This is a genomic window from Thioalkalivibrio sp. ALJ7 (assembly GCF_000376865.1).
In the GTDB taxonomy this organism is placed as follows: domain Bacteria; phylum Pseudomonadota; class Gammaproteobacteria; order Ectothiorhodospirales; family Ectothiorhodospiraceae; genus Thioalkalivibrio.
In genome coordinates this window covers 1-56,884 of the sequence record NZ_AQXQ01000004.1, presented here as the reverse complement: position 1 = coordinate 56,884, position 56,884 = coordinate 1, and the positions used below count along the sequence as shown (strand labels likewise).

The following is a 56,884-nucleotide window of genomic DNA, read 5'->3' as shown; positions in this document are numbered from 1 at the left end:
ACCGCGACAAGGATGTCGCCGCAGCAAAAGAGGCCTGGGCCCATGCCCGCGACATGCTTACCGATGCGGCGGTCGACATGGTGTTGCTGGACGAGCTGCATATCGCGCTGAAATATCAGTACCTGGACGTGGACGAGGTCCTGGAGGTGCTGGCCGCGCGCCCGCCGATGCAGCATGTGATTACCACTGGTCGTGCCGCACCGCAGGCGCTGGTCGACGCCGCGGATACCGTTAGCGACATCCAGATGGTGAAGCACGCCTTCAAGGCGGGCATCAAGGCACAGAAGGGGATCGAGCTGTGAGTGTGAGCTGCCCCGCCGCGTTCGTTGCTGCCCCGGCCTCGGGACAGGGCAAGACCACGATCACTGCTGCTATCGCTCGCTACCACAGGAACCGGGGGTTACGCGTGCGGGTGTTCAAGACCGGCCCCGACTTCCTCGATCCGATGATTCTCGAGCAGGCTTCCGGGCATCCGGTCGACCCACTACACCTATGGATGGTGGGCGAGGCCGCCTGCAAGGCGAAGCTCTACGCGGCCGCGCAGGAAGCCGACCTGATCCTGGTCGAGGGTTCCATGGGTCTATTCGATGGCGACCCGTCAGGGGCGGATCTGGCGGTTCGTTTTGGCCTGCCGGTGCTGGCATTGATCGATGCCAGTGGTATGGCCCAGACCTTCGGTGCGGTCGTTCATGGGTTGGCGACCTACCGCTCCGATCTCTCGCTAACGGGTGTGATCGCCAATCGCACGGGGAGTGCTCGTCATGGCCAGATGCTGGCCGAGAGTATGCCCGAGGGCGTGCACTTCTACGGTGCCGTACCGCGCAATGAGGCACTCAGTGTGCCGGATCGTCATCTGGGCCTGGTGCAGGCAGGTGAGATCGACGACCTTGATGCTCGCCTGCAAGCCGCCGCCGAGGCGATTGCCGAGGCTGGGGTGACGGAACTCCCGGCAGCGGTCACCTTCGAGCCGGAGCCGATGCCGGCGATCGAGCCCAGACTCGAAGGCACGCGGATCGCGATCGCTCGAGATGCCGCGTTTGCGTTTACCTATCCCGGCAACCTGGATCTGCTGCGTGCGATGGGTGCCGAGCTGGAGTTCTTCTCTCCGGTGGCTGGCGACCGCCTGCCGGACGTCGATGCCGTTTGGCTACCCGGGGGGTACCCGGAACTCCACCTGGATGCCCTGGAGGCTAATACTGGACTCAAAGAAGACCTCGCGCAGCATCAACTGGGGGGCCGGCCCCTCCTCGCCGAATGCGGCGGATTCCTTTACCTGCTGGACGAGCTGACCGACCGCGATGGACATCGCGCATCTATGGCGGGTGTGATCCCAGGGCGTGCGTGCCTGGAGGCGCGGCTGCAGGGGCTCGGGCTGCAAAGCGCCCCGCTGCCTGAAGGCGAACTGCGGGGCCACACGTTCCACCATACGCATGCCGAGGTCGATCGGGAGCCGCTCGTTCATTGCATCCGTGCGCGTGACGGAGGAACGGCCTCCGAAGCGATTTATCGCGACGGTCGACTGACCGCGGGTTATCTCCATGCGTATTTTCCTTCGAACCCCGAAGCCGTTGCGGCGCTGTTCCTTTCTGACTGACTTTTGCTGAAAGTCGCCCAGGGGTGAAACTCTTTTGTACGGCATGTCTGGGTGTGCAAACGCGGACCCTGTGATGGGGGCGGCCATGGCCTTGCTGAATGCGCGGCCAGTTTGGCGCTGATCCCGGTGTTCGCCTGCAAGCAGGCTCCTTCTCGGCCGGGAAGCCGTTGGAGCCTGCTTGCAGGCGAAGGGGGCCGCCGCGCGGCGGCCCCGAAGCGGTCGCTTGGTTCAGCGGCGTCGGAAGTTGTCGTGGCAGGCCAGGCAATGGTGGCGTACGCCGTTCAGCACCTCGGTGGCGCGGACTTGAAACTCCGGGTTGTCCAGGTCTTCAGCCGCGTCCACCTTTCTTTTTAGCTCGGCGGTGGCTTCGCCGAAGGCCGCCTTGTAGTCCGCGAATTCCGGATCCTCCCAGGCCCCGGGCAGGGCGCCGGGTTCGCCGTCCCGCGCCGGGGTCTCGCGCGCGAACCAGGTGTCGATGTCCGCGGCCCGCTGCGCCAGTTCTTCGGCCAGGTCGGGCAGGCGTTCGGCGAAAGGCGCGTCGTAGCGCAGGATCTGTTCGACGCTGCGGTAGGTGGCCGAGGTGCCCTGCATGCTCTGCTGGCGGAAGCGCTGGAAGGCCTCGGTGGCGTCCACGGTGGCCGGGTTGTCCAGGGTCTCGTCATAGTCGCCCCAGGGGCCCGGCATTGTGACAGTGACCTCCGCGGTGGCCGGGCTGCCGGTGGCAGCCAGCAGCAGGATCGCAAAGAGGGTGGTTATCAACGGGTGGTGGATTGGTTGCATCCGGTTCATGTCGATTCTCCCGGTCATTTCTCAGAAGCGGAACTGGTGCTGCAGGTGCAGCTCCCAGTCCGAGGTGTCGGTGTCGCGGTCCAGCCACATCAGTTGGGTCTTGTGCCGCTGGCCACGGTGATACAAGTTGAGGCCGGCACCCCATTCACGCTGCCAGCGCTCGTCAGTGCCAAGATCGTCGCCTGCGTCGTGGCGCAATACGGCGTGCCGCGCGGCGAACTCCAGTCCCTCCATTGGCAGTGATTGCGCCAGTTCCAGTTCGGCGCCTAGGTCGTGGTAGCTCGCGGTCCTGTCCGGAGAGACGTCGCGCCGGAAAGCGGCCAGTGAGAGCGAGGTGTGCCCGAACTTGACGACGGTATCGGCCGTAGTGGTCACCCAGTCGGCGCGCTGGTTGGCCACGGTGTCTGCCAGGCCGCGGCTCCAGTCGCGCAGGTGGTTGCGGTTGGCGGCCTGTACTCCGGTGCCCAGGGCGACGGTGCGCTCCACGGCCTGGCCTAGCGTGGTGTTGTCGCGTGGGACTGCGCCGATCGGGGCCCACGCGGCGCGTGCGCTGAACAGGTGGCCGGATGTGGAGGGACGGTCGTCGCGCTGGTCAAGGCGGCCGCGACCGTCAAACACGCCGATGGCCCAGGCGCGGTCGTCGCCGTCGCCCCCCAGTAGGGTGACGCCGGTATCGCGTCCGGCCGGGACCTCGAACTGATTCCCCGCGATGCTCAATTCGGTGAAGAGCCGGTTGGGGCCGCCGATGTCCCGCGGCAGGCCGAAGGGCACGGTGAACTGGCCGGCGCGCAGGTCGAGGGACTCGGTCAGTGCGTATTGGAGCCAGACATCGCGCATCGAGAGCTCGCCGCTGCTGAAGTCGGGCTGCAGGCGAAAACTAAGATCGCTGTGGAAGAGGGTGCCCGTCGTATCCAGCCAGGCGCGGCGAAAGTCGAATTCGGTGGTGGTTCCCTCGTCGCCCCGCTCGATGGCGTAGCGGCCCTGGATGAGCGGGTCCAGGGTGATGGCGAAGCCGTCGGCTTCGCTGCCGAACTCGAACTGTGCCTGGAGGGGGGAAGCCCCGCCACTGGCGATCAACAGGCCAAGTAGGGTCGGGGCCGGAGCCAGGAGTGGCGGCCGGCCGGGTCGTCGGGTCGGTTTGTTCAAGGTCATTCTCCCTGGGACGCACACCCCGTGCGCCGTGGATGGAACGACGCTGGGTGGGCCAGGGGAGGTCGGGGACTATAGACACAGCGAGCCCGACCCGACCGCTTGCCCGCCGCAGCGTCAGGTTTCCTCCTGGCCGGTCTCCGGACTCGTGAAGCGGGCGGGGGTGCCCGGGCGGATCGCCTTCCCACGCCGGATTGCGGCGCAGTGGTTGTCGATCCGTTGTCTTCACCTACCGTTGCGGGGGCAGTGCCGGCATTGCGAACGGCAGTTCGCGCACCGGCTTCCCGATTATCCCCGGCGATGGAACGCCAGGGCACCTGGAGGCGGGGCGAAGGGTACTGGGGTGCAAACAGGCTGGCAAGAGGTGCGTTTGATGAGCGACCAACCGCAGTGATTGATCTGGATCAACGGGAGCGCTGATTTCGCTGGTCGATCGAATGCCGGGTCGATAGGGTGGGATTCAGGTGATTTGGACCGAGTCTATATCGGTCTTCGCCGACACCGATCCAATCTCAGGGAGACCCGCCATGATCCGACGTTCTTATCTTCGCAGCGCCATCTTTTCGGCCTGCACCGCCCTGGCGCTGGGCGTGGCCGCGCCCGCCGTGGCGGATACCGACTACTCGCAGTACCGGGATGTCTTCGAGCCGTTGCCGGCACTGCCGCCGATCCCGGCGGACAACTCGATGACCAAGGAGAAGATCGAGCTGGGCAAGATGCTGTTCTTCGAGCCGCGCATTTCCAGCTCCGGCGTGATCTCCTGCGCGACCTGCCATAACCCGGCGCTGGGCTGGGCGGATCGTATTCCGCGCGCGGTGGGCCATGACGGCCAGGTCGGCGAGCGCAACACCCCGACTGTGCTGAACTCCGGCTTCTTCACCGCGCAGTTCTGGGATGGCCGCGAGGACGATCTGGAAGGCCAGGCGCTGGGCCCGATCCAGGACGCGATCGAGATGGCGATGCCGCTGGAGGAGGCGATCGCGCGCCTGGAGGAGTTCAACGAGTACCAGGAGAAGTTCGAGGCCGCCTATCCCGACTATGACGGCGACAACGTGATCAATACCGACCACGTGGCCAAGGCCCTGGCGACCTTCCAGCGCACGCTGAACACCCCGAACTCGCCGCTGGATCGCTGGCTGGTCGGAGACGAGGGCGCGATGACCGAGCAGCAGATGCGCGGCATGAAGTTGTTTGCCGACAATGGTTGTGTCGCCTGTCACGCGGGCCCGGCGCTGACCGACAGCAATTTCCATCGTATCCAGGTGCCGGGTTCCGAGGACGAGGGCCGCTATCTGGTCACCGGCGAGGAGAGCGATCGCTTCGCGTTCAAGACGCCGACCCTGCGCAACGTGGCGCTGACCTACCCCTACATGAACAATGGGGAAACCGCGACGCTGGAAGAAGCGATTCGCATCATGGGCGAGGAAATGCTGGGGCAGGACTTCACGGACGATGAGGTCGCGGATATCGAAGCCTTCATGCACGCCCTGACGGGTGAGATGCCGCAGTTCGAGATCCCGGCGCTGCCGTAACCAGCCGCATCCGGAGTCGATGAGACCAAGCCCCCTCCGTCTGCGGAGGGGGCTTTTTCGTGGGATCTTTCTATTCGACCGTGATCGTGATCGTCTCGGAAACGACGGGCGGGTCGAAGCTGATGTGCCGGTAGTCCATGAACAGCAGTTGCAGCGTGTATTCGCCGGGTTCGAGTTCCAGTTCGCCTTCGGTCTGACCGCCGCCGAAGTGGCGCTTGTGATCGGAGAAGGGCAGCGATGCATCCAGATCGACCTCGTCCAGGCGCTTGTTCACCAGGAGGTGGTGGTGACCGGTATTGTCCATCTCCACGCCGGCCGGGGCGACACCCATGCCGCGCAGGCCCATCTTGACGCGGACCGGGCCCTCCAGGGTGTCTCCATCCTGCGGGGCGATGAAGTAGACCTTGGCGTCCTCGGGTGCCGCGACACGGTCGCTGGCGGACAACGCGCCACTGCCCAGCACGAACCCGGCGGCGATCAGTAGAGCGGTGGAGAGAGAAGAGAAGCGGAAGTCCTGCATAACATCTCCTTTGCGCGTCTTGCGCAAGCCACGGGGTCATTCCCCTTCCTTGAGTATAGGTGTGTGGTCCGGATTTTCCGGGGCATCGTAGACCCGCGTTCTGCTAGGCTATGCGCCTCACCTGCCACCGTAATCGAGTGTCTTTCGCATGAGCTTTCGTACCCGTTTTGCCCCCAGTCCCACCGGCTATTTGCATATCGGTGGTGCGCGTACCGCGCTGTTTTCCTGGCTGTATGCCCGTCATCACGGCGGCGAGTTCGTGTTGCGCATCGAGGACACCGATCTGGAGCGCAGTACGGCCGAGTCCGTGAATGCGATCCTGGAGGGGATGAACTGGCTGGGGCTCACCTATGATCACGGGCCGTTCTATCAGACCGAGCGCTTTGATCGGTACAAGGAGATCATCGAGCAGCTGATGGCCTCGGGTCACGCCTACCGCTGCTACTGCTCGAAGGAAGAGCTGGACGCGATGCGCGAGGAGCAAAAGGCGCGCAAGGAAAAGCCGCGCTATGACGGCCGCTGTCGTTCACGCACCGAGCCACGCGAAGGTGTGGAGCCGGTGATCCGCTTCCGCACCCCGGACGAGGGCGTGACCATTGTCGACGATATGGTGCGGGGGAAGGTCGCCTTCCAGAATAGTGAACTCGATGACCTGATTATTGCCCGTTCCGATGGCTCGCCGACGTATAACCTGACGGTGGTGGTCGACGACATGGACATGGAGATCACCCATGTAATCCGGGGCGACGACCACCTGAACAACACCCCGCGCCAGATCAACATCCTGAAGGCGCTGGGTGTGGAACCGCCGCGCTACGGCCATCTGCCGATGATCATGGGCCCGGACGGGGCCAAGCTGTCCAAGCGTCATGGCGCGGTGTCGGTGATGCAATACCGCGACGAGGGCTATCTTCCGGAGGCCCTTCTGAACTACCTGGTGCGTCTTGGATGGGCCCATGGCGACCAGGAGATCTTTTCGCTGGACGAATTGGTGCGCCTTTTCGATATCGAGGACGTGAACCAGTCCGCCTCCGCGATCAACCCGGACAAACTGCTGTGGTTGAACCAGCACTACATGAAGACGCTGGATCCCGACCACGTGGCGCTGGAGTTTGGCTGGCACCTGGGGCAGTTGGGGATTGACCCTTCCAACGGTCCGGCGATGCGCGACGTGGTGATCGCCCAGCGCGAACGCGCACGGACTTTGCGCGAGATGGCCGAGAATAGCGTGTACTTCTATCGCGAGTTCGAGGACTACGACGAGAAGGCTGCCCGCAAGCAGCTCACGCCCGAGGCGGAACCTGTGCTGCAGACGCTGCATGATGGTTTCAGTGCCCTGGGGGCGTGGGACAAAGAGCCCCTGCACGAGGTCGTGGTGCATACCGGTGAACGCCTGGATCTCAAGCTCGGCAAGGTCGCGCAGCCGCTGCGTGTAGCGCTGACGGGGGGTACGGTGTCGCCGCCGATCGACGATACGCTGGTGCTGATTGGGCGCGAGCGGGCACTGGCCCGGATCGATCGTGCGCTGAAGAAAATTTCGGCCGCTGCGGGTTGACACATTTGGGGGTGCTGGCTACAGTACGCGCTCGCCTGACACGGGGCCATAGCTCAGCTGGGAGAGCGCCTGCATGGCATGCAGGAGGTCGGCGGTTCGATCCCGCCTGGCTCCACCAAATTTAGGCGTACTGCGAGTTCACCAATGCATCGTTTTGGCGTTATATCCCTCTATGTGGGGCTGGTGATTGCAGTAGTCGGATTGATCGGCGGATTTGGGTTGATGATTTCCGGGGAACAGACCTGGTCCAAACCGCTCATCGCGCTGGTACCGATCGGGTTTTTGCTGGTATTCAGTGGTCTGGTGACGACGCTTCTGCATCGCGCACCGGGTAGCGAAGAAGACCGGCCCAAGGGCCCACCCGAGTAACGAAGACGTTGCCTCTACGTCCCCATCGTCTAGAGGCCTAGGACACCGCCCTTTCACGGCGGCGACCGGGGTTCGAATCCCCGTGGGGACGCCATATCCCGAAAAGGCCTGAACCGCAAGGTTCGGGCCTTTTCTTTTTTGTGTTTCTGGCGTGAAGCCAGTAGAGCGACGAGCACCTCCCTGTGCTCGCCGATCCGCTCGTCCTAGAACTCGAACTGGGCGCGGGCGGCCAGCACTTGGTTGCCATTGGATACGCCACCACGACCCTCGTAGTCGAAGTACATGTAGTTCAGCTTGAACACCATGTCCTGATTCGGGTACCAGTTCAGACCAAGGGTGTAGTGGTCCATCTTGTTGCCGCGCCCCACTTGGGTGTGTTCCATCGAGTCGGCATGGGCGTAGCGAGCCGCGATTTCCCACGCACCCGTACCTCCGTGACCAAAGACGGAATTCGGGCGTACGGCGCCAAAGTCGCCGCTGAAGGCGCGATAATTGCGTTGCTCCCCGGTCAGGAAGTAGCTCGCCTGGACATAGTAGCCGTCCAGCGTGAGGCTGCTTCTGTCCGTAGCGTCACTTCCATGGGCATCCAGGACTTGTTCACGATCGAGATCCAGGTCCACTCGCAGATACTCACCCTGCAGAGAAAAGGGCCCTTTGCCCCAAGCGGCTTCGAGGGCATATCGGCTGTAGGAGTCGACGCCCTCGAGGTCATTGCGGCCAATCAGCCGGACGTCGATGGCTCGGGCGCCTTCACGGGAGCGCAGGCGGACATCTTCGAGCGTGCCCTCGTCCGTCGCGTTGACCCGGTGGTTGAAGGACGCACCCAAGTGGGTGAACGTATCTTCGGACATATACGGGGCGAACGATGCACGGGTTGCCAGGCTGTACCCTTCTTCGACATCCCGATCGCGATCCGTGCCGTCCCCGCCAAAGACGCCCGCCGCGAAATACCAATCCGGTACCAGCGTCTCGTACATCAGGCCGATCTGCCGGCTGGGCCGATAGGCATCCACGGGCGTGGCGCGTTCCATGAAGGTCAGGCGCCGCGAGCTGGTCGAGCTTTCCAGCGAGAAGGGCTCTTTGAAGTTGCCGACTGCAAGCCGCCCGCTGTCAAAGAGTCGAGCGACGTAGGCGTTTGCAAAGCCGACTTCGCTGTCCCGGAAGTCGACCTCCAGTTGCCATTCCCAAAGGTTGTCATAGACGCCGATGGCGCCCAGTCGGGCGCGCCGCAGGAACGTTCCGTACTCGGGAATCGGATCGGCCTCATTGGCGGCTTCGGAAAGATTGTCGTCCCAGTTAGCGGCCTCAGCGTCCACCATCAGTCGTCCGCGCAGCCCGAATCGGTTCTTGCCGTCCTGACTTTCGACACGGAATTTGCGTGCCTGGATGCGATCATCGACGGTCTGCAGCGGAAGGGTCGGCTCGTACTCCAGTCCCTGATAGCGATCCTCGGCCTTCATCTGGTCGGCCACGGCATCGGCTTCCTGGGCTTCCGCCTCGCGGAGGTCGCGGACATCCTGTTCGGTGAGCACGCCGCGCTCGATCAATTTGTCGATAAGGGCCGATGTGGAGCTCTCGGCATGGGCCGGAGCAGCCAGGAGGCCACCACTGATCAGGGCGGCCAGGAGTACGGGAGTCTTGAATGGTTTCATGGTCTTTTCCTGTGAATGTATGCGTATGCACACCCGGCATGAGTCCCGCGAACCGGGTGTGGTGGGTACACGCCTCACGGCGTGATCAGGTGGGAGCGCGGGGGCGGCTCCGAATCTGGAACACGACCAGGACGATCGAACTCAAGGCGATGGTGATGCTGGCCATGGCCATCGCGACGGCGAGGTCGCCCTGCTCGAACTGGTTGAAAATGAAGGTTGCGGAGGTGTCTAGGCCCGGAGGAAGCAGCAGGATGGAGGCCACGAGCTCGCGCATGGTGACAATGAAGGTGGTTAGCCAGGCGGCCAGCAGGACAGGCTTGAGCTGAGGCAGGACGACCTGGAAGAAGACGCGCCAGCGGCTGGCGCCGAGGATCGAAGCCGCATGTTCAAGCGCCGGGTCCATCGACTGCAGGCGGCTGTTGGCATAGTTCAGGGCATCGGTGATGTAGATCACCACGTAGGCCAGCAGCAGCATCCACACGGTGTTGTAGGGTGAGACGGGCACCCAGAACGCGTTCCAGGCGAGGATCAGGCCGACCGCCAGAACTATCTTGGGGATGACGCGTGGCAGGGTTGCCAGGCCCTCCAGCGCATGGCGCAGCCAGCCCTGGGTTCGCGAGATCACGTACGCGATCCACGCGCCGAGAAAGATGCTGATGGTCGCGGCAGCGAAGGCCAGCCACAGGCTGGTGAACAATGCCTCCGACCCCCGCGAACCCGGGGTCAGGATGGCGCGGTAATGGTCGAGGGTCAGGCTGGGGAGCGCCCCTTGCCACTGGTCTGCGATGCTGGTGACCAGCATGGCAAAGTAGGGCAGCAGCGTGGACAGAACGAACAGCCCCGCAAACCAGGCCAGTCCGATGATGCGCGCCCCGCGCCCCAGCTGGAATTGATGCGGGGTTTCGGGTTCGTAGCGGCCGCCGCCCATGAAGCTGGCCAGCAGGCGCGACCCGTACAGCGCGATCAGGGCGACCAGGCACAAGAGGGAAGACAGGGCCGTGGCCAGCGCGAGGTCGAGCGGCCAGCTGGTCACCAGGTAGAAGATTTCGGCGGGTAACAGCGGCAGGTTGGCGCGTGTGCCCAGGACCGCGGGCACACCAAAATTCGAAAGCGCCTCGAGAAACACAAGCAGGCCGGAGTTGAATAGCGCCGGCAGCATCAGCGGGATGATGATGGCGCGCAGGGTCTGGCCCCAGCTGGCACCCAACTGTGCCGCGGCGGTTTCGAGGCGACGCGGTATGGAGGCCAGTGCGGCCTCGGTGGCCAGCGCGACGTAGCCAAAGGAGGCCAACGCCATGACGAGCGTGACGCCCCAGAACGAAAAGAACCAGGCACGCAGCGCCTCGGGCATCGGTCCCAGTAGCTGGTCGAAGAACCCGCCGTCCTGCATCACCAGGATGTAGGACAGCGCCGCGATGTAGGGCGGGGTCATGATCGGAACCAGCAGCGAAAGCCGAGCCCACAGTTTCCCGGGCAGATTGGTCCGTGCGAGCAGGTAGCCGCAGGGCACCCCGAGGATCCAGCTGACAACAGTTGTTGAGCCCGCCCAGGCAAACGAGTTCCACAACATGGAGCCGATGCCGTCGGTTTCGCCGATCCGGCGATAGGCATCGAGAAAGCCCTCGAAGCGCCCTCCCATGATTTCGGGGAAGATGCTGGTCAGGAACAACAGCGCCAGGGGGTAGCCCGCACCCAGCAGCAAGAGTGCCGCGACCAGCAGCACCGGGAGCCGGGTGCTGGCCCACGACAGGACGAAAGGGCGCGTGGCCGCGGATGCCACGGTGATCATGGGGCCGGGCTCCGTATCGCCCGCGGGATCTCCGCGCGTTCAACCCGGAGCTGAAACTGGCGCAGCAGTCGGTTCTGAGCCGCGAGTGCCTGGCTCCGGTCCAGCGCCAGGATCGGAGGCATGCCTTCGTAGGCCGCCTGCCGTTCCGGACTGTTCGCGATACCCTCCCGGGCCGGGATCAGGTGCTGTTCGGCCACCGCCTCCTGGGCGAATTCGGAGAAGTAAAAGTCGACAAAGGCCTCGGCCAGTCCGGGCGCGTGCGCCTCGTCTAGGATCCCGATCGGCCGCCGAACCATGGCCGCGCCACTGGTCGGGTAGCGCATCTCGACTTCGGGATTGCGGACCTGCTGGCGCAGGACAAGGTAGTCCACCACGCCCAGGATCGCGTCGTATGCGCCGGTCACGAGCCCGCCGATGGCCTGGCTGTTGGCCGCCGCGAAGTCGAGTCCATCCGTCCGGGCGTCGATGAACGCGGGCCACAGCTCGTCTCCCTGGACCTGGGCGAAATTCACCAGGAAGTCGCCGGTTGCTCCCGAGCGCGATGGCGATGGCATGACTGTCCGCTCGGCATGAGGTGCCCGCATCAGATCGGGCCAGTCGAGCGATCCCGAACCACCCAGCGGGCGATCCTTGCGCACGGCGACGCCCACTAGGGCGGCGGCCGTCGCGTGGAAGTAGCCGTCCGGGTCGTGCCAGTCGGGGTGGGTTTGTTCGACCCCGGCGGGTCGATAGGGTCTCAGGCGTCCGTCTCGCTTCAGGGCCTCGGCCGCGAGTTCCGAGGCGAAAATCACCACGTCCGCGCGGTTGCGATAGCGTTCCGCCTCCAGTTTGGCCATGACCTGTCCGGTGGTGGCGGCGAAGAGGTCGACGCGGACGTCGTGCCGGGCTTCGAATTCCTCCACGACGAGTTCGATCAGGGGTCGAGGTCCCGCGGAGTAGACCACCAGCGTGTCGTCATTCGAGGAGGGTCCCGTGCACCCGGTCAGACTCGGGAGCCCGACCGCAAGACCGGCGAGCAATACGAGGCTGCGGATGTCCATCAGCTGCGAACGACGTGGGCGCGCTGGAGGTCCAGGCTGATGCCGACGGTTTCGCCGCAGGCGAGTGCCGAGCGGTGAAATGCCCGCAGACGCATGCCCTGGTCCAGATCCAAGAGGATCTCGTGGCGGTCCCCGAGAAAGCGCGAGTGGCGCACGGAACCCGGCAGCACCCCATTGGGTCGTGCATCCGGAGGGGGGGCTTTGCCGGGAGACAGGTCGATGTCCTCACGACGAACCACAAGGTGGCCGTTGGCCGGCAGACCGTTGGTGGCGGCCAGGCGCAATGCATTGTCGAGGACGATCTCGTCGCCCCGACGCTCGAATGCCAGGATGTTCGCGCTGCCGATGAACTCGGCGACGAAGCGACTACTGGGGCTCTGGTAGATGGCCTCGGGGGTACTGTTCTGTGCGATACGGCCATCTGCCATCAGGGCGATGCGGTCGCCGAGTGCAAACGCCTCACCCTGATCGTGGGTGACATACACGACGGTCTGTCCTGTATCGCGGATGAGCAGTGCGATCTCGGACTTCAGTTCTTCTTTCAGACGGGCATCGAGTGCCGAAAGAGGTTCGTCCATCAACAGCAGGCGCGGATGGACCACCAGCGCGCGGGCGATCGCCACTCGTTGCTGCTGGCCACCTGATAACGTGGAGATGGCCCGGTCGGCAAACTCGGCAATCTGGAGGCGTTCGAGAATCTCCATGACCCGCTGGCGCCGCTGCGAGGATGTGGTCCCCCGCAGTTTCAGGCCGAAGCCCACGTTCTGTTCCACATTCATGTGTGGCCACAGACTGTGATTCTGAAAGACCATCGCCAGACCGCGCGTCTGCATCGGCTGGTGAGTACCGCGAGCTGGGTCATCCATGACCGTCCCCGCGATCGAAAGGGTCCCGCCATCGGCCGCCAGCGAACCCGCGATCAGATTCAGGAGTGTGGTCTTGCCGCAACCGGAGGGACCGAGCAGGACCTGGCATTCGCCGGGGTGAACCTGAAGCTCGATGGAATCAAGCGCAGTATGCGACCCGAAGGTCTTGCGAAGTTGCCGACACTCAAGCAGCGGGTCGCTGTTGGGCGTTTGCATGACACAGCCTTGGGGAAAGAGCGAGCGCTCAGGCTAGGGCAGTATCGTTACAGCAGTATCGAGGTTTTGTTGCGCGGGGATGAAGCTTTCGTTGCATTGCCCGAGAGTGTGGAGCCGGAACTGGTTCAGGCGAGACGGGGGTCGCGTTGGCGCGGCTCGTCCTCGTCAGGGTGCGGTCGCGGAATGATGCAATGGTTGATGCGCAGGAGTTCGCGTTCCGCCCAGGTCTGGACCTCTTCTTCTTCCGCGAGGCGGGCATAGTCCAGAAGCGCCAGGCGTTCAATGTTGGGGTTGCCCTGCTCATGCGCGGTACGGCGGGCGCATTCGAGCTCTTCCCAGCCTTCGGCTTCCTTGCCTTGACCAAGACTGAGCAGGGCGTTGGCGCGTAACCGGCGAATGGCCGCTTCGAAGCCCAGGTCACCCCGTGTTCTGCAACTTGCGAGGGCCTCGTCGGCGACGGCAAGGCGGCGTTGGGCCGGCGCGTCGGCGGCCTGCAGGGCGTCCAGCAGGATTAACTGAAAGATCGTGTTCACACCATCCATGATGTGGCTCATGGCATCCACTTGCTGCTCGATCACCTCGTGCGCGGTCGCTTGTCCCTGGCGCGTCAGGGCCCAGCTTTCCAGGGTAATGCCGGCCGCACGCCACAACGGATAGTCGTATTCGCGTGCGATGGCCAGCGCTCGGCGGGCCGCGGGCAGGGCCGAGTCGGGATCGTTGCCGTAGAAGCCGAGCGCGGCACGGAAACTGTGGACGAAGGCCTCGGTGGGGCGATGCCCGAGCTGGTCGGCCTGCTCGCAGGCGGCGTTCATCTCGGCCCAGGCGCGGGCGTGATTGCCGAGGTAGAGCAGGGTCCAGGCCATGAAGCCACGGGCGCTGATGGCTGGGTTTTCGGTGTGACGAGCGACTAAAGCGGGATGGTCTTCGTCTTGGTAGAGCTCGACCGCCCGGGTTTGGTGCTCCAGCGCCTCGGCAAATCGGCCCGTCCAGAAGTGGGTGTTGCCCTGGACGTAGTGCGCGGCGATTTGCAGCAGGCGGTCGCCGGATCGTTCGGCGAGGCGTTCCATCTCGTTGGCGAGCCGATGGGCCTCTTCGAAACCGTGCCAGGAGCCCGCCCCATGCCAGAGGCCCCACAGGACACGGAAATACTGAACCGGGTCCTGCTCCGGTGCGGTCAGACGCATCGCGCGTTCAAAGATGTTGTTGACCGTGCGCGATCCGTAGCCCAAGAGGGCGAGATTGGAGGCGCCCAGGCCGCCCAGCGCGCGCAGGGTCGTGCTTTCGTGCTCGGGCCCTTGGTCACCTTCTTCGGCCTGCTGGCGATCCAGGCAGTTGAGGGCGTCCTCGAAGTAGTGCGAGGCCTCCGGGAGGATTCCTCGCGCGAAGGCGTCCTCGCCCGCGTCTAGCCAGGCCGCGACGGCTTCAGGATAGCGATGGGCATGAAACAGGTGATTGGCGATGCGACCCCAGTCGGCAGACTGCATGCCATTCTCGGAGTCTTCGCGCATCAGGTCGGCCAATTGCCCGTGCAGGCGGGTACGCTCCGAGACCAGCATGGATTCATAGGCGGCCTGCAGGAACAGCGCATGCCGAAAGCGATAGCGCACACCATCCACCATGCCGGCCGGTTCGATGAAGCCCTTGCCGGTGAGGCGGGTGAGCTGGCGGCGAATGGCATCGGCCGGTTGCCCGCGCAGTCGGCTCAGGATGCGGGTGTCGAAGTCGCGTCCGATGACGGCCGCGAAATGGGCAATCTCGCGGGCGCTTCCCAGCTGTTCCAGACGCGCGACCAACAGATTGGACAGCCCCGGCGGCAGGGTGTCGGGTAGCTGCCCGCTGCGCGCGCCCTCAAGCGCATAGCGAGTCAGCTCTTCGAGAAAGAGGGGAACCCCTTCGCCACGCTCAATCAGCTGTTCGCGTAACGTGCCGGGGAGGCGCCCGTGGGCATCCAGGCGGTCTACGAGCGCGCGCGCCGCCTCGTGGTCCAGGGCGTGCAGGCGGACGTGTTTGAGAGATAAATCGCGCCAGGAGGACCGGAAGCTCATGCGGGCCGTGAGGATCGCCATGATCGGGCGGTGGCGGGAACGCTGATACAGGCGGCGCAGGAATTCCGAGGTTCCCGAATCCATCCAGTGCAGGTCATCGCAGATCAAGAGCGTGGGGCCGTGCGCCCCCCGGCGGTGGATCAGCTCCACCAGGATGTCGATGATGCGGTCGCGATCCAGCCCCTCGTGCAGGAGGCTCTCGGGCCCTTCGGCATCGGGGTGGGCGAGCCAGCGGGCGAGCTGATCGGCGAGTTTGGCGGGCGTTCCCGCTTGTTGCAACGCCCCGGCGAGGCGCCGCAGACGGGCCTCCCGCATGCGGTCACGACCCACCCAGGCGGCAAAGGCCTGGCGTACCGGCGCGAGGAGTTGGCGTGCGCGGTCCTCGCGGCATTTCAGCAGGTGGCGGGAGCGGGCCTGGGCCCGCACCTGAAGGTCGAGGCTGCGCGCGAGGCGGCTCTTACCGAGCCCGGCTTCCCCCTGGACCAGGATGTACCGAACCTCGCCGTTCTCCAGGACCTGGTCCCAGTGTTTGCGCAGGTCCTGCAGTTCGGGATCACGACCGGTCAGGGGTGTCTGATCGAGCTGGCTTTGGGCATCCACTCGATCCAGCGGGCCCGGGTCCCCGGTGACGTGATAGGCGCCGGAGCCATCGTCCAGTGGCCGGAACGTGAAATAGCCGGAGATCCGAGCATGGGCGTCATGGCTGACAAGCAGGGTGCCGGGGTCCGCATGCTGGGCAAGTTCATGGACCCGGGCGGTGAGCTGGCCGGTCGGGTCGGGGAGGTCGGGATCGGCACCGGTGACGATCAGGTTGCTATCGACGGCGAGACGCAGCTTGCTGTCGCCGGGGGCGGTCTCCAGGGCCTGCCAGGCGGCGTGAACCGCGTCGACTGTGGCCTCCTCGCGCCCGGCGGGGTAACCGAAATAGGCCAGGAGGCCATGGCCGGGGGCGGGTACGACGTGTCCGTGATGGCTCAGGAGCACGAAGTCGATGTGCTCCAGGGCGCGGTTCACCTGTTGTTGCTGGACTTCGATGTCGGCCGATGGGTCCGGATGGACGTGGCAGGCGACGACGGTGACACGGCGCCGTTCGGGGCGCAGGACGGGCGGCTCGGCGTCTTCGGTGGAGGCGTGCTGGCTGGAGTTCTCGGCCCGCTCGGCGCCCAGGATCTCTTCGCGAGTGCGGCTCAGGAGTTCGCCGAGCGGCTTGCTGGACTCGGCCTCCAGGTGGGCGTAATGCTCCAGGGCGCGCTTGGGATGCCCAGTGACTGCCAGGGCCTTCATTAGCAGGTGGTGAAGAGTCTCGTCGTGCGGCTCCATTGCCAGCAGGCGATGGAGCTCGGCGAGCAGGGGTTCGCCCTCGTTGGGCTTGGCCAGCTCGGCGAGGTTGTGAGTGATGAAGACCAGCAGGTTCTGCCAGTGCTGTTCGCGCTGGTTTTGCGCCCAGGTCCAGAGTTCTGGGAGATCCTGCAGGGGCCGCAGGCCCTCCAGGAAGTGCCCGCGGTAATCGGAGACGATGGCGAGATCGGGGGGTGGGGCGTTGCTCTCACGGCCCTCCGTGGTGCGGCGCTCGGAGCGTGCGCGTTGCAGGGTCAGAAAGTCGACGCGTGATCCGGTCTGGGGCTGGAAGCGTACATAGCGCGGGGTCGTGTCGAGCAGAGGCGGATCGCTGTTGGGCAGCTGGCGACGCAGCTGGAACAGGCCCTGGCGCAGGTTGACCCGGGCGCTGTCCGCGTCCAGATCGGGCCAGAACAGCCGCGCGATCTCCTCGCGCGGGATGCGCCGCCGGCTTTCGGCCGCGACGTAGGTCAGGAGCAGGCCGAGCTTGGTCCCGGACAGAGCGGGTATGTCACGTTCTCCCACACGCACGCCGACCGTGCCGAAGGTCGTGATTTCCATATGCGCCAAGTGGCCTCCCTTCTGTTGCGTCGCTTTCGTCCGGCTGCAGCGGGCGACTGGATGGCGCCTGCCGCGTTATTCGGTGTTACTGGGCAGCCCGATTCGATTGTAACGGGATTCGGGGACAGCAGTTAGTCGATCCGGATGGTGGCGTAGCCCTGGCTCTCGTAGCCCATGATGGACAGGAAGGTGTTGCCGACCAGTTGGATGCCGGGCAGCAGATCATCCTGCGTCAGATCGAACCGCCGGGTGGCGATGCTGCAGGCCTCCATGTGCACGCCGTCGCGCGCTAGTAGGTCTTCCAGTCGCTCATGGATGTGGCGTACGGCAGAGACGTCCTCAAGCTCCAGGTGATCGGTGGAAGCAGCGATCAGTCCCGCGGCACCACCCCGAAACGCGAACATCATTTCCGGTTCCAGGCCTTGGCGGACCATGTCGTCGTAGGTTTCCTCGATCACACTGAGGCGAGCAATCAGGCGTTCGGGATCGCCGATGGTGATGTCCCAGAGGATGCGCCCGTTTTCCAGGCCGGCAATTGCGCGCTCGTCGGAAGGCTTGTCGGCGAGGGCGGCCGTCGGCAGCAACAGGCTGAAGGCCAGGAGGCTAGTCAGCAGCATTTTCATGGTGTTCGTCCCTTTCTTGCACGTCATGTCTCGAGAATAGGGGCGAATCGACCAAACTGCACGTTTGGTCGGCTGCCGTACCATGCCAATCGCCTGCGCACCCGGTCGATTGGACCGGGACTGCAGAGCCGGGGCCAGCGCTGGCCCCCGATCCGTTAGTGGCCGTGGTGGCCCTTGTGCAGGTATTCGACTCCTTCGAGGCTTTGCAGCTGGATCTCGCGGATCGGGGTGTAGCGCGAGGAACCCGGGCCGACAATCTCTTCGGTCAGACGGATGCGGTAGGGCGCTTGGTTGTTCAGCAACTGGCCGACATAGCGCTTGCCCTCGTGGTTCAGGCGCACGGGCGAGGTGCTGTCGTAGCGGCTGAAGTTGTAGCTCACACCCTTCGGGTACTGCAGGTTCTGTTCGGAAAAGTTCATGCTTGGGCCCTGTTGGATCATGTGTTCTTAACGGCCTCGAAGGCCTGGAGTGCGGCCAGGCGGCTGGCCTTCAGGTCGACGATGGCATCGGGATAGCCGCGTGTGCCGCCGGCGCTCGGGGCGTGAATATACCGCGTTTCGGTGTCCTTGAGCACGGGCAGGTAGCGGCGTACGAAGGTGCCTTCGGGATCGTATTGCTCGCCCTGGCGCTGGGGGTTGAATACCCGAAAGTAGGGTGCGGCGTCTGCGCCACAACCACCGGCCCACTGCCAGCCCAGGGTGTTGGCGGCCAGATCGGCGTCCACCAGGGTGTCCCAGAACCAACTTGCGCCGAGATGCCAGTGCAGGCGCAGGTTCTTGGTGAGAAAGGACCCCACGACCATGCGCAGCCGATTGTGCATCCAGCCGGTTTCCCACAGCTGGCCCATCGCGGCATCGACCAGGGGGATGCCGGTGCGGCCTTGTTGCCAGGCGACCAGATCCTGCTGTGACTCGCGCCAGGGAAAGGCCTCGAAGCGCGGGTTCAGCGGTTGTTCCGGGGTGTGCGGGAAGTGGTAGAGCACATGGTGGGCGAAGTCGCGCCAGCCGAGCTCGCGTATGAAGGCCTCGGGGCCGCCGCTCTCCGGGTCCAGCCCGGCCTCGCGCAGGGCGCGCAGGACTTGGCGCGGGCTGATCTCGCCGAAGTGCAGATGTGGTGACAGGCGCGAGGTGCCGTCGTGGTCCGGGCGCTCGCGACCCTCGGCGTAGTCGCGAGCGGCCTCGGGGAGAAACTGTTCCAGGCGTTGGTGGGCGCCGGCCTCGCCGGGTGACCAGGTGGCCTGCAGCCCTGCGGCCCAGTCGATTGTGGGCAACAGCTCGAGTTGTTCAAGGGACAGCGAGTCCGGCCAGGCCCGGGGTGCCGGGAGTGTCTCGGGTGCGGGCAACGGATCGCGGTCGATGCCGCGTTGGCGGCAGGCCTTCCAGAAGGGCGAGAAGACTCTGTACGGGCGACCTTGTCCGGTCTCGACCTCCCAGGGTTCGATCAACAAGTGGCCGTTGAAACTTCGCACCTCCAGCCCGTCGGCGCGCAGGCCAGCCTTGATGTCCTGGTCGCGCAATACCAGCGCGGGATCGTAGAGGCGGTTCCAGTAGACGGCCGTGGCCCCGGTCTCGTGGACCAGGGCGCGCAGCGTCTCGAGGGTGGGGCCGCTTCTCAGGACCAGGCGGCTTCCCTGTCGGGTCAGCGCCGCGTTCAGGACCTCCAGGCTGTGGTGCAGCCACCAGTTGGAGGCGGCCCCGGGTTGCCAGGGGGCCTCTTCGTCCGGGGCGTGGATGAAGACCGGGATGACCGGGCCGCCGTTCGCCAGCGCGGCGTGCAGGGCGGGCTGGTCGGCCAGGCGCAGGTCGCGCCGCAGCCAGACCAGGGTGGGCGGGCTCTTGGTCATCAGATGCGGTCGCCTCGTTTCAGGATGTCGCGGATCGTGCCGGCCCGTTCGCGGATGGCCCGCAGGCGGTCGGGGTCCATCTTCTCCAGGTGTTTCCACTGCAACGCGGTGCGCGGGTGGCGGGCAAAGCGGTCCTGGTGACGGGCGAGGAAGTCCCAGTACAGCGTGGTGAAGGGGCAGGCGCTTTCCCCCAGGGCCTCGGCCGGGTCAAAGGGACAGTGCCGGCAGTAGTTGCTCATGCGCTGGATGTAGCGCCCGCTGGCCACGTAGGGCTTGGAGGCCATGCGCCCGCCATCGGCATACTGGGACATGCCGATCACATTGGGGAGTTCCACCCATTCGACGGCATCCACGTAGATGCCCAGGTACCACGCGTGGATCGCTTCGGGACGCACGCCCAGCAGCTGTGCGAACAAGCCGGTGACCATCAACCGCTGGATGTGATGGGCGTAGCCGTATTGCAGGGTCTGGCCCACGGCCTGATGCAGGCACTGCATGGACGTGTCGGCATCCCAGTATAGGGCGGGGAGCGGCTCGTCAGCCTCCAGGGCATTCCAGTCGTGCCAGGCCTCGCCGAAGTGAAAGTACAAACCGCGCACGTATTCGCGCCAGCCAAGGATCTGGCGGATGAAGCCCTCGGCAGCGGCCAGAGGCGCGTGTCCATTGCGCCAGGCCTGTTCGGCCGCGTCGATCACGGTGCGCGGATGGATCAGGTGCAGGTTCAGCGCCGCTGAAAGGCGGGCGTGATAGAGCCAAGGCTGATCGGTCCACATCGCGTCCTGGTAGGTGCCGAAGTGGGGCAGGCGGTGCGTGATGAAGTCGTCCAGGACCTGTTGGGCCTGTTCGGCGGTGACAGGCCACTCGAAGTGACCGGTCTCCCCTGGAAGCTCGGGCAAATGCTGGGCGACGTCTCGCAGGCACTCCTGGGTCAGGGCGTCCGGCAAAAATCCCAGGGGTGCAGGCAGCAGGCCGGGTCCGTCACGGCCGAAATGGCCTCGATTGTCGGCATCGAAGTTCCACTGTCCGCCGGCGGGTTCGTCATCGTTCATCAAGATGCCGAGGCGTGCGCGCTGTTCGCGGTAGAAGTACTCCATGCGCAGTTGCTTGCGCCCCCGGGCCCAGGTGGAGAAGGCCTCCAGGGTCACCAGGAAGTGCGGGTCATCGAGGATCTCGAAGGGGACGGAGCTGGCGTTGCAGGCCTGGTCCAGCTCGCGCTGGATGCGGTGTTCACCCGGCTGTAGCACCTGGACCTGTTGCGGCTGCAGCCGCGGGAGATCCTTTCTAAGGGCTGCGCCGAGGGTTTCCTCCGAATGTTCGCCGAGACGACGGTAATGGACGCTCAGGCCGGCATTGTGACGATCCCTGGCGAAATGGCGCATGGCCGAAAGGAACGCGGTGGTGCGTGCTGCGTGCGAAGGCACATGCCGGGACTCCGCCACCACCTCAGCCATCCACAGGGCGTCGTGGTCAGGGTGCAGTTGCCGGAGGCTGGGTTGGTTCGGGTCGAGCTGATCGCCAAGGATGACCAGCAGGCGGCGGATGCCCTTGGGAGGAGGAGGCACTGGGCCGGTGGTCCGAACGGCGGTGGGCTAAGCGTTGAGCTGCCGGGCAAGCCGGGCAGCGGCTTCCAGTGGCGGTCCGGGCAGGACTTCAACCTCCCGGGCATGCTCCAGTTGCGACAGTTCCAGCGCGGCGGAGCCGGCGAGGTAGCAGGTCGGCCCCGGCTGCTGGAGGATTGCCTCCACGCGCGGCAGTTCCGGGCTGCGCATCAGCTGCGAGGAGGCGTGGATGATGAACGCCGGTGCGTTCAGGCGCTGGATCAGGGTTTCGAGTCCGGCAGGGCTGGTGACATCGAACAGGGGCAGGGTTTGGAGATCCTGCCGCGCGCAGGCCAGCTGCAGGAGCATCCCGCCGACCTGTTGGTGTCCGCCACCCAATACCAGACAGGGGCAGGCTGGCCCCTCGCAGGCGCGGAGTGCGGCCCGCAGTTGGTCGGAGAAGGCCGCCGTGGCCCAGGCAGCGAAGACGGCCAGGCGGGCCTCGCCCTCGGCGTTATGCCGCGACTCCTCGCGCAGCCGCCGGTAGATTTCGAGGAAGGCGCTCTCGTGTACCCCGTTCCAGCCGTGGCGCATGACCAGGCGTGAATAGGTGCGGTCCAGGTCGCCGATATCGAGATGGGTCACCGACTCATAGAGCGTTTCCGCGATCGGGTCCATGGTGTGGGGTGCGATCCCGGGACCCGGGCTCTCGCGGCGGTCTGGCTGAGTGGCCGGAGATGGCTCCTGCCGAGTGGATACGGGATCCGCCGTGTTCGGCTCGTCGGTGAGCACGCGGTGCACTTGGGATACCGGAATACCTTCTTCCAGTAGTTCCATGATGCGTTTGATGCGGGCGATGTCCCCGGTACTGTATAGCCGGTGCCCCTTGGGCGTCCGCATCGGGCGAATCAGCCCGTAACGGCGTTCCCAGGCGCGCAGGGTGACGTCATTGATACCCGTCTCCGAACAGACATGCCGGATCGGGTAAAGCCCTTCCTGATCTTGGAGTCCGATGTGCGTTGCGCTCGCCATGAAGTAATTGTACGACATCTATACAGCAGATGTACAAGGCCGTGTTCCATTTCGCATCGCCGCGTCTCGACGATGTGTCCGATCGTCCAGGCCGGGATGAACCTTTGGTACACGTCCGTCCACCAAAGAGTAGCAACCTTCACACTATGATGCTGGGAGTCGACATGTTTGCGCATTTCGGAAGGTACCGGGTTTCCCTGATCACCGCTTTGCTGCTGGGGGCGATGGTTCTTCCGGGTGTGGCCAAGGCCAATCCGGAAATGGCGGACAGCATCTCGCCCTATCTGCGCCTGCACGTAGATGATCCGGTCAACTGGCGTGGCTGGGACCCGGCCCTGCTCGACAAGGCGCGTGAAGAGCAGCGGCCCTTGTTGATCTCCAGCGGCTACTACTCCTGTTACTACTGCCACGTGATGCAGGAGGAGAGTTTCAAGGATGAGGGCATTGCCGAGCGTCTGAACGAGCACTTCATACCGGTGAAGGTTGACCGCGAAGTCGATGGTGCCCTGGATAGCTACCTGTTGGAATTCCAGCGGGCCACGGCCGGCAGCGCCGGCTGGCCCCTGAACGTCGTGGTGACCCCCGATGGACATGCGTTGACCGGCGTGGTGTATGCCCCGCGCGATCAGTTTGCCGAGTTCCTGGATGGCATCACCGAGCGCCTGGATGCGGACTACGACGCGCTGGTGGATCTGGCACGCCGTGGGAGTGAGGAGCTGTCCACCCAGTTGCGCGAAGGCGAGGAGCCGATGTCCGACAGCCGCGCCGGGCGTCTGCCACAGGTGTTGTGGAGCCGATTTGAAAGGGAGGCGGATGACCTTGGGGGTGGTTTTGGCCAGTCCACCAAGTTCCCGCATTCGCCCTGGCTGCGAGCCATGCTGGAAGCGGATCAGGTGGGCGAGGCCCCGGACTGGATCCCCGAGTTTCTCGAGATCACGCTGGATGAAATGTCCGGGTCCGGGTTGCGGGACGTGCTGGGGGGTGGGTTTTTCCGCTATTCCGAGTCCCCTGACTGGAACGAGCCCCACTTCGAGGTGATGCTGGAGGATCAGGCGCAGCTAGCCTGGCTGTATCTGCAGGCCGGCGAGCACTACGGCCGCGAGGACTGGATCGAGCTTGGACTCGAAAACCTGGATTTTGTTAAGCGGGACATGGCGTTGCGCGAGGACGACATGGGCGAGCAGGCCGATACCTCGGCGGATGGGTTCCGCGGTTTTGCCTCCAGCCTATCGGCGATGGACGACCAGGGCCGGGAAGGCGGTGCCTACCTTTGGCCAGAGGAAGACCTGGCGACGGCACTGGAGGGTCACGAGAATCCCGAGCTCGTGCGTGCATGGTTCGGCATGGAAGGGTCCTCGGTTTTTGATCTCGGGTATCTGCCCCGAAGTGGCGACAGCAAGGCCGAGCTGGCCGAACGCTTCGACCTCGACGAGGACGCGGTGAAGGAGCAGATCGACGCCGGTCGTGAGGCACTCATTCGGGCTCGCGAAGAGCGGGGTCTGCCGCGCGACGAGAAGGTCCTGACGGGCGCTCACGGTTTGTTGCTGTCGGCGCTGGCAGTGGCCGCCGACCATGACGAACGCTTCCGTGAGGCGGGCGAGGCCGTACGGGGCTGGTTGCTGGAGGTGGCCGATGACCCGGCGGCGCTACCGGCATTGATGGGGTTGCCCGCAGACCAGGCGGGTGCGGCGACCTTGAACGACTATGCCTTCGTTGCCCAGGGCCTGAACGACTGGGAGCGGCAGCAGGGGGAGGGTGGCACCGAGGTGGTCGCGGCCCTGCTCGAGAACGCCTGGGAACGCTTCCTCGACGCGGACGGCTTTCGAGCGGAACCAGAGCCCCCGCTACCGGGCATGATCTCGCAGCGCTTCCATCCAGCCGTGCATCGGCCTTCGCCCACCACGCTCATCCTGGCGCTGACCGAGGAGTTGGCCGAGAACCACGAGACGCTGGAGGCCGCACTCACCGACTACGACCTGCGCCCGGGACGCGCCATCGAGAGCGACCCGCACCATCACGCCCGCCTGATCCTTTGGCTACAGCACCGCACTCGCTGACGGGCTTTTTTTGTCACCACGAAGCTCACGAAGGCACGAAGAAGGTCAAAGGCGGATTAACCACAGAGGACACGGAGTTCACGGAGAAAACCTGAAAGGCTTTCAGGTCGGCGGATGGGTTGGCTGCGTTTAGCGGCTCCGGCGAACCGCGCGGGTTTTCCCCGATGCGACCGACGTTCTTCACCCGAATTGGGCCTTTCTCCGTGTCCTCTGTGCTCTCTGTGGTTAATCCGCCTTTGACCTTCTTCGTGCCTTCGTGTGCTTCGTGGTGAACAGGCCCTTCAGGCGTCGGAGCGGGAACTGGCTTCCTTTTCGGCCTTGTGGAGGCGTTGGAGCATGGCCTTGAGGACCTTGGGGTTGGCGGCGACGACATCGCCCCGGCGCATCACGTCGGGGTTGCCCTGCCAGTCGCTCACCACACCGCCGGCCTCCTGCACGAGGAGCAGGCCCGCGGCCATGTCCCAGGGCTGCAGGCCCATCTCCCAGAAGCCATCGAAGCGTCCGCACGCGACCCAGGCCAGATCCAGCGCGGCCGAGCCGGGGCGGCGCACACCCGCAGTGCCCGGCACCAGATGGCGCAGGCTGCTCAGATAGCGCTCCAGGTCCTGACCCTCGCGGAACGGGATGCCGGTGCCCAGCAGGGCGCCATTCAGGTCCTTGCGTTCCGAGACGCGGATGCGGCGGCTGTTGAGGAAGGCGCCGGCGCCGCGGGTGGCGGTAAACAGCTCTTCCTTCAGCGGGTCGTAGACCACCGCCTGTTCCAGACGGCCCTTGTGCTGCAGGGCGATGGAGATGCCGTACTGCGGGATCTCGCGCAGGTAATTGGTAGTGCCGTCCAGCGGGTCGATGATCCAGACGAAGTCGGCATCCTTGCCGCTTTGCTCGCCGCCTTCCTCGGCCATGATGGCGTGGTCGGGGTAGGCGCGCCGCAGGGTCTGCACGATCACCTGTTCCGCGTTGAGATCCACGTCCGACACCCAGTCGTTGCGGGCCTTCTCGCGGGTGTTCATGCGATCCGGCCGGCCCCAGGCGCGGGTGGTGATGCGTCCGGCCTCGCGGGCCGCCGATACCGCCGTGTTCAGCATGGGGTGCATGGGTGTCTCCTGGTGTTCTGCGGGGTGTCCCGCGGGTGCGCGCTGGTACTGCGGGAAGGCCGCGAACAATACACAAGCGGCTCTTTCTTGGGAAGTCGTGGCCCGTGCCGTGTACAATCCGGCCGCGCCGTTCGGGGCGCGGGGTTCGGGGAGCGAAGGCTCGATGGAAGAACGTTTGGCACGCCTGCGGGTGGTCCTGGTGGGGACGACCCATCCGGGCAATATCGGGTCCGCCGCGCGGGCAATGAAGGCCATGGGCGTCACCGACCTGGTCCTGGTGGCGCCGGAGAAGTTTCCCCATGCGGATGCAACCGCGCTGGCCTCCGGTGCCGATGACCTGCTGGCAAACGCGCGAGTGGTGGCCGACCTTGCGGAGGCCCTGTCCGACTGTGTGTGGGTGGTGGGGACCAGTGCCCGGCTGCGCACCCACTCGGTGCCTGTGCTGGGGCCGGATGTCGCAGCGAACCAGGCGCTTGGGCATGCGGCTGAGGGCCCGGTGGCGGTGGTCTTCGGCCGCGAACACAGCGGGCTGACCAACACCGAGCTGGATCACTGCAATGCCTTTGTGCAGGTGCCGACGGTGCCGGATTTTTCCTCCCTCAATCTCGCGGGCAGCGTACAGGTGATGACCTATGCGCTGCGCATGGCTGCGCTCGTCGGCGCGCCCGTTCCCACCACCGTTGCGGCCGCGGCCCAGGAGCGCGACCCGCCGGCCACGCAGGCCGAGATGGAGGGGCTGTTCGCGCATTTCGAGCAGGCCCTGACCACGATCGACGTGCTGGACCCGGAGAATCCCCGCAACCTGATGCGACGACTGCGCCACCTGTACCAGCGTGCCGAGCTCAGTTCGAGTGAGGTCCGTATGCTGCGCGGTATATTGACGCACACGGAAAGGGGCCGCTGAGGGAGCGCACGAGCTGCGTGATACCTTAGTGGATGACTCAGGAATGAGGCCGGACAATGTTTGACAGGATGCGCGAGGACATTCGCTGCGTATTTGACCGCGACCCGGCGGCACGCAACGCCTTCGAGGTGCTGACCGCATACCCCGGCCTGCACGCGTTGTGGTATCACCGCCTCGCGCACTGGATGTGGAACCACCGGATGCGTTGGCTGGGTCGGGTGGTGGGTAATTTCAGCCGCTGGCTGACCGGGATCGAAATCCATCCGGGCGCGACGATCGGCCGGAGATTCTTTATCGACCACGGCATGGGCGTGGTGATCGGCGAGACCGCCGAGGTCGGCGATGACTGCACGATCTACCACCAGGTCACCCTGGGCGGGACGACCTGGGAGGGCGGCAAGCGCCACCCGACGCTCGGCAACGAGGTCGTGATCGGGGCGGGTGCCAAGCTGCTGGGGCCGATTCATATCGGTAATCACGCGCGCATCGGTTCCAATGCGGTGGTGTTGAAGGATGTGCCGGCGGATGCCACCGCGGTCGGGATTCCGGCGCGAGTGATTGGGCCGCGCCCGGAGCCAGACCCGCGTTTCCAGCAGATGGCCGACCGTATGGGCTTCGATGCCTACGGCCTGTCGCGGGACATGCCTGACCCGGTGGCGAATGCGATCCATCGTATCGTGCAGCGGGTGCATGACCTGGATGAACGCATGGAGCGGGCCTGCCAGGCGCTCAAACGCGCCGGTATCGATCCGGGCGAGGCGCTGGGCGAAGACGACTCCGGACCGCTTGAGGCTTGCGATCTGGAGGGTCTGGAGCCGGACGAGTGCGAGGTCCCGGGGAGCGCGCCAGACGAACAAGAACGTAAACAGCAAGGGAATACTTGATCGTTTTGGTCAGGTATTGCTAAGCTTGCCGGCAAATGACCGACAAGTGCACTCAACCATGAAACTGACGACCAAAGGCCGATACGCCGTCACCGCCATGCTGGATGTGGCGATGCACACTACCGATGGCCCGGTATCCCTGGCCGAGGTGGCGCGCCGGCAGAAGCTCTCATTGTCCTATCTGGAGCAGCTTTTTTCCAGGCTGCGTCGCCAGGGCTTGGTGAACAGCAGCCGTGGTCCGGGCGGAGGGTATGCCCTCAGCCGTGACCCGGAAGGGATCAGTGTGGCCGACATCGTGGTCGCCGTGGACGAGCCGGTCGATATGACGCGCTGCGGTGGCAAGGCCAACTGCAACAAGGACTCGCGCTGCCTGACGCATGATTTGTGGACCGACTTGAGCCAGCAGGTCTACGACTTCCTCAGCACCCGCTCGTTGGGCGATGTGCTGCAGCGCCACCGGGAACAAATGGAAAAAGATGGTGTGCAGGAGGTCGTGATGCACGGCGCTGCTCGGCAGACCTCGACCGAACAAAGCAATGCGGCCGTCAAGGCGGCTGCGGAAAGGAGCTAACGCGCAATGAGCAACCTGAAACTGCCGATCTATCTCGACTATTCTTCGACCACGCCGGTCGACGAGCGTGTGGCGGAAAAAATGACGGGCTGTCTGACCAAGGATGGCCTGTTCGGCAACCCGGCCTCGCGCAGCCACAGCTTCGGCTGGGCCGCGGAGAAAGCTGCGGAGAACGCTCGCGGCCAGGTCGCCGAGCTGGTAGGGGCCGATCCCAAGGAGATTATCTGGACCTCCGGTGCGACCGAGGCCGATAACCTGGCGATCAAGGGTGCCGCGCATTTCTACCAGCGCAAGGGCAAGCACATCATCACCGTGAAGACGGAGCACAAGGCTGTGCTTGATACCACGCGGCAGCTGGAGCGAGAAGGTTTCGAGGTGACCTACCTGGGCGTGAAGGAAAACGGTCTGGTCGACATGCAGGAGCTGGAAGACGCGATGCGCGATGACACCATCGTCGTCTCGGTGATGCACGTGAACAACGAGATTGGGGTCATCCAGGACATCGAGGCGATCGGCAACCTGTGCCGCGAGCGCGGGATCGTGTTCCATGTGGATGCGGCCCAGTCGACCGGCAAAGTGGCGATCAACCTGTCCAATCTGCCGGTGGACCTGATGAGCTTCTCCGCGCACAAGACCTACGGCCCGAAGGGCATTGGTGCGCTGTTTGTACGCCGCAAGCCGCGCGTACGGATCGAGGCACAGATGCACGGAGGCGGCCATGAGCGCGGCATGCGTTCCGGCACATTGGCGCCGCATCAGATTGTGGGTATGGGCGAGGCCTTCCGCCTCGCAGGCGCCGAGATGGGTTCCGAACTGGAGCGTGTCCGCATGCTGCGGGATCGCCTGTGGGCCGGTCTTGATGGCATGGAAGAGGTTTACCTGAACGGTGACCAGGAGCAGCGCGTGGCGCACAACCTGAACGTCTCGTTCAACTTCGTCGAGGGCGAAAGTCTGATCATGGCGCTGCGCGACATCGCCGTGTCATCGGGTTCGGCCTGTACCTCGGCGAGCCTGGAACCGTCCTATGTCCTGCGCGCTCTGGGCCGCGACGACGAACTGGCACACAGCTCCATTCGTTTCTCCATCGGTCGCTACACGACCGTGGAGGAGATCGACCATACGGTGAAGATTGTGCGCGCTGCGGTCGGCAAGCTGCGCGAACTCTCGCCGCTGTGGGAGATGTACCAGGACGGCATCGATCTGAGCACCGTCGAGTGGGCGGCCCACTAGGCTTCCGACTCGGCAACACGAACGTAACGCGTACACACGCAAGAGGAGAACGGTCATGGCTTACAGTGACAAGGTTCTGGACCACTACGAAAATCCGCGCAACGTCGGCAGCTTCGACAAGAACGACGACACGGTCGGCACCGGCATGGTTGGCGCTCCGGCCTGCGGCGACGTGATGAAGCTGCAGATCAAGGTCAACGACGAAGGCATCATCGAGGATGCCAAGTTCAAGACCTACGGCTGCGGTTCCGCGATCGCCTCCAGCTCGCTGCTGACCGAGTGGGTGCGCGGCAAGACTCTGGAAGAGGCGAGCCAGATCAAGAATACGCAGATCGCGGAAGAACTGGCCCTGCCGCCGGTGAAGATCCACTGCTCGGTGCTGGCCGAGGATGCGATCAAGGCCGCCGTGTCCAATTACCAGGAGCGCCACGGCGCCGCGGAAGCCGACAAGAAGTCTGCCTGAGGCACCCAATGGCGATTACAGTGACCGAACCCGCAGCCGAGCGTATCCACAACTTCCTCGAGAAACGAGGCAAGGGAGTGGGCGTCCGGCTGGGCGTCAGGACGACCGGCTGCTCGGGCATGGCCTACGTGGTCGAGTTCGCCGACGATGTCGAGGAGACCGATACCGTCTTCGAGGATCGTGGCGTGAAGATGGTGGTCAATCCGAAATCCCTCGTGTACCTCGACGGGACCGAGCTGGATTTTGGCAAGGAAGGCCTGAACGAAGGGTTCAGGTTCAATAATCCGAACGAGAAAGCCCGGTGCGGCTGCGGTGAAAGCTTCAGCATCTGACTGAGCATCGCATCCGGGGTGGTGTATGGCGACTGGCTTCCAGTTGTCGTCCCACCCCTTTTCTTTTGTTGCCTGCCTGCCAACCGGGGATGTGATGACCGACCCATTCGAACAGTTTGATCTGCCGGTGGCCTTCGAGGTCGACCGGTCGCAGCTGGATGAGCGCTTTCGCCGTTTGCAGGCGGAGCTGCATCCGGACCGCTTTGTGCGCCAGGGCGATCAGGCGCGGCGCATGGCCGCGGCGGTGGCCGCCGATGTGAATGAAGCCTACGCGATCCTGGCGGACGATTACCGGCGTGCGGTCCGTATGCTGGAGCGTACCGGTGTGGACTTCGATCCTGAGCGTGATACCAGCCAGGACATTGAGTTCATTGAGGCCCAGATCGAGTGGCGCGAGCGCCTGGAAGAGGCGGAGTCCACGCAGGATGTCGCAGCCGTTGAGGCCGCCGGCGTTGAGCTGGAACAGGCTCGGGCCGAGGCGCGGACGAAGGTCGCCGACGCCCTGAAAGATCCGGAAGCCCCGATGGCAAATGCCAAGGACCGGGTGCTGGAGCTGCGTTTCTTCGACCGGTTGCTGGATGAACTGAAACGTACCCGACAAAGCCTGGCGCGCGGTAATCAATCCGCGGCCGAGTGAAGGAGCCGAATACCCGATGGCGTTATTGCAGATCACCGAACCCGGAGCCGAATCGGCGCCGCATCAGCGCCACCTGGCCGCCGGGATCGATCTTGGTACCACCCACTCGCTGGTCGCCACCGTGCGTAGTGGGGAGGCGGATACCCTGCCGGACGCAGAGGGTCGTCACATCTTGCCGTCGGTGGTGCACTACGCCGCGGACGCGGTGACCGTGGGGCACGCAGCGGCCGAACACGCCGCGGATGATCCGCACAACACGATCGCCTCGGTGAAGCGCCTGATCGGGCGCGGGGCCCATGATGTCGCGCGGCTCTCCGGTGAACTGCCATTCCGGCTCAAGACCGGCGAATCCAGCGTCCCTCGGATCGAGACCGTGGCCGGTGACAAGACCGCCGTCGAGGTCTCGGCCGACATCCTGCATACCCTGCGCCAGCGCGCCGAGGCCACCCTGGGCGACGAACTGGAAGGCGTGGTGATCACCGTGCCGGCCTACTTCGATGACGCCCAGCGCCAGGCCACGCGAGACGCGGCGCAACTGGCCGGCCTGAACGTCTTTCGCCTGATCAGCGAGCCCACCGCCGCTGCGGTCGCCTACGGGCTGGACCAGGGCGAGGAAAGCACCATTGCGGTGTACGACCTGGGTGGCGGCACCTTCGATATCTCCATCCTGCAGCTGCGCCGCGGGGTGTTCGAGGTGCTGGCCACGGGTGGTGACTCGGCCCTCGGGGGTGACGACATTGACCGCGCGATTGCCGACTGGCTGCTAAACCAGGCCGGGATGGCCGGCGAGACCGATCCCCAGCGCCTGCGGCGCGTGCTGATGGCCGCCCGTCAGGCGAAGGAAGCCCTGACCGAGGCGGAGAGCACTCCGGTCGAGGTGGTTCGCGCCGATGACAGCACCTGGTCGGGCGCGCTGGACCGATCGACACTGGTGACCCTTGCACAGCCCCTGCTGGATCGCACCATGGAGGCCTGCAAGCAGGTGCTGGCGGATGCCGGGCTGGAGACCGGGGCGATCGACGAGGTCGTGCTGGTCGGGGGCTCCACGCGTATGCCGGCTGTACGCGAAGCCGTCGAGGGTTTCTTCGGCCGCGCTCCGCATGCGGGCATTGATCCGGATCGGGTGGTGGCGATCGGTGCGGCCCAGCAGGCCGATATCCTGGCCGGTAACAAGCCGGACACCGAGCTGCTCCTGCTGGACGTGATCCCGTTGTCGCTGGGGCTGGAGACGATGGGCGGGCTGGTCGAGTTCATCGTCCCGCGCAACACCACGATCCCGGTCACGCGGGCCCAGGAATTCACGACCTTCAAGGATGGCCAGACCGCTATGTCGCTGCACGTGTTACAAGGCGAACGCGATGTGGTCGATGCCAATCGCTCGCTGGCGCAATTCACCCTGTCCGGTATCCCGCCGATGGTGGCTGGCGCCGCGCGCATCCGGGTCACCTTCCAGGTGGATGCGGACGGCCTGCTCAATGTGACCGCGCGCGAGCAGACCCAGGGGGTCGAGGCGCATATCGAGGTCAAGCCGAGTTACGGACTGACCGACTCCGAGATCGAGCAGATGCTGCGCGACTCCGCGTCTTCCGCCCGCGAGGATATGGAGGCGCGCCGCCTGCGCGAGCAGCAGGTGGAGGCCGACCGCGTGCTTGAGGCGCTGGATGCCGCGCTCGCGACCGACGGCGACCGCTACCTGGAGCCGGAAGAGCGCAACACCATTGAACACGCGCGCGACGCGCTACGCGAGGAGCGCGAGAAGGGCAGCGACCCCGACGCCATTGAGGCCGCGCGCAAGCGGGTCGAAAAGGCCTCCGAGGCCTTTGTCGCGCGGCGCATGAACGACAGCATTCGGCGGGCGCTGGCCGGCCATAACGTTAGCGAATACGACGCAGGGAACTGAACATGCCCCAGGTAATCTTTTTGCCCCACGAGGAAATCTGCCCGGAGGGGGCCTCTATCGAGGCCGATCCGGGTATCAGCATTTGCGATCTCGCGCTGAAGAACGGCATCGAGATCGAACACGCCTGCGAGAAGTCCTGTGCCTGCACGACTTGTCACGTCTACGTGCGCGAGGGCTTCGACAGCCTTGAGGAGCCGACCGAGGACGAGGAGGACATGCTGGACAAGGCCTGGGGCCTGGAACCGGATTCGCGCCTGTCCTGTCAGGCGCTGGTGGCCGATACTGACCTGGTGGTGGAACTGCCCAAGTACACCATCAATCAGGTTTCCGAAAACCACTGAGCGAGGGGATGGCGATGAAGTGGACCGACACCCAGGAAATCGCGATGCAGCTGGCCGATGAACACCCGGACGTTGACCCGCGCAACATCAATTTCATGGACCTGCGCCAGTGGGTGATGAACCTGCCGGAATTCGACGACGACCCGGAACGCTCCGGCGAACGCATCCTGGAAGCGATCCAGGCCGCGTGGATGGACGAAGCCGACGTCGACGACTGACCGGGCGCCCTGGTGATCCGGGGCGTGTATTCACCACGAAGCTCACGAAGGCACGAAGAAATTCAAGGGCGAAACCCTTTTCCACCACGGAGAACACAGAGGACACAGAGAAGGGAAATGCGTTGAAGCACCATCCGGTTTCGGGTTTGGTTAACGCCCCAGCCCAGTACTTTGATGTTTTTCATCCATTGGCTCCGTGTCCTCCGAGAACTCCGTGGTTCAACCGACCTTGACCTTCTTCGTGCCTTCGTGTGCTTCGTGGTGAAATTGAGGTTTTTGGCGGCGGATTGCCGCGGGAGCGTCAGGTCGCTAGACTACGCGCCGCACGTTGTGTCCGCGTTGATTTTGCGTTGGGAACCCGCTGTTCGGCGGGTTCTCTCGTTTCCAGGGCGGACTCGGCGACCGATCTTCAATCCAAGTAGCAGGAGAGCCGTCCCATGGCCGTTGAACGCACCCTTTCCATCATCAAGCCTGACGCCGTTGCCAAGAACGCGATCGGCGACATCATCGGCCGCTTCGAGAAGGCCGGACTGAAGATCGTCGGTGCGCGCATGATGCACCTTAGCCGTGAACAGGCCGAGGGTTTCTACGGCGTGCACAAGGAACGCCCATTCTTCAACGATCTGGTCGAATTCATGATCTCCGGCCCGGTGCTGGTGCAGGTCCTGGAAGGCGATGACGCCATCGCCAAGAACCGCGACATCATGGGCGCGACCAACCCGAAGGAAGCGGCCCCGGGCACTATCCGTGCCGACTTCGCCGTCTCCATCGACGAGAACGCCGTGCACGGCTCCGATGCCCCGGAAACCGCCGAGCGCGAGATCGCCTTCTTCTTCGGCGACGACGGCGTCTGCCCGCGCACCCGGTAATACCGGGTTTTGTCGCCTACGGGGCCGATGCATGCGGCCCCGTAGGCAGGCATCCCTTTGGCGCAGTACACTAGGGAACTTGAGTCAATCGGTCCCTGTTATGGCACGCGCATCCTCCACTCCCCTGAATCTGCTGGGCTACAGCCACCAACAGCTTGTCGAGCTGCTGGCGCAGTGGGGCGAGCCGCGTTTTCGTGCCACCCAGCTGATCAAATGGATCCATCAGCGCGGGGTCATCGACTTCGATCAAATGACCGACGTCTCGCGCAAGCTGCGCGAGCGTCTGGCGCGCGAGACTGAGATCCAGGTGCCCGAGATCGGCCTGGAAAAGGCCTCCTCCGATGGCACCGTCAAGTGGGTGCTGCGGCTCCCCGATGGCAATGCCATTGAAACCGTCTTCATCCCCGAGGGCGGACGCGGCACGCTTTGTATCTCCTCCCAGGTCGGATGCGCGCTGGACTGCACCTTCTGCTCCACCGCCCAGCAAGGCTTCAACCGCAACCTGACCAGCGCTGAAATCATTGGCCAGGTCTGGCTGGCCATGCAGCGCCTGCCGGCCCCCGAGGGTCGCAAGCGGGCGGTCAGCAACGTGGTCCTGATGGGCATGGGCGAGCCGCTGGCCAATTTCGATGCAGTCGTCCCGGCCTGTCAGTTGATGACTGACGACAACGCCTACGGCCTGAGCCGCCGGCGGGTGACGCTGTCGACCTCCGGTCTGGTGCCGGCGCTGGACCGCTTGAGTGAACACACGGATGTTGCCCTGGCCGTGAGCCTGCACGCCCCGAACGATGCCTTGCGCGATCGTCTGGTGCCGATCAATCGCAAGTATCCGATTGCCCAGCTACTGGACAGTTGCCGCCGCTACGTCGAGGCGACCGACGCCCACAGTGGCGTGACCTTCGAGTACGTTCTGCTGGCGGGGGTGAATGACCAGCCCGAACACGCCAATGAGTTGGCGGGGCTGCTTCGGGGCATCCCTGGCAAGATCAATCTGATCCCGTTCAACCCGTTCCCGGGGGCGCCTTTTGATCGTCCGCAGGAGGCCGATGTGCTGGCCTTTGAGCGGCGCTTGCAGAAGGCGGGTTATGTCACCACGGTTCGCCGGACCCGGGGCGACGACATCGACGCCGCCTGTGGCCAGTTGGTAGGGCAGGTTGAGGATCGAACGAATCGTGGGATGCGGATGTTCCGCCTGCACGCCGAGTTGCCGCAGACTGACCGGAGGGTTTCATGACCGCACGCACAGGTTTGCGGATCGCCGGGGTGCTCGCCCTGGCGCTACTGGTGGGTGGCTGTGCGGCGACGGCGGACCGGCCGGTATCCGGCGAGCGCGAGGAGGCGGCCGAGGTGCACGCCGAGCTGGGTATTGGGTACCTGCGTGAAGGCGAGTTCGAACAGGCGGAACGCAACCTGCGGCGGGCGCTGGATTACGATCCCGGCTATGCGCTGGCCAACATTGGGATGGCCGCGGTGATGGAGCGCAAGGGCGAGTCCGCGCAGGCCGAAGATCACTATCGGCGTGCCCTGCGGCGTGATTCGGGCAACCCGTTTGCGCAGACCAACCTGGGTGCGCTGCTGTGTGGTCGGGAGGACTTCGACGAGGCTCAGGAGTTGTTCGCCAAGGCGATCGACAATCCCGACTATGATCGTCGCGACATCGCGTACATGAACTCGGGCGTTTGCCATGCCGATGCCGGTGATATCGAGTCCGCGGAACGCCAGCTGCGCCGCGCTCTGGAACTGAACCCGCAATACCCGCGCGCGTTGCTGGAACTGGCGCGCCTGACCTACGAGGATGACCGGCCGATGCAGACGCGTGCGTTCCTGCAGCGCCTGGATAGCCAGAATGTCGAGAATGCCGAGACGCTGTTGCTGTGCTATCAGGCGGAAACTGCGCTGGGCAACCGTCGCGCAGCCAATGCCTGCGCGGAACGCCTCAATCGTCAGTACCCCGACAGTGCGGAAAACAACGAGGTACGGCGACTGGAGCGTGAAGGGTGAAGGAGCCGCATGACAAGGAGCCAGGATTGGGACGCGTTGACGAGGTGGATGATTCGACAGGGAATGTGGCCCCACTCAGGACGGATTCGGCGGACCCCGATCCCGAGCCGTCCTTTTCTGCAGCGAATGGGCTGACCAGCCGCGACCGACCAACTCCTTCGGAGTCGGATGTCGCCGAAGGTGATCACGAACCGGGTGCAAGCCTGCGCCGCGCGCGCGAGGTGGCTGGGCTGGATACGGCAACGCTTGCGAGTCGCATCCATCTTGGGCGGGGCACGCTGGAGGACCTGGAGGCAAACCGATTTCACCATATGCCACCCGCCTATGTGCGCGGGTATCTGCGCTCCTGTGCCCGCGAATTGGGCGCGGATGTAACGCCCTGGATTCAGGCCTTTGAGCGTCATGGGCTGGAGGATCCAGAATTGCGTGCCGTGGCGACGCCTTCTGCACGTGGTCCTAGGCGTCGCCGGGGGCGAGGCATCTATTGGCTCGCCCTGTTGCTATTGCTGGTGCTGCTGGGTCTGGGGGTGTACGCCTGGAACGAACGCACGGAAAGCCCTGTGCTGCCTTCGCTGAACCTAGGAGATGCACAGGATGTGTTGCATGGACTGACCAGCGGTGACGACGCGAGTACCCAGGACGCAAGCGCGGCCGAGGAGGCCTCGTCCCAGGAAGGTGTGGATTCTGAGGCCCCAGCGTCTTCGAGTGAGGCATCCGAATCCGCGGAGGCCGTCAGCCCGGAGCCCGTCGTTGCGCCGCCCCCCAGCGGCGAGGCCGAAGCGGCGCCGACAGCGTCTTCCGAACCGACGTTTTCCGCCGAGGAACTAACCGAGCTCGTGGTGTCGCGGGCCGCGGAGTCGGAGGATGCGGGAGCAGCGGCGGACACGCAGGAAGCGCTCTCGCCGCTGGCCGCAGCGGAAGCTTCGCCGTCGGCATCAGCCAATGACGGCGGTGGCGCGCTACTGGTATTGGAATTTAGCGAGACCTCCTGGGTGGAGATCCGCGACGCCGCAGACGACGTGGTCCTGACCGGTGTGCTGAGCCAGGGCGATCGCGAGGAGGTGCGTCTGGAGCTTCCGGGTCGCGTGGTTCTGGGAAACGCCAGCGGCGTCTCGCTCACCCTGGACGGTGAAGCGGTCGACATCCAGCCGCATGTCCGGGGTGACCGCACCGCCCGTTTCGACCTGGAAGGCTAAGGGCCTGCGGGCCGTTGCCGTTGCCGTTGCCGATGTGTTTCGGCGCGTTCATCACGAAATAATCAGAAGAAGTCATGAAATCGATCCAATCCATCCGCGGGATGCACGACGTCCTGCCCGAGTCCATTCACGTCTGGCAGCATCTGGAAGCCACCCTGCGCGAGGTCCTGGAGGGCTACGGTTACCACGAGATCCGCATGCCGATCGTGGAGGCGACCGAGTTGTTCAAGCGTTCCATCGGGGATGTGACGGATATCGTCGAGAAGGAGATGTACACCTTTGACGATCGCAATGGCGACAGCCTGAGTTTGCGCCCCGAGGGGACCGCCAGCTGCGTGCGTGCCGGTATCCAGCACGGGTTACTCCACAACCAGGTGCAGCGGCTGTGGTACCTCGGGCCGATGTTCCGCCACGAGCGTCCGCAGAAGGGACGTTACCGCCAGTTCCATCAGGTGGGAGTCGAGGTGTTTGGCCTGCAGGGGCCGGATGTCGACGCCGAGATGCTGGCGATGACGGCCCGTCTGTGGCGGATGCTGGGCCTGGCCAACGTACGCCTGGAGTTGAACACCCTGGGGACCCCCGAGAGTCGTCAGCGCTATCGCGACCACCTGATCGCCTATTTCGAGCAGCATCGCGACGCCCTGGACGAAGAGGCGCAGCGGCGGTTGTACGACAATCCGATGCGCATCCTCGACAGCAAGCACCCGGCAACCCGGGAGGTCGTGGCCCAGGCCCCGAGCCTGATGGATGATCTCGATGATGCTTCCCGGGCCCATTTTGACGGCCTTTGCAACCACCTTGCGGCTTTGGGTATTCCGTTCGAGCACAACCCACGGCTGGTGCGTGGCCTGGATTACTATACGCACACGGTATTCGAATGGATCACCGATGATCTCGGCGCCCAGGGCACGGTCTGTGCCGGCGGCCGTTACGATGGCCTGGTCGAGCAGCTGGGCGGACGCGGGACTCCGGCGATTGGCATGGCGATGGGTCTGGAGCGACTGGTGGCCCTGCTCGAGGCGCGCGAAGATGCCCCGGCGGCCCCTGGCCCGGATGTGTATCTGATTGTTGGTGGTGACGAGCTCACGGGCCCAGCGCTGCAACTGGCTGAAACACTGCGCGGTGAACTGCCCGGACGGACCCTGGTCCAGCACTGCGGTGGCGGTAGTTTCAAGTCGCAGATGAAGCGAGCCGACCGTCTGGGTGCTCAGTATGCCCTGGTGCTCGGGAGTGACGAACACGCCGGGGGCACGGTGACGGTGAAGCCGTTAAGATCGCAGGGCGGCGAACAGGTATCTGTCGAACGCGGAGCCCTGGCCGATCATTTACGCACGGCGCTGCAGTAACGCGACGACGCAACGTAACGGATAGAGAAGACGATGAGCGACCTCTCCGACGAAGAGAAAGCGGAACGAATCAAACAATGGTGGGCGGATAACGGCCTGGCGATCGCGGCTGGCCTGGTGCTGGGCATCGGCGGCCTGTTCGGCTGGAACTGGTGGAGTGACCGCGAGGAAACGCGGGCGCAGGCCGCTTCGGAGATGTATCAGGCCTTGCAGGTCGCCGGCCAGACGGGGCAAACCGAGCGCGCCGCCGAGCTTGCTGATGCGGTCATCGAGCAGGGCCGGGGGACGCCGTACCGTGCCCTGGCGTGGATTTATCGAGCCGACGCAGCCATCGCACAGGACGATATCGAGGGCGCAATCGATGCGCTGCAGGCGGCACGGGATGCGGCACCGGATCGGGGCTACCGCGACGTCTTCACCCTGCGTCTGGCTCGCAAAATGATCCTGGCCGAGCGTCTGGACGACGCCGAAGCGACTCTGGCCGACGTTCGCAGCGAGGCATTCACCGGACTGAAGCGCGAGCTGGAAGGAGATCTGGCGCATGCCCGCGGCGACCGCGACCGGGCCCGCGAGCACTACCGTGCGGCGCTCGATGCCGGGCATAGCCCGGAGTATCTGCGCCTGAAATACGAAGAACTTTCCGTCTAGAGGACCCGTCGCCTGATGTCTGTGCCTTCCCTAACGAGTCCGGCCGTGCGTCTGCTGATTGCCAGCGCGCTGATCCTGTCCCTGAGTGCCTGCGGGCTTTGGCAGCGTGATACTACGGAGCCGCCTGCGGACCTTCCGGAGTTCGAGGCTGAGGGTCAGCCGGAGCGCCTCTGGTCGCGCTCCATCGGTAGCGGGGGTGAGCGTTTCCTGTGGCAGGTATACCCGGGTATCGCCGAGGACCTGGTGGTGGTGAGTGATGCGGCCGGTCGCGTCTCGGGCCTGAATCCGGATGGAGGCAGCCAGCGTTGGCAGAACCGTCTCGACAATGCCCGGGTCTCGGCCGGGGTGGGTGTTGGTGAAGAGATTGCAGTGGTCGGAACGCTGGATGGTCACGCCATCGGGGTGGATCTGGCTGATGGTGGTGAGCGTTGGCGGTCTGCGCTATCCAGCGAGGTCCTCGCGGTTTCGGATGTTTCCGGCGGGCTTGTCGTGGTGCGGACCAATGACGGGCGTATCCATGCCCTGGATGCCTCCTCCGGGGCGACCCAGTGGACCGCGCTACGCACCACACCCTCGCTGAGCCTGCGTGGTGGGCAGCGCCCGCAGATTACCTCGGGCCGCGTGCTGGCTGGCTTCGACAATGGGCGGCTGCTGATGCTCGGGCTCAACCGTGGCAACGTGTTGTGGGAGACGACCCTGGGGGTCTCGACCGGCCGCACGGAGGTCGAACGCATGGTGGACGTGGACGGGCATATTCCGTTGTACCGCGGGGCTGCGATCGCGGCCACCTACCAGGGTCGCCTGGCCGCACTGGACCTGAACTCCGGTGAGATCTTCTGGGCGCGTGATTTCTCCTCGTACCAGGGTGGGGACGTGGATACGGACTCCGATGTCCTGGTGGTGACCGATGCCGAGAGCCATGTTTGGGGACTGGATCCTCGCAGCGGCGGTGACCTCTGGCAGATGGACGGCTTGCGCCTGCGTGGGGTAACGGCCCCGGTGGTGGTGGGTCCGCATGCGATCGTCGGAGACTACGAGGGCTATCTGCACTGGGTCGACCTCGAAGACGGCCGCATTGTCGCCCGCCTGCGGGCCAGTTCCGGGGCGGTGGTCACACGCCCCACTTTGGTCAACGGGACTTTGTATGTCATCACCGACAACGGTCAGCTGACGGCGGTGAACCCCGAGATTGGGGGCAGCGAGTGAGTAGCGCCTGGATTGACACGCGCCTACCACGCGCGGACCGCAACGACTCATGATCCCCGTTATCGCCCTTGTCGGGCGCCCCAACGTGGGGAAGTCGACGTTATTCAACCAACTGACCCGTTCGCGCGATGCCCTGGTGGCCGATGTCGCCGGGCTGACGCGTGATCGTCAGTACGGGATTGGCAAGGTCGGCGATTTTCCCTATTTGGTGGTGGATACTGGCGGTCTGTCCGGGGAAGGTGCGGCGATGGACCGCGCCATGGCCGAGCAGACGCAACGGGCGGTCGAAGAAGCCGATCACGTGTTGCTGCTGGTGGATGCCCGCGATGGACTGACACCGCAGGACCAGGTGATTGCCGACCAGCTCCGCGCCGCAGGGGTCAAGGCACGCCTGGTCGTGAACAAGACCGACGGTCTGGATGCCGATTCCGTCAGTGCCGAGTTCTATGCGCTGGGTCTGGGCGAGGTCACCTCCATCGCGGCCTCTCACGGGCGCGGTGTGCAGGGCCTGATGCAGGCGGTGCGCAAGGATGTGGCGGCCGAACGCCGGGCATCCCAGGCGGCGGGCACGGCCAGTGGCGACGAGGCCGAAACGGATGGTCTCGACGAGGCGTCGCAGCAGGCGGCCCTGGACGACTGGCCGGGTATCCGCGTGGCCATTGTGGGGCGTCCCAATGTGGGCAAGTCGACTCTGGTCAACCGCATCCTGGGTGACGAGCGTGTGGTCGCGACCGATGTCGCCGGGACGACCCGCGACAGCATCTTTGTCCCCTTCGAGCGCGACGGCCAGGACTACACCCTGATCGACACCGCGGGTGTTCGGCGGCGTGCCCGGGTGCACGAGGTCATCGAAAAATTCAGTGTGATCAAGACGCTGCAGGCCATCGAGGCCGCCCATGTGGTGATCCTGGTGGTCGATGCCCATGCCGGGCTGTCCGATCAGGATGCGCACCTGCTGGGGATGGTGATCGAGGCCGGGCGTGCCCTGGTCCTGGCGGTGAACAAGTGGGACGGCATGCGGGACGATGCCCGCGAGCGTATACGGGACGAGCTTGATCGCCGCCTGGGCTTCGTGGACTTCGCCCGCATGCGCCTGATTTCGGCGCTGCACGGAACCAACGTCGGGCACTTGCTGGATGATGTGAAAGAAGCCCACGCCAGCGCCTTTCGAAAGGTCTCCACGCCGGAACTCACCCGCCTGCTGGAGGCCGCGGTGGCGGAGCATGCTCCGCCGATGGTGAGCGGTCGCCGCATCAAGCTGCGCTACGCTCACCAGGGGGGGCAGAACCCGCCAGTGATCGTGGTCCACGGCAACCAGACGGATTCCCTTCCGGGTAGCTATAAACGCTACCTGGAGAACTTCCTGCGCAAGCATTTGAAGCTGGTCGGGACCCCGATGCGGATGGAATTCCGCTCCGGGCGTAATCCCTTTGCCGGCCGCCGCAACAAGCTGACCCCGAGGCAGCAGCACAAGCGCAAGCGCCTGATGCGGCACGTGCGCCGCTAAGCATCGGCATGGCCTCGCAGCCCCCTGCGTATCCAGCCGGACCCCCGGCGCTGTCGGCATTCGCGAAGGTCGTCGAGCCATTTCGCGTCATGGATATTCTGGCGCGGGCGCAGGCCGCCGAGCGAGCCGGACGCGACATCATTCACCTGGAGGTGGGCGAACCCGACTTCCCGACCCCGCCACCGGTGATTGCGGCGGGCCGGGCCGCGCTGGCGGGCGGGGATACCCGGTACACCCCTGCGCATGGCACCCAGGCCCTGCGCGAGGCCCTGGCGGCCGATTATCAGCGGCGTCACGGGGCCGAGGTCGACCCGGAGCGGATTGTCATTACCGCCGGGGCCTCCGCCGCCATCCTTCTGGCCCTGGCGGCCGGGGTGAACCCGGGCGAGGAGGTCCTGCTGCCGGACCCGGGGTATGCCTGTAACCGCCAGTTCGTTTCGGCCCGTGGCGCCATCCCCGTCGGTCTACCCGTGTCGGCAGGGGTGGGCTTTCAGCCGACTGCGGACACGATTGCCGCCGCCTGGGGTGCGAACACCCGGGCCGTGCTTCTCGGCTCCCCGGCCAACCCGACCGGCACCTGCCTGTCCCGCGAACGCCTGGCCGCCATCGTGGAAGTCGTTCGCGAGCGCGGGGGGCTGGTGATCATGGACGAGATCTATGCCCAGATCGTGTTCGAGTCGCCGGAGCCCAGTGCGGTAGCCGGGTTTCCGGATGTCGTGGTGATCAATTCCTTTTCCAAGTACTTCGCGATGACGGGGTGGCGTTTGGGCTGGATGGTGGTGCCGGAAGCCTGGGTTGACCCGGTACGGCGTCTGGCGCAGAACCTCTTCGTGGCCCCGGGCACTGTGGCGCAGGCCGCCGCACTCGCGGCTTTCGCCCCCGAAACCGAGGACCTGCTGCAGTCCCAGGTCCAGGAACTAAAGGCGCGCCGGGATGTGCTGCTGGGTGCGTTGCCGAGGCTCGGCCTGGAAGTGCAGGCACGCCCGGAGGGGGCGTTCTATGTCTGGACCGACTGTCGGGCGCATGGAGTGGATTCCGAGGCCCTGTGTGCCCGAATCCTGGACGAGACGGGAGTGGCCCTGACTCCGGGCACGGACTTCAGCCCCACCAGCGGTCGCGATTACGTGCGCATTGCTTACACTCAGTCCGAGTCCCGCCTGCGCGAGGCGCTGGAGCGCCTGCAAACCGTGTTCGCCCGCGGGTGACACGGCGCTCGCGGTTCGGTGACCATCGCACTGTAGGAGGCTAGCCCTCTGGCCGAAGGGGGGCTGGCGCGGCCGCGATCGCCGAAAGTACTCGGCTCCTATGCGCTGGCGGCGGCGGTTTCAGGGGCCTCGTAGCGGGCGCCCTCCGGGGAGGCCAGCAGCAGGGAGTAGCGGCGCAGCAGCCAGACCCCGCGCTCGAACAGGCTGGTGGCACCGAACACTGCGTCGCGCGTGCTGCCGACGAGTTCGCCGCCGGTCAGTAGACGGCGCCGGATCGAGTCCATCAGTTCCGAGCGATCATGGGTCAGCGACTGCAGCAGTTCGATGTCGTCGGCATCCCCGGTACGCGCCGCATCGTTCAGCGTCAGCAGCATCATGTGGAGGGTCTCGATCAGGCCATGGGTCAGCGCACGCGCCTCGGCCGAGTCCTTGCCCGTGCGCGCGCGTTCGACCTCGATGACCAGGTCGTTGAGGGTCTCCTGCAGCGACGCGATCAGTTCGTTCCGGCTCTTTAACACGATCGCATGGTCCAGGGTGGCGCCGCTGAGGGCGCCCGACAGGATTTCGTCCAGGAATTGTGCCGTCGCGTCCGCGACCTGGGTTCCGCCGCGCTGCAGGCTAACGCGGTCGTGACGGGGCTGCGGAATCTCGTCGCGTACGCCGTCGAGATATTCCGGCAGGTGCCGCAGCAGGCGCAGCTGCTCCTGCTCAGCCAGCATCAGGGCACTGCCCGCGTCGTTCTGGGCCCCGGCGTAGAGGTACTTCGGTTTCCCCAGGGTCTCCTCCGCGGTGGGTGGGGCCTTGCGTTCGAGATAGTCGGCGACGCGGTGGTGGAACGGGTGCATGACCATGTCGCAGGCAATCTGATAGAGCACATAGGAGAACGCGATCTGGAAGCCAATCCCGACCGGGAGTGCGGCCAGCAAGGCCGCGACCAGCGGGATGCCGCCGTAGAACTCGATCCAGAACAGTGGGAGCAGCAGAGCTAACCCCATGGCCTTGAGGATGAATTGGTACAGCGCTAGCTGACGCCCGAGCCCCTTGTGCGAGGCGGCTAGCACAAGGGTGCTGATGCCCGTGCCGAAGCCCGCGCCATAGACCACCATCAGCCCGTACTCCAGATCGATCACGCCACTAGCGGCCAAGGCCATGGTGACGATGGTGATGCTGGAGGCGGAGTGGGCGATGACCGCGAATACCAGCCCCGTCACGAACGCGATCAGGAGGGATTGCGCCGAGAGGGACATGAGTTCGGTCATCCAGGGGAGGTCGGCCAGCGGCTTGGCCCCATCCTTGATGAAGATCAGGCCCAGAAACAGCAGCCCAATGCCGAGCAGCGCGCGGATCAGGTGGCGCAGACGAGCAGACTGGTCGCGATCGAAGTAGAACAGCAGACCGGTCACCCCCACCAGGATGAACACCATCAGGCTCAGGTCCAGGGCGGCGATCAGCACCAGCAGCGAGGTCCCGAGATTGGCAAAGTTGATGACCGGCTGGGCACGGCGTGCATCCAGCACGCCTGCGGTCACTAGCGAGATCAGCACGAAGATTACGGCGTGGATGCTCTGGCTGATGGCGCCGCCTACCAGTCCCAGCGCTGCAGCGGAACGATCGCTTGCAGTTGCCCGTCCGACCAGGGTGCGCAGGCGCCGATCCGCCAACTGGCGCAGATGTTCGCTAATCAGGCGGATGCCGACGAAGAACAGCCCGAGTCCCGCGAACAGGGTGGCGGCGATCTCGAACGTGACGATCCATTCATCATTCATGGGCGTATTCTAACGGTGCCTGAGGATGCAACGTGCAGCGGGCTTCGGTTCACAGCGGCAGATGGCCGCTCAGGTCCGACAGCTGCCAAAACAGGCCAAGCAGGGCCGCGGGCGCGAGATACCGCAGGAGCGTGCGCCATACCGAGTGGGTGATTCGCCACTGTCCCATCTCGCTGGCGGCGATCTGGTTGGGGATGACCCAGCCCGCGAACAGGGCGATCAGCAATCCGCTTATGGGTAGCAGGATATTGATCGAGGCATGCTCGATCAGGTGGTAGAGCGTGGGCAATTCCCGCCCCAGCAGGGTGAGCTCGATCTGTGCCCATTCGGCATCGGTAAACGAGGCAATGGTGATCAGGCTGAGCCCCCAGATGGCGAGTCCGGAGATCATCGCAGCCCCGGCCGGATGCATCCCGAAGCGCTCCCTTAGCAGGTGCACGAAGACCTGCACATTGGCAATCATGGTGCTGAATACCCCGATACCCAGGACCACGAAGAATACGGTCGCGAGCAGCACGCCCGCCGGGATGGCCGAGAGTGCCAGGGGCAGAGCCTCGAACATCAGACCCGGCCCCGCGGCGGGATTCAGTCCATAGGCGAACACGATGGGAAAGATTGCAAGCCCCGCGATCAGGGCGATCAGGGTATCCGCGATCGCGACGCCGATTGCGGTGCCGGCGATGGAGGTCTGCTGCGGTAGATAAGCCCCGAACATCATCAGCACGCCGGAGGCCAGGGTCATGGTGAAGAACGCGTGACCCACCGCGATCAGGATGCTGTGACCGTCGAGACCCGAGAAATCCGGGTAGAACATGAACCCTAGGGCCTGCGAGAGATCCCCCATGATCATGGCACTACCCATCGTAACCAGGAGCAGCAGGAACAGGATCGGCATGAGCCAGCCTGCCCAGCGTTCCAGGCCGCGACGCAGTCCGAGGGCGACCACCGCAGACGTCGCGAGAATGGCCAGCGTGGTCCAGAACAGCATCCCCGAGCCTGATGTGGTGATCGCCTGGAAGGTGGCGCTGACGTCATCCGGGCTGGCCGATGCGAAGGCACCACTGGCGGCCTGGGGTATGTAGGCGAAGACCCATCCGGCGACCACGACATAGAAGGTCATGATGAGGAACAGGGCGAGAATCCCAATCCAGCCGACGAGGGTCCAGGTGTCGTGGGCATGGCTTTCGCGTGCCACCGCCAGGGCCGCATATCCGGGTGAGCGGCGCCCGCGGCGGCCGATCATGACCTCCGCCATCATTACGGGTATGCCGATCAGCGCGATGCAGCCGAGATAGATCAGCAGGAACGCGCCGCCACCATTCTGGCCAAGGATATAAGGAAACTTCCAGATATTGCCGAGCCCCACCGCCGACGCCGTGGCGGCGAGTACGAAGGCATAGCTGTGCGTCCAGCGCTGCCGGGTGGCAATGACGTCCATCGAGCCGGTACGCGTAACCGTTCAGGTTACGACGTCGGGCCCCTGGCGTCCGGTCCGGCCGGGTATGTCGCCCATCCGGCTGGCGGCCTCGATCAGCGGGCGCAGAAGTTCCTGCGGATCGGCGTCCAGGTGATCCGGATGGCTTTCGTGTTGCTCGAAGTACAGGCGGAGTGTGGCGCCCTCGGTACCCGTACCCGATAGCCGGAAGATGATCCGGGCGCCACCCTCGAACAGGACCCGCAGGCCCTGGTGCTCCGTCAGGCTATTGTCGACCGGGTCGCGGTAGGCGAAGTCGTCCGCGCGGGCGACCCGCATGCCGGCCAGGGATTGCCCCGGCAGCACCGACAGTTGTTCTCGGATGCGGGCCATGACCTGCTCGGCGCGATCGCTTTCCACGCCTTCGTAATCATGTCGGGTGTAGTAGTGGCGGCCGTACTGGCGCCAGTGGTCGCGCACGATCTCTTCCACGGACTGGCGGCGCGCGGCCAGCAGATCGAGCCAGAACAGCACGGCCCACAGCCCGTCTTTCTCGCGGACGTGGTCCGAGCTGGTACCGAAACTCTCTTCTCCACACAGGCGGATGCGGCCGTCATCCAGCAGGTTGCCGAAGAACTTCCAGCCGGTGGGGGTCTCGAAGCAGGGAATGCCCAGTTTCTCGGCGACGACATCCACGGCCTGGCTGGTGGGCATGCTGCGGGCAACCCCCTTCAGCCCATCGGCAAAAGCCGGGATGTGGTGGGCGTTGGCAGCCATGATCGCCAGGCTGTCCGAGGGTGTCACGAAGAAGTGGCGGCCGAGAATCATGTTGCGGTCACCGTCGCCGTCGGAGGCGGCGCCGAAGTCCGGAGCGTCGCGGCCGAACAGGGATTCGCGCAGTTCCCGGGCATGCGACAGGTTCGGGTCGGGGTGGCGGCCGCCGAAGTCCGCCAGCGGTTCGGCCCGGAGGATGGTGTCGATAGGGGCGCCCAGCCGATTGACCAGGATTTCCTCGGCGTACGGGCCGGTGATCGCGTGCATTGCATCGAATCGCATGGCGAAGTGATCCGAGCGCAGCAGCTCGCCGATACGTTCGAAATTGAACAGCGTGGCCATGTAGTCGGCGTAGGGTGCGACCGGGTCCAGGATCTCGATTTGGGTGTCGCCGATCGTCTGCATGTGGAGGTGATCGATGTCCACATGCTCGGCACCCTGGGCGATCCGATAATGCTGGATCTGCATGCTCTTCTCGAAAACGGCATCGGTCACCGACGGCGGTGCCGGTCCCCCGTTGGCCGTGTTCAGTTTGATCCCGAAGTCGCCCTCTGGCCCGCCTGGATTGTGCGACGCGGAGAGGATCAAGGCGCCGTTCGACCCGCGGGTTCGGATCAGATGCGATGCTGCGGGGGTGGATAGCAGGCCACCCAGGCCGACAACGACCTTCTCTGCACCATTGGCGATGGCCATACGGAGGATGATCTGGATGGCTTCGCGATTGTAGAAACGCCCATCGCCACCCAGAAGCAGCTCCCCATTGGTGAGTTCCGGGCAGGCATCAAACAGGCTCTGCACGTAGTTCTCGAGGTAGTGCGGCTGGCGGAACTGCCGAACACGTTTGCGCAGCCCGGAGGTGCCGGGCTTCTGATCACTGAACGAGCGGGTCGTGACGACACTGATGTCCATGGGGTCGCGCATCCTTGTTGGTCTGAGGCCGCCCGCGAGGACGGGGGTCTACGAATTCGAAGTTACCAAAAAGTCTAGGGAGACGCTGACTTAATCGCACGTCCGCGCTCGAGTCGCTTTTGCGTGCGAACAAGGCGCGGTGACTGCCGTGCAGTCATTCTGCACAAGGGAACCGCAACGCTGTGCGCGCGCCCGTTTTTGATAACAACGGGCGGCCGAGCCCCTGCTTTCAATGGCTTGCGGGGTTGGTGCCCCCCCGATTCTGAATGAATATGGCCCGATCCTGCGTTGCGCCCCGAATCCATCAGAAACGGGCGGGTAGAACCACTACCCGCTGCACGACGCGCCTTGTCTCGGAAAACAGGGGGCACCAACGCGGACGTGCGATTAAATCAGCGTCTCCCTAGGGGGTGTCCCGTCCGCGATACGGACAATCGCGGTCCTGCAAATGGGTGCTGTTAGACTGCGCGGCATGTTACTGGAGCGTCAGACACCCTCCCACCTGGAGCCGCGGCCGGAAAGCTTTGCGGCGCTGATGGAGATGTACGAGGAAAATTACCTCGCGCTGCGCCGTTTGTGCCCGAACCTGGAGGCGCAGCCGTTGCGATCGGTGTCGCGGGTCGAGGGGGCACTGGATCTGCACCTTGAGGTGCTGGAGCGTACGCGCTACACCACCACGCTGCACCTTACCTATCACTTCGACCACCAGGGAGAGCGTCGTCAGCAGCCGGACATGCGTGTTCGCATGTTCCATGATGCGCGCCAGGCGGAGGTGCTGGAGTTGCATTGCCGCAGTATGGCGGCGGGCCAGGTGCCGGAGATGCTGAGCGGCCACCCGGGGCTGGTTTGTCGCTGGCGCCACAACCGCTTCCTGTACAAGTGGCTGCGCTATTGCCTGCGTCAGGGACACCGCTTCCACACGGATGCAGCTTCGGAGGCCGTGGCGGCCGAATAGGGCCGGGGATGCGGTTGGATGAGTTTCTCGCTATTTGCAGGCCGCTGGCCGAGCGATGAGGGCGTCATCCTGCAGGAGTGTGTGCAGCGGCGCTGGCTGGCCGAACAAGAAGCCCTGCAGCATCGGACATTCCAGATTGCGCAGGTAGTCGCGGTGGGCCTCCGTCTCGACCCCCTCGGCGACGATATTCATGTTCAGCCCACGCGCCATCGAGATAATGGCATTGACGATACACGCCTCGTCATTTCGGCAGATGGTGTGGGTGAAGCTGCGGTCGATTTTTAGCGTGTGGATCGGCAGTTTCTGCAGGTAGCTGAGGGACGAGTAGCCGGTCCCGAAGTCGTCTACCGCGATCTGTACGCCCGCGGCACCCAGGCGGTTCAATTTGTGCACCGTATCCATGGTGTCGCTCATCAACAGGTTTTCGGTGATCTCGACTTCCAGTAGATCGGGGGGGAAGCCGATTTCACCGAGGATGCCGAGAAAGTCCTCGACGAAGTCATCACGTTCGACCAGTACCGGGGAGAGGTTGACCGCGAGGCGCAATTCTTGCGCGGCCTCGCGGTTGTGACGCTGGATCTCGCGGGTGGCCGTGCGCAGGGTCAGGCGGTCGAGATCCACGATCAGGCGCGTGTCCTCCGCCACCGGGATAAATTCGGCGGGGCCCAGTAAGCCCAGCTCAGGGTGATCCCAGCGGATCAGGGCCTCCACGGCTACCATTTGACCGCTTTCGGTGTCGACTTGGGGTTGGTAGAGGATATGGAACTCGTCGCGCTCCAGCGCGCGACGCATATCCTGCTCCAGCTGCAGTCGCCGCGGCGGGTGCCCCCCCATCTCCGGGCTGTAGACGCGGACCCCGGTCTTGCCGGTGCTCTTTTCGCGGTACATCGCAATGTCGGCGTTCTTGATCAGTGCCTCTAGGTTGTCGCCCGCGTCGGGGTAGATCGCGATTCCGATGCTGGCGCCAACGAACAACTCGTGATCGCCGATTTCGAACGGGGCCTGCAGGCTTTCGAGGATCTTGTCGGCCACCTGGATCGCGGCGTCACTGCTCGCCAGTCCAGGGATCAGCAAGGTGAACTCGTCGCCGCCGAAACGCGAGAGGGTATCTCCCTTGCGGATGCAGGACTGCAGCCGCTGCGCGACGCCTTGCAAGAGGCGGTCTCCCACCGTGTGGCCGAGAGAATCGTTGATGACCTTGAAGCGATTGAGGTCGATGAACAGGACGGCGAGCTGTGCCCCGGTGCGCTGAGCGTGGGAGATCGCGACATCCACGCGATCTCGAAACAGGGCTCGATTCGGCAGGCGCGTCAGGAGGTCGTGGTAGGCCTGGAAATTGATGAAGGCCTCGGATTCCTTGCGCTCGGTGATATCGCGAGCGGTCCCGTAGATCAGGGGTTCGGTGGCCCCGCCTTCGGAGGTTTCGCTGGATGCAGTCGGCCAGACCGCGACCTCGAAGTAGTGGCGTGTGCGTGAGGGCTCCGCGGGCCTCAGAGCGATCTCCGCCGAGCGCACGTGGGCCTGCTGCTGGGAGGCCTGGTCGAAGAAGTAGGAGGCCTTGTCGCGTTCATCGGGTTCGACGAGGTCGAGGATCGAGGTGTCCAGCAATGCCTGGCGCGTGTGGCCAAGGAGTTCGTGAACGCGCGAATTGATAAACCGAAACCGCTTCAGGGAATCGAGGACGAACACGATGTCCGGGGAATTGTTCACGATCATGCGGTGCAGGCGTTCCGACTTTTCCAGCCGGCTCCGCATTTCGATATTGGTATCTTCCAGTGCCTTGTGCCGGAGCGCGTTGCGTACGGTTGCCAGCAATTCGGCCGGTTCATAGGGCTTTTTCAGGTAATCGTGGGCACCTTCTCGGAGGGCGCCGGCGACGTCTTCCACCGTGCTGTTTCCGCTGACGACCACCGTCTGAGTCTTGAGCTGTGCCGCCTGTATGAACCGCAGCACATCCAGCCCTCCAAGGTCGGGCATCGCCAGGTCCAACAGCAGCAGGTCAAAATGTTGGTTGCGCAGGGCTTCGATTGCGGCGCCGCCACCGGAGGCGGTTTGCACCGGGTAACCCTCGATCGCCAGCAGGTTATGCAGGCTCTCGAGCAGGCCGGGGTCGTCATCGGCGATCAGGATTCGGACGGACTGCGGGTCAATCGGCACGTCACGTTCGGTCATCAGGGCCTCGGTGTTAGTGGCACATCTTTATTGCGTCGTCCCTGATGCGTCCGCCGAGCCCGGTTGTTGATGGGGCAGGGTGATCTCGAAGCGCGTCCCTGCGCCGGTGCTGGTAAAGGTGAGTCCCGCACCGATCTCCTCGGTGAGGCGTTTGACGATACTCAGGCCGAGCCCGGAATGGCTAGTACCCTTGGTGGAGGTCACCGGCGAGAACGCCGCGGCCTGAACCTCCGGCGGCAGGCCTGGACCCTTGTCGCTAACGGTCAACGGTACTACACGGCGGCCATTGAGCGTCGTCGGTGCGCGAGTGGTGATGGTGATCTCGCCACCAGAGTTTTGTGCCTCGGCGGCGTTTTTCAGAAGGTTGGTCAGGATCTGCCGCAAATGGTCTGCAGGTATCGAGAGCGGTGGTTCGGCGGGTGTCAGGTCCAGGTGCAGCTGGATCCCGCGCGTGCGGCAGAGCGAAACGTCGACAATATCGGCGACCTGTCGGACCAGCGTGTTCAGCGCCATCGGACCCGTATCGTCGGCCGGCCCCGCTTCCGGGTCCCGCAAGCGCAGCAGGATCCGTCCCACCCGGTCAATCTCGTCCTTGATGAGGCCCAGTTCGTGACGGGCATCGTGTTCTTCCCCGAGTTTCCGATTTAGCACCCCAAGATAATTCTGGATAATGCTGAGGGGGTTGCCCGCTTCGTGCACGGTCTCGCGGATACGTTCCTCCGTGTGATCCGCCGGGCCAGCGCTGCTGTACTCGGGCTGCGTCAGGGCGCGCGCGATCTCGCGGGCGAGAGAACGGATGAAGTCATTGCGAGCCTCCAGCGCGTCTGCCTGGCTTCGGCTCAAGCCGAGGATGAGCACCCCGGCGGCTTTCTGGCCCTCGGCCAGCAAGGGGAAGCTCCAAAGCAGCTGGGCCTCGCACAGCCGAAACAGCTGTTGATCGATCACTGGGAGGCCTGCGGCGTTCTCTTCCTCGTGGCGACGGATCTCGCGATCCAGCAGGGTGTCAGTAACGAGGCTGCGACCGGGAAGCAGCGGCAGGGTAAAGTCCGGCGTCTCGTCGTCTTCCACCCAGGCGGAGACCGATTGCTGGTCGTCGTCGACGAGGAACAACAGGCTCTGACTGACTCCCAGGGTGAGATACAGGGTGCGCCGGGCGGCCAGGCAGCGCTCCTGCAAACTGGCGGCGCGCGCCAGTTCGCCGTTAACCCGTTCGAGTTCGGTGAGGTCGCGCACACGGCGGCCGAGCGCCTGTTCTGCGGCCCGATCGGCTGATTCTGCCTCCGCCTCGGGCGGTGGCTCGGGTGCTTCCAGGTCGATCTCGAGTGATCCGGCAATGCGGCGGACGTCTTCATCCACGCGGCCGCGTAGCTCGCGCACCAAGCCTTCGTTCAGGCCGAACAGGGTGTCCGCAGCGGCCAGGGCCGTCTCGTTGCAAGTGGTTTCGGCGGTGCTGGACAGCGTAGCCGGGAGACAGCCGAGCGCATGGGCCAGATTGACGATCTTGACCAGGTGGTGGGCATCCCGTACGCGCTCAGCGGGTTCCAGGTGATAACGCACGGCGTCCGCGACGAACCGACCTAGCCCCCAGACCTCCAGGCACTCCCCGCCGAGTTCACCGTAGTGCTGGCCATACGTGTTGCACTCTATTTCCACCAGATGAGGGTCGTTTGTAGCGGTCTGCAGGAGGGGCCAATAGTGACCCTCGTCCTCCACCAATCGCAGTAGACGCCCAATATCGATTAGCAGGCCGGCGAGGTAGGCCTCTTCCGGTCGTGGGTAGCGGGTGAGTGTGGCGAGGACCTGGGCGAGATTCGCGGTGGTCAGGGCGCGGCGCCATATGATGCGCAGATAGTTGCGGTGACGTGGCCCGAAGGTCCCGAACAGCTGTTGGATGGCGGCCGTTAGAGCGAGGCTGCGCACGGTGTCCAGCCCCAGGCTGAACAGGGCGCGATCGATGGTGCGGCAGGGCGAGCCACGATAGTAGAACGCTGAGTTGGCAGCCTGAAGCAAGCGGCTGGCCATGGCCCCATCCTGCATAATAGCGCGCGCGAGGGACTGGAAGTCCGCCTCGTCGGCCTGGGTGGCGTCCAGCACGGGGATCAACGCCTGGGGCAGGCTGGGTAGTCCGTCCGTTGCCGTATTCACCCTCGCCATACTCTTCCCCGGTGACGTTACAGGTGGTCGGTCGCCCCTGTTGCCCTTGCGTGAATTCGGCGGTCGGCTCGCGCGGGCCGCGGTCGCCGAATGTGCACCGATGTCCGACTATACTGTGCGGTCTTGTCCTGTGCTACCGAATGGGGTAGACCGGCCGTGAATTCACCGTCATTCTTTAAAGTATCAGTGCCGATGAATGCGATGCAGGAAGCCGCGATGTCTGATCGGAGTTCCTGGGGGAATCCCCATTCCCCAGGTGTGACGGGTCCGCGTGTCCTGGCGGTGGCCAGTGGCAAGGGTGGGGTAGGTAAGTCCAGCGTAGCCGTGAACCTTGGGATCACGCTGGCACGGCGTGGCCGGCGGGTGTGCATTCTTGATGGCGACACCGGTCTGGCCAACGTCAATATCCTGCTGGGCCTGCGTCCGCAGCGGGGGCTGGCCGAGGTGCTGGCGGGCGAGTGCGGGATCGAGGACATCCTGCTGGAGGGGCCGCATGGCCTGAAAATCATCCCCGGCGCCAGCGGCATTCGTGAGTGCGCCGAGCTGTCATCGGCCCACCAAAAGCGCCTGGTGGCGGAGCTCGCGCGAATCGAGCAGGACTTCGATGACCTCCTGCTGGATACTGCCGCCGGCATTGGCGATACCACCCTCGATTTCATGGCAGCCGGCCATCAGGTCTTGCTGGTGCTGACCCCGGAGCCTACTTCGCTCACCGATGCGTTCTCGCTGCTTAAGTTGGCGTTGCGTCGGCAGATGCTGAAGGTGCGGGTCATCGTCAACATGGTGGCAGACGTTGCCGAGGCGCGGAGCGTATTTCAGCGGTTCGCCAACGCGGTGGAGAAGTATCTGCATACCCAGGTGGATTTTCTCGGTTTTATCCAGCGTGACGAGAGCCTGCGCTCGGCCGTGACGCTGCAGCATCCGGTGGCGCTTTTTCCCGAGAGTGATCCGTCCGCCAGGCCCTTCCATCGCCTGGCCAACGCGCTAGAGGAAGATGTGCCCCAGGAGAGCAGTGCGTCGTTCAGCCGCTTCTGGCGAGTGCGGTTCGAGCCCGACCCGGTGGCCGATTGCGATCCTGGGCTGGCGCAAGAAGCAGTGGCGACTGCGGTAGAGAATCCGGAAACCGAGCCGCTTTCGTCGGGAGCGACGAGCGCGGACCCGGAGTGCCCCCTGGATCGTTTGCACCGCGCTTTCGAGACTGCGCTTGAGAAGGCCGAGCCTGCCGACCTGGCGGCCTCCCTGAATGGCTTGCATGACCGTTACTGGACCCAGGTCGGACAACCGGCAATTGATGTCCCCGGCGTTGTGACCGGGTTGTTGGCTCGGCCGGAGCTTCACGCGGAGACCCTGAGGGCGCTTCGGGAGGCACTGCCGGAGGATGGTTTGCGGGGCGTCAAGCAGGACGGACATCGACCGCAGGCCAACCCTGTGCCAGTGCCTTCGGTCCAGGAAACCGTGAAGCGGCCACCGGATTTCGGCTGGCGAGCCGAGGCTGAGGGAAGAGATGACCCACAGCGGGCCTCCGCGCGTAGAGGCCCGGGTTTCGACTGCGAACGGTTCGGATCGCAGGAGGCGTTGGCCGAACGCCTACGGCGACTGGCCGGTGCGGACATCAACCTCGCGGAGTTTCTCCGCCGCCTTTGACCGCCTCGACGTGGCACGCCTGCAGGACTTCCCTAACGTGGTCCAAGCAAGAGCCAGGCGATCAGGCCCACAAGTGGCAGGAACAGCAGGATCAGGATCCACAGGACCTTCACCAGAGGCGTTACGGGACTCTGCGCGGTACGAACAATCGCCCAGATCACGATTAACAGCCAGATCAGGCCGAGGATTCCAGAGACTTCAATGCCCATGCGGTGCTCCTTGCGCGGCTCGCCCCTGGCAGGGCAAGCGTTTTAGTTAGCGCGCTCTTGGTACCACATGCGAGTGCGGCACGCCAGTTCAGGCGGTTGGGGATGTGGCGGCTGTGGCAAAACGCGTACCCTGCGGTGAGACGACCAGCGAGCCTGCGGAAGGAGATACATGAAGATATGGGTCGATGCGGATGCCTGCCCCGTCGTGATCAAGGAAATCCTGTTCCGGGCATCCAAACGCACGGGCGTCCCGATCACCCTGGTGGCCAATCAGCCCGTACGTACGCCGCCGTCGAAGTTGATCGACTCGATCCAGGTGGGTGCCGGGTTTGATGTGGCGGACAACGAGATCGTGCGGCGCCTTGCGGTCGGCGATCTGGTCATTACGGCCGACATCCCGCTGGCCGCGGAGGTCATCGAGAAGGGCGGTCAGGCCCTGAACCCACGCGGTGAACTCTACACAACGGACAACATCCGCGAACGCCTGAGCATGCGCGACTTTATGGATACGCTGCGCGGCAGTGGTGTGGACACGGGTGGCCCCGCTGCCCTCGGTTCCCGCGACCGCCAGGCGTTCGGCAACGCCCTCGACCGCTGGCTTGCCCAACATGCCAAATAATCCGCCTCGCACGGAATGAGCGGTGTTACAGACGGAGTTGGCGGATCAGGCTTAGCGTTTCATTCGCGAGTTGTACCCAGTCGTCATGATGTGGGGTCCTGGTGGCCTGGCCGGCGCCGAGATTCGCGCCATGCCTCACGGGGCTTGGCTCGACCACCCCATATGCAAGTGTTGGGGATGCGGGAAGGTGTCGGGTTCGCCGGGGATCGCGTGTCGAGTTCACTACGAGGACCATCCTGTTTGCAGCGGTGTATTGCGATGCTTTGCCTGTGTCTGAGGTAACGGCGGGAGGGCCATCACCTTGAATGGACTCGCGAACGAACACACTCGCACCGTGACTGTGAGGCCTTCAGTGTGGCGGTCAAGTGATTTCGGACACCGCGTTAGGTGGATTGGCTGCCGTTGGTTGCTCGTAGACGCTGGGAGGCAGGTAGCCCAGCGTCGAGTGGATGCGAACGGTGTTGTAGAACCGAGCGATGTAGTCCGCGATATCCCGCCGCGCCTCGCCGTGGTTCGCGTAGCGGCGCTGCCAGACGCGTTCCGTCTTGAGGCTCAGGAAGAAGCGCTCGACGACGGCATTGTCCCAGCAGTTACCCCGGCGGCTCATGCTCGCCTGGATCTGGTGCCGGGCCAGTAGCCGCCGCCAGGCGGCGCTGGTGTATTGGCAACCCTGGTCGGAGTGCAGCAGCAGTCCCGGCTCCGGTTGGCGCTGCTCCAGCGCCATGCGCAGCGCCTCGCAGGTCAGGCTCGCCGGCATCTGCCGATCGAGGGCCCAACCGATGACCTTGCGCGAGTACAGGTCGAGGATGACCGCCAGGTAGCTCCAGCCGGTCGCGGTTGGGATATAGGTGATGTCGGACGCCCACGCCTGGTTCGGTCCGGCCGGGGTGAACTCGCGGTTGAGATGGTTTTCGGCGACAGGGGCCCGGTCGTCGCGTTGCGTGGTGGTCACAAAGCGCCGCCGCCAGACGGGCCGCAGGCCGCGCTCGCGCATCAGCGTCCGCACCCGGTAACGGCCCATGGCGGTGCCATCCGCCTGTAAGGCTTTTGCCAAACGCCGGCTGCCGTAGGTTCGCCCGGAAGCCGCGAACACCCGCTCAAGGTGAGCGCCAGCGGCGCAGGGCACGCTTGGACGTTCGGCCCGCGCCCGCGCCGCGTAATAGCCGGCCCGGCTCACTCCCAGCAGCCGACAAAGACGATGGACAGGGCCTTCTCCGCTCAACCGCGTGATGCAGCGATGCATCACTTCAGTTCCCGGGCGAAGAAGGCCGACGCTTTTTTTAACAGCTCCTTGTCCTCCTTCAACCGCCGGTTCTCCTCCTCGAGCTGGCGGATCCGTTGTTGTTCCGCCGTCAGCGGCCGACCCTCGCCCGGTTGCCCCTTGCGCTCCGCCTTGAGCTGATCGACCCAGCGGCGAACGGCCGTCTCGCCTAGATCCTGATCCCGGCATACGACCGAGACCTCCAGACCGTCATCGACCACCATCCGGGCCACGCGCTCCTTGTATTCGCTTGAAAAACTTCGGCGCTTGCGTGCCATGGTTGTTCTCCTCGTCCAGGGGGTATCGTCCCACCTAACGAGGTGTCCACGGAAATTAGACCAGCTCAC

General features: G+C 64.7%; 49 protein-coding genes, 2 tRNA genes and 1 riboswitch (1 of these 52 cut by a window edge). Of the genes, 30 read left to right on the top strand and 21 right to left on the bottom strand.

Features of this window, described 5'->3' with window-relative positions; genetic code table 11:
- Both cobO and D002_RS0100710 read left to right on the top strand, forming a co-directional pair.
- Positions 1 to 302: the 3' portion of a cob(I)yrinic acid a,c-diamide adenosyltransferase gene (cobO, locus tag D002_RS0100715; RefSeq protein WP_018140000.1), read on the top strand. The gene continues 313 nt to the left of window position 1, outside the view; 302 of the gene's 615 nt are visible here — the last part of the coding sequence; the start codon falls outside the window, past its left edge; it ends in the stop codon at positions 300 to 302.
- A complete protein-coding gene (locus D002_RS0100710) occupies positions 299 to 1,594 on the top strand; it encodes a cobyrinate a,c-diamide synthase (RefSeq protein ID WP_026181416.1) in 1,296 nt (431 codons plus the stop codon). The genes cobO and D002_RS0100710 overlap by 4 nt, the downstream gene beginning before the upstream one ends.
- Positions 1,595 to 1,822: 228 nt before the next feature.
- Here D002_RS0100710 and D002_RS0100705 read toward each other — a convergent pair whose 3' ends face one another.
- Together D002_RS0100705 and D002_RS0100700 are read right to left on the bottom strand one after the other, a co-directional pair.
- Complete coding sequence (locus D002_RS0100705) at positions 1,823 to 2,383, bottom strand: cytochrome c (protein ID WP_018139998.1); 561 nt, start codon at positions 2,381 to 2,383, stop codon at positions 1,823 to 1,825.
- Between the two features lie 21 nt (positions 2,384 to 2,404).
- Positions 2,405 to 3,535, bottom strand: coding sequence for a porin (locus D002_RS0100700; RefSeq protein ID WP_018139997.1), 1,131 nt, complete (start codon positions 3,533 to 3,535; stop codon positions 2,405 to 2,407).
- 110 nt (positions 3,536 to 3,645) lie between these two features.
- Positions 3,646 to 3,868: riboswitch (cobalamin riboswitch) on the bottom strand.
- A gap of 191 nt (positions 3,869 to 4,059) precedes the next feature.
- On the opposite strand from D002_RS0100700, the gene D002_RS0100695 reads away from it, so the two are divergent.
- Positions 4,060 to 5,064 (top strand): cytochrome-c peroxidase, encoded by a 1,005-nt coding sequence (locus tag D002_RS0100695; RefSeq protein WP_018139996.1) that lies wholly within the window; start codon positions 4,060 to 4,062, stop codon positions 5,062 to 5,064.
- Positions 5,065 to 5,134: 70 nt separating this feature from the next.
- Here D002_RS0100695 and D002_RS0100690 read toward each other — a convergent pair whose 3' ends face one another.
- Positions 5,135 to 5,584 carry a DUF4399 domain-containing protein gene (locus D002_RS0100690; RefSeq protein WP_018139995.1) on the bottom strand — a complete coding sequence of 150 codons (450 nt, stop codon included), beginning with the start codon at positions 5,582 to 5,584 and terminating at the stop codon, positions 5,135 to 5,137.
- Between the two features lie 148 nt (positions 5,585 to 5,732).
- On the opposite strand from D002_RS0100690, the gene gltX reads away from it, so the two are divergent.
- The 4 genes from gltX to D002_RS0100670 all read left to right on the top strand — a co-directional run bounded on the left by gltX (position 5,733) and on the right by D002_RS0100670 (position 7,602).
- Complete coding sequence (gltX, locus tag D002_RS0100685) at positions 5,733 to 7,139, top strand: glutamate--tRNA ligase (RefSeq protein WP_018139994.1); 1,407 nt, start codon at positions 5,733 to 5,735, stop codon at positions 7,137 to 7,139.
- Between the two features lie 42 nt (positions 7,140 to 7,181).
- Positions 7,182 to 7,257 (top strand) — tRNA-Ala (locus D002_RS0100680).
- Between the two features lie 26 nt (positions 7,258 to 7,283).
- Positions 7,284 to 7,508, top strand: a complete 225-nt coding sequence (locus D002_RS13670; RefSeq protein WP_018139993.1) for a hypothetical protein — start codon at positions 7,284 to 7,286, stop codon at positions 7,506 to 7,508.
- 18 nt (positions 7,509 to 7,526) lie between these two features.
- Positions 7,527 to 7,602, top strand: a tRNA-Glu gene (locus tag D002_RS0100670).
- Between the two features lie 109 nt (positions 7,603 to 7,711).
- On the opposite strand, the gene D002_RS0100665 is transcribed toward D002_RS0100670, so the two are convergent.
- From D002_RS0100665 to D002_RS0100620, 10 genes are all read right to left on the bottom strand, one after another.
- Positions 7,712 to 9,160, bottom strand: coding sequence for an OprO/OprP family phosphate-selective porin (locus D002_RS0100665; protein WP_018139992.1), 1,449 nt, complete (start codon positions 9,158 to 9,160; stop codon positions 7,712 to 7,714).
- A gap of 85 nt (positions 9,161 to 9,245) precedes the next feature.
- On the bottom strand, positions 9,246 to 10,949 hold the full coding sequence (locus D002_RS0100660) for an iron ABC transporter permease (protein WP_018139991.1): 1,704 nt from the start codon (positions 10,947 to 10,949) through the stop codon (positions 9,246 to 9,248).
- Positions 10,946 to 11,989, bottom strand: a complete 1,044-nt coding sequence (locus D002_RS0100655) for an extracellular solute-binding protein (RefSeq protein WP_026181414.1) — start codon at positions 11,987 to 11,989, stop codon at positions 10,946 to 10,948. Before D002_RS0100655 ends, D002_RS0100660 begins: the two co-directional genes overlap by 4 nt.
- Entirely contained in the window at positions 11,989 to 13,071 is a 1,083-nt protein-coding gene (locus D002_RS0100650; RefSeq protein WP_018139990.1) for an ABC transporter ATP-binding protein, read from the bottom strand. Before D002_RS0100650 ends, D002_RS0100655 begins: the two co-directional genes overlap by 1 nt.
- Before the next feature lie 125 nt (positions 13,072 to 13,196).
- Positions 13,197 to 17,015 (bottom strand): AAA family ATPase, encoded by a 3,819-nt coding sequence (locus D002_RS0100645; protein WP_018139989.1) that lies wholly within the window; start codon positions 17,013 to 17,015, stop codon positions 13,197 to 13,199.
- 131 nt (positions 17,016 to 17,146) lie between these two features.
- Positions 17,147 to 17,638 (bottom strand): DsrE family protein, encoded by a 492-nt coding sequence (locus tag D002_RS0100640; RefSeq protein ID WP_018139988.1) that lies wholly within the window; start codon positions 17,636 to 17,638, stop codon positions 17,147 to 17,149.
- A gap of 155 nt (positions 17,639 to 17,793) precedes the next feature.
- Entirely contained in the window at positions 17,794 to 18,057 is a 264-nt protein-coding gene (locus D002_RS0100635) for a hypothetical protein (protein ID WP_026181413.1), read from the bottom strand.
- 17 nt (positions 18,058 to 18,074) lie between these two features.
- Positions 18,075 to 19,481: a deoxyribodipyrimidine photo-lyase gene (locus D002_RS0100630; protein WP_018139986.1), complete on the bottom strand. Its 1,407-nt coding sequence runs from the start codon at positions 19,479 to 19,481 to the stop codon at positions 18,075 to 18,077.
- Positions 19,481 to 21,043: a cryptochrome/photolyase family protein gene (locus D002_RS0100625; RefSeq protein WP_018139985.1), complete on the bottom strand. Its 1,563-nt coding sequence runs from the start codon at positions 21,041 to 21,043 to the stop codon at positions 19,481 to 19,483. Before D002_RS0100625 ends, D002_RS0100630 begins: the two co-directional genes overlap by 1 nt.
- Positions 21,044 to 21,070: 27 nt before the next feature.
- The gene (locus D002_RS0100620) at positions 21,071 to 22,069 is read right to left on the bottom strand and encodes a MerR family transcriptional regulator (protein WP_018139984.1); all 999 of its coding nucleotides are present in this window, start codon (positions 22,067 to 22,069) and stop codon (positions 21,071 to 21,073) included.
- Between the two features lie 128 nt (positions 22,070 to 22,197).
- Here D002_RS0100620 and D002_RS0100615 point away from each other — a divergent pair, with 128 nt between their 5' ends.
- Positions 22,198 to 24,108 (top strand): thioredoxin domain-containing protein, encoded by a 1,911-nt coding sequence (locus tag D002_RS0100615; RefSeq protein ID WP_018875042.1) that lies wholly within the window; start codon positions 22,198 to 22,200, stop codon positions 24,106 to 24,108.
- A gap of 281 nt (positions 24,109 to 24,389) precedes the next feature.
- Here the strand turns inward: D002_RS0100615 and D002_RS0100610 are convergent, their stop codons facing one another.
- The gene (locus tag D002_RS0100610; RefSeq protein ID WP_018139982.1) at positions 24,390 to 25,202 is read right to left on the bottom strand and encodes an inositol monophosphatase family protein; all 813 of its coding nucleotides are present in this window, start codon (positions 25,200 to 25,202) and stop codon (positions 24,390 to 24,392) included.
- 163 nt (positions 25,203 to 25,365) lie between these two features.
- Between D002_RS0100610 and D002_RS0100605 the strand changes: the two genes are divergently transcribed.
- From D002_RS0100605 to D002_RS0100515, 19 genes are all read left to right on the top strand, one after another.
- Positions 25,366 to 26,106: an RNA methyltransferase gene (locus D002_RS0100605; RefSeq protein WP_018139981.1), complete on the top strand. Its 741-nt coding sequence runs from the start codon at positions 25,366 to 25,368 to the stop codon at positions 26,104 to 26,106.
- 56 nt (positions 26,107 to 26,162) lie between these two features.
- The gene (gene cysE / locus D002_RS0100600) at positions 26,163 to 26,990 is read left to right on the top strand and encodes a serine O-acetyltransferase (RefSeq protein WP_196800096.1); all 828 of its coding nucleotides are present in this window, start codon (positions 26,163 to 26,165) and stop codon (positions 26,988 to 26,990) included.
- Between the two features lie 58 nt (positions 26,991 to 27,048).
- Complete coding sequence (locus D002_RS0100595) at positions 27,049 to 27,561, top strand: Rrf2 family transcriptional regulator (protein ID WP_018139979.1); 513 nt, start codon at positions 27,049 to 27,051, stop codon at positions 27,559 to 27,561.
- Positions 27,562 to 27,567: 6 nt separating this feature from the next.
- Positions 27,568 to 28,791 carry an IscS subfamily cysteine desulfurase gene (locus D002_RS0100590; protein ID WP_018139978.1) on the top strand — a complete coding sequence of 408 codons (1,224 nt, stop codon included), beginning with the start codon at positions 27,568 to 27,570 and terminating at the stop codon, positions 28,789 to 28,791.
- Between the two features lie 55 nt (positions 28,792 to 28,846).
- Complete coding sequence (gene iscU, locus D002_RS0100585) at positions 28,847 to 29,254, top strand: Fe-S cluster assembly scaffold IscU (RefSeq protein WP_018139977.1); 408 nt, start codon at positions 28,847 to 28,849, stop codon at positions 29,252 to 29,254.
- Positions 29,255 to 29,262: 8 nt separating this feature from the next.
- The gene (gene iscA, locus D002_RS0100580) at positions 29,263 to 29,586 is read left to right on the top strand and encodes an iron-sulfur cluster assembly protein IscA (RefSeq protein ID WP_018139976.1); all 324 of its coding nucleotides are present in this window, start codon (positions 29,263 to 29,265) and stop codon (positions 29,584 to 29,586) included.
- Positions 29,587 to 29,680: 94 nt separating this feature from the next.
- Positions 29,681 to 30,223, top strand: coding sequence for a Fe-S protein assembly co-chaperone HscB (gene hscB / locus D002_RS0100575; protein ID WP_026181410.1), 543 nt, complete (start codon positions 29,681 to 29,683; stop codon positions 30,221 to 30,223).
- 16 nt (positions 30,224 to 30,239) lie between these two features.
- A complete protein-coding gene (gene hscA, locus D002_RS0100570; protein WP_018139974.1) occupies positions 30,240 to 32,123 on the top strand; it encodes a Fe-S protein assembly chaperone HscA in 1,884 nt (627 codons plus the stop codon).
- A 2-nt stretch (positions 32,124 to 32,125) separates the two neighbouring features.
- Positions 32,126 to 32,464, top strand: a complete 339-nt coding sequence (gene fdx, locus D002_RS0100565) for an ISC system 2Fe-2S type ferredoxin (RefSeq protein WP_018139973.1) — start codon at positions 32,126 to 32,128, stop codon at positions 32,462 to 32,464.
- A 14-nt stretch (positions 32,465 to 32,478) separates the two neighbouring features.
- Positions 32,479 to 32,682: a Fe-S cluster assembly protein IscX gene (gene iscX / locus D002_RS0100560; RefSeq protein ID WP_026181409.1), complete on the top strand. Its 204-nt coding sequence runs from the start codon at positions 32,479 to 32,481 to the stop codon at positions 32,680 to 32,682.
- A 437-nt stretch (positions 32,683 to 33,119) separates the two neighbouring features.
- On the top strand, positions 33,120 to 33,551 hold the full coding sequence (ndk, locus tag D002_RS0100555; protein WP_018139971.1) for a nucleoside-diphosphate kinase: 432 nt from the start codon (positions 33,120 to 33,122) through the stop codon (positions 33,549 to 33,551).
- 100 nt (positions 33,552 to 33,651) lie between these two features.
- Entirely contained in the window at positions 33,652 to 34,785 is a 1,134-nt protein-coding gene (locus D002_RS0100550) for a bifunctional tRNA (adenosine(37)-C2)-methyltransferase TrmG/ribosomal RNA large subunit methyltransferase RlmN (protein ID WP_018139970.1), read from the top strand.
- On the top strand, positions 34,782 to 35,552 hold the full coding sequence (pilW, locus tag D002_RS0100545) for a type IV pilus biogenesis/stability protein PilW (protein ID WP_018139969.1): 771 nt from the start codon (positions 34,782 to 34,784) through the stop codon (positions 35,550 to 35,552). Before D002_RS0100550 ends, pilW begins: the two co-directional genes overlap by 4 nt.
- Complete coding sequence (locus tag D002_RS0100540) at positions 35,549 to 36,748, top strand: helix-turn-helix domain-containing protein (protein ID WP_018139968.1); 1,200 nt, start codon at positions 35,549 to 35,551, stop codon at positions 36,746 to 36,748. The genes pilW and D002_RS0100540 overlap by 4 nt, the downstream gene beginning before the upstream one ends.
- 74 nt (positions 36,749 to 36,822) lie before the next feature.
- Entirely contained in the window at positions 36,823 to 38,094 is a 1,272-nt protein-coding gene (gene hisS, locus D002_RS0100535) for a histidine--tRNA ligase (RefSeq protein ID WP_018139967.1), read from the top strand.
- A gap of 33 nt (positions 38,095 to 38,127) precedes the next feature.
- Positions 38,128 to 38,742, top strand: a complete 615-nt coding sequence (locus D002_RS0100530; protein WP_018139966.1) for a tetratricopeptide repeat protein — start codon at positions 38,128 to 38,130, stop codon at positions 38,740 to 38,742.
- A gap of 45 nt (positions 38,743 to 38,787) precedes the next feature.
- The gene (gene bamB / locus D002_RS0100525) at positions 38,788 to 39,948 is read left to right on the top strand and encodes an outer membrane protein assembly factor BamB (RefSeq protein WP_018139965.1); all 1,161 of its coding nucleotides are present in this window, start codon (positions 38,788 to 38,790) and stop codon (positions 39,946 to 39,948) included.
- A 49-nt stretch (positions 39,949 to 39,997) separates the two neighbouring features.
- Positions 39,998 to 41,455 carry a ribosome biogenesis GTPase Der gene (gene der, locus D002_RS0100520; protein ID WP_018139964.1) on the top strand — a complete coding sequence of 486 codons (1,458 nt, stop codon included), beginning with the start codon at positions 39,998 to 40,000 and terminating at the stop codon, positions 41,453 to 41,455.
- Positions 41,456 to 41,463: 8 nt separating this feature from the next.
- Complete coding sequence (locus D002_RS0100515) at positions 41,464 to 42,660, top strand: aminotransferase class I/II-fold pyridoxal phosphate-dependent enzyme (RefSeq protein WP_026181408.1); 1,197 nt, start codon at positions 41,464 to 41,466, stop codon at positions 42,658 to 42,660.
- A 98-nt stretch (positions 42,661 to 42,758) separates the two neighbouring features.
- On the opposite strand, the gene D002_RS0100510 is transcribed toward D002_RS0100515, so the two are convergent.
- From D002_RS0100510 to D002_RS0100500, 3 genes are read right to left on the bottom strand one after another with little or no spacing between them, the layout of a single operon-like run.
- Entirely contained in the window at positions 42,759 to 44,426 is a 1,668-nt protein-coding gene (locus D002_RS0100510; RefSeq protein ID WP_018139962.1) for a Na/Pi symporter, read from the bottom strand.
- Between the two features lie 49 nt (positions 44,427 to 44,475).
- Positions 44,476 to 45,864, bottom strand: coding sequence for a sodium-dependent transporter (locus D002_RS0100505; protein WP_018139961.1), 1,389 nt, complete (start codon positions 45,862 to 45,864; stop codon positions 44,476 to 44,478).
- 21 nt (positions 45,865 to 45,885) lie between these two features.
- A complete protein-coding gene (locus D002_RS0100500) occupies positions 45,886 to 47,523 on the bottom strand; it encodes an alpha-D-glucose phosphate-specific phosphoglucomutase (RefSeq protein WP_018139960.1) in 1,638 nt (545 codons plus the stop codon).
- 472 nt (positions 47,524 to 47,995) lie between these two features.
- Here D002_RS0100500 and D002_RS0100495 point away from each other — a divergent pair, with 472 nt between their 5' ends.
- Positions 47,996 to 48,478: a DUF1249 domain-containing protein gene (locus D002_RS0100495; RefSeq protein WP_018139959.1), complete on the top strand. Its 483-nt coding sequence runs from the start codon at positions 47,996 to 47,998 to the stop codon at positions 48,476 to 48,478.
- A gap of 30 nt (positions 48,479 to 48,508) precedes the next feature.
- On the opposite strand, the gene D002_RS0100490 is transcribed toward D002_RS0100495, so the two are convergent.
- Both D002_RS0100490 and D002_RS0100485 read right to left on the bottom strand, forming a co-directional pair.
- A complete protein-coding gene (locus D002_RS0100490; protein WP_018139958.1) occupies positions 48,509 to 50,650 on the bottom strand; it encodes an EAL domain-containing protein in 2,142 nt (713 codons plus the stop codon).
- Positions 50,651 to 50,677: 27 nt separating this feature from the next.
- Positions 50,678 to 52,804, bottom strand: a complete 2,127-nt coding sequence (locus D002_RS0100485; RefSeq protein WP_026181407.1) for an HDOD domain-containing protein — start codon at positions 52,802 to 52,804, stop codon at positions 50,678 to 50,680.
- A gap of 216 nt (positions 52,805 to 53,020) precedes the next feature.
- Between D002_RS0100485 and D002_RS0100480 the strand changes: the two genes are divergently transcribed.
- On the top strand, positions 53,021 to 54,448 hold the full coding sequence (locus D002_RS0100480) for a MinD/ParA family protein (RefSeq protein WP_018139956.1): 1,428 nt from the start codon (positions 53,021 to 53,023) through the stop codon (positions 54,446 to 54,448).
- Positions 54,449 to 54,480: 32 nt separating this feature from the next.
- Here D002_RS0100480 and D002_RS13215 read toward each other — a convergent pair whose 3' ends face one another.
- Positions 54,481 to 54,657: a PLDc N-terminal domain-containing protein gene (locus tag D002_RS13215; RefSeq protein WP_018139955.1), complete on the bottom strand. Its 177-nt coding sequence runs from the start codon at positions 54,655 to 54,657 to the stop codon at positions 54,481 to 54,483.
- Between the two features lie 169 nt (positions 54,658 to 54,826).
- Between D002_RS13215 and D002_RS0100470 the strand changes: the two genes are divergently transcribed.
- Positions 54,827 to 55,276 (top strand): YaiI/YqxD family protein, encoded by a 450-nt coding sequence (locus tag D002_RS0100470; protein WP_018139954.1) that lies wholly within the window; start codon positions 54,827 to 54,829, stop codon positions 55,274 to 55,276.
- A gap of 361 nt (positions 55,277 to 55,637) precedes the next feature.
- On the opposite strand, the gene D002_RS13210 is transcribed toward D002_RS0100470, so the two are convergent.
- Positions 55,638 to 56,815 (bottom strand): IS3 family transposase gene (locus D002_RS13210; protein ID WP_155996075.1). Its coding sequence is split into 2 segments (ribosomal slippage): positions 55,638 to 56,548 and positions 56,548 to 56,815, totalling 1,179 coding nucleotides; the frame shifts between segments, so codons are not numbered across the junction.
- Between the last annotated feature and the right edge of the window lie 69 nt (positions 56,816 to 56,884).

Coding starts and splice junctions, on each gene's coding strand:
- D002_RS0100705 (WP_018139998.1), bottom strand. CDS start 2,383: ATGAACCGGATGCAACCAATCCACCACCCGTTGATAACCACCCTCTTT.
- D002_RS0100700 (WP_018139997.1), bottom strand. CDS start 3,535: ATGACCTTGAACAAACCGACCCGACGACCCGGCCGGCCGCCACTCCTG.
- D002_RS0100695 (WP_018139996.1), top strand. CDS start 4,060: ATGATCCGACGTTCTTATCTTCGCAGCGCCATCTTTTCGGCCTGCACC.
- D002_RS0100690 (WP_018139995.1), bottom strand. CDS start 5,584: ATGCAGGACTTCCGCTTCTCTTCTCTCTCCACCGCTCTACTGATCGCC.
- gltX (WP_018139994.1), top strand. CDS start 5,733: ATGAGCTTTCGTACCCGTTTTGCCCCCAGTCCCACCGGCTATTTGCAT.
- D002_RS13670 (WP_018139993.1), top strand. CDS start 7,284: ATGCATCGTTTTGGCGTTATATCCCTCTATGTGGGGCTGGTGATTGCA.
- D002_RS0100665 (WP_018139992.1), bottom strand. CDS start 9,160: ATGAAACCATTCAAGACTCCCGTACTCCTGGCCGCCCTGATCAGTGGT.
- D002_RS0100660 (WP_018139991.1), bottom strand. CDS start 10,949: ATGATCACCGTGGCATCCGCGGCCACGCGCCCTTTCGTCCTGTCGTGG.
- D002_RS0100655 (WP_026181414.1), bottom strand. CDS start 11,989: ATGGACATCCGCAGCCTCGTATTGCTCGCCGGTCTTGCGGTCGGGCTC.
- D002_RS0100650 (WP_018139990.1), bottom strand. CDS start 13,071: ATGCAAACGCCCAACAGCGACCCGCTGCTTGAGTGTCGGCAACTTCGC.
- D002_RS0100645 (WP_018139989.1), bottom strand. CDS start 17,015: ATGGAAATCACGACCTTCGGCACGGTCGGCGTGCGTGTGGGAGAACGT.
- D002_RS0100640 (WP_018139988.1), bottom strand. CDS start 17,638: ATGAAAATGCTGCTGACTAGCCTCCTGGCCTTCAGCCTGTTGCTGCCG.
- D002_RS0100635 (WP_026181413.1), bottom strand. CDS start 18,057: ATGAACTTTTCCGAACAGAACCTGCAGTACCCGAAGGGTGTGAGCTAC.
- D002_RS0100630 (WP_018139986.1), bottom strand. CDS start 19,481: ATGACCAAGAGCCCGCCCACCCTGGTCTGGCTGCGGCGCGACCTGCGC.
- D002_RS0100620 (WP_018139984.1), bottom strand. CDS start 22,069: ATGTCGTACAATTACTTCATGGCGAGCGCAACGCACATCGGACTCCAA.
- D002_RS0100615 (WP_018875042.1), top strand. CDS start 22,198: ATGATGCTGGGAGTCGACATGTTTGCGCATTTCGGAAGGTACCGGGTT.
- D002_RS0100610 (WP_018139982.1), bottom strand. CDS start 25,202: ATGCACCCCATGCTGAACACGGCGGTATCGGCGGCCCGCGAGGCCGGA.
- D002_RS0100605 (WP_018139981.1), top strand. CDS start 25,366: ATGGAAGAACGTTTGGCACGCCTGCGGGTGGTCCTGGTGGGGACGACC.
- cysE (WP_196800096.1), top strand. CDS start 26,163: ATGTTTGACAGGATGCGCGAGGACATTCGCTGCGTATTTGACCGCGAC.
- D002_RS0100595 (WP_018139979.1), top strand. CDS start 27,049: ATGAAACTGACGACCAAAGGCCGATACGCCGTCACCGCCATGCTGGAT.
- D002_RS0100590 (WP_018139978.1), top strand. CDS start 27,568: ATGAGCAACCTGAAACTGCCGATCTATCTCGACTATTCTTCGACCACG.
- iscU (WP_018139977.1), top strand. CDS start 28,847: ATGGCTTACAGTGACAAGGTTCTGGACCACTACGAAAATCCGCGCAAC.
- iscA (WP_018139976.1), top strand. CDS start 29,263: ATGGCGATTACAGTGACCGAACCCGCAGCCGAGCGTATCCACAACTTC.
- hscB (WP_026181410.1), top strand. CDS start 29,681: ATGACCGACCCATTCGAACAGTTTGATCTGCCGGTGGCCTTCGAGGTC.
- hscA (WP_018139974.1), top strand. CDS start 30,240: ATGGCGTTATTGCAGATCACCGAACCCGGAGCCGAATCGGCGCCGCAT.
- fdx (WP_018139973.1), top strand. CDS start 32,126: ATGCCCCAGGTAATCTTTTTGCCCCACGAGGAAATCTGCCCGGAGGGG.
- iscX (WP_026181409.1), top strand. CDS start 32,479: ATGAAGTGGACCGACACCCAGGAAATCGCGATGCAGCTGGCCGATGAA.
- ndk (WP_018139971.1), top strand. CDS start 33,120: ATGGCCGTTGAACGCACCCTTTCCATCATCAAGCCTGACGCCGTTGCC.
- D002_RS0100550 (WP_018139970.1), top strand. CDS start 33,652: ATGGCACGCGCATCCTCCACTCCCCTGAATCTGCTGGGCTACAGCCAC.
- pilW (WP_018139969.1), top strand. CDS start 34,782: ATGACCGCACGCACAGGTTTGCGGATCGCCGGGGTGCTCGCCCTGGCG.
- hisS (WP_018139967.1), top strand. CDS start 36,823: ATGAAATCGATCCAATCCATCCGCGGGATGCACGACGTCCTGCCCGAG.
- D002_RS0100530 (WP_018139966.1), top strand. CDS start 38,128: ATGAGCGACCTCTCCGACGAAGAGAAAGCGGAACGAATCAAACAATGG.
- der (WP_018139964.1), top strand. CDS start 39,998: ATGATCCCCGTTATCGCCCTTGTCGGGCGCCCCAACGTGGGGAAGTCG.
- D002_RS0100515 (WP_026181408.1), top strand. CDS start 41,464: ATGGCCTCGCAGCCCCCTGCGTATCCAGCCGGACCCCCGGCGCTGTCG.
- D002_RS0100510 (WP_018139962.1), bottom strand. CDS start 44,426: ATGAATGATGAATGGATCGTCACGTTCGAGATCGCCGCCACCCTGTTC.
- D002_RS0100505 (WP_018139961.1), bottom strand. CDS start 45,864: ATGGACGTCATTGCCACCCGGCAGCGCTGGACGCACAGCTATGCCTTC.
- D002_RS0100500 (WP_018139960.1), bottom strand. CDS start 47,523: ATGGACATCAGTGTCGTCACGACCCGCTCGTTCAGTGATCAGAAGCCC.
- D002_RS0100495 (WP_018139959.1), top strand. CDS start 47,996: ATGTTACTGGAGCGTCAGACACCCTCCCACCTGGAGCCGCGGCCGGAA.
- D002_RS0100490 (WP_018139958.1), bottom strand. CDS start 50,650: ATGACCGAACGTGACGTGCCGATTGACCCGCAGTCCGTCCGAATCCTG.
- D002_RS0100485 (WP_026181407.1), bottom strand. CDS start 52,804: ATGGCGAGGGTGAATACGGCAACGGACGGACTACCCAGCCTGCCCCAG.
- D002_RS0100480 (WP_018139956.1), top strand. CDS start 53,021: ATGTCTGATCGGAGTTCCTGGGGGAATCCCCATTCCCCAGGTGTGACG.
- D002_RS13215 (WP_018139955.1), bottom strand. CDS start 54,657: ATGGGCATTGAAGTCTCTGGAATCCTCGGCCTGATCTGGCTGTTAATC.
- D002_RS0100470 (WP_018139954.1), top strand. CDS start 54,827: ATGAAGATATGGGTCGATGCGGATGCCTGCCCCGTCGTGATCAAGGAA.